Raw genomic sequence first — 40,661 nt, 5'->3', positions numbered from 1 at the left:
GATTAGGGATTGGGGATTGGGGATTGGAGAACGAGATCCAATACCTCGATGCACTTCGCACCGCACGCGAGCGCGGCCCCCCCAATCCCCGATCCCCGATCCCCGATCCCCGATCCCCGATCCCCAATCCCCAATCCCCTTTCCCCAATCCCCAATCACTAACCAATAGGTAACGTGAAATAAAAAGTGCTACCCTTTCCTAAAGTGCTCTCTGCCCAGATTTTGCCTCCATGCTGTTGTATTATGCTGCGACAAATTGCTAATCCCAAGCCAGTACCCCCTTGATGACGGGAGTTAGAAGCATCGACTTGCTGAAAGCGATCAAAAATTGTTTCTAGTTTATCTTCAGGAATACCTCGCCCTTGATCTTTGATTTGGAACAAGAGATACGAGGTAGGGGGAGTAATAAATTTATTTTCCAATTTATTTTCCTCCACATCCTCCACTTTCTTCACTTCCCCTTCTTGTTCAAGTTCAATACTCAGACATACAGTGCTACCTGGAGGCGAAAATTTAATGGAGTTGCTGAGTAAGTTGGTAATTGTCTGGATGATGCGGTCTGGATCTGCCCATAACTGCACTGATGCTGGTGTCAGTTCTAGGTGAATTTCTGCTTTCTCAGCCATTGCTCGCATCTCATCTACAGCCTGAATCATCAAGTCTGCGGCGTTACATATCTGTTTGTGCATCGTCACTTTGCCTGAATTGATGCGCTCAATATCAAGGATGTCATTAATCAAGCGTACTAAACGGTTGGTGTTATCAAAGGCAATTTCTAACATCCGTTGACTTTTTTCAGGTTGATTGTTTAAGGAACCCCGTGCCAACAAACCCAAGGCACTACGAATTGAGGTCAAAGGTGTTCGCAATTCATGGCTGACGACAGAGACAAATTCATCCTTCATCCGTTCTATTATTTGTCGTTCGGTAATATCCTTAAAGATAACTACAGCACCAATAATTGTTTTTTGTTCTCGAATTGGTGTAGAGACGTATTCGACTGGAAATTTTGACCCATCGCGGCGGTAGAATATGTCGTCAGTGATATGTTGTACTGTTCCATCTTGCAAGGTGGCATAGATGGGATTGTCTTCTAAAAAATAGCGAACACCGTCGGCTCTAGAATGCTTAACAATTTCGTGCATAAACTGATTGATTAGTTCTTTCACCCCATATCCGAGCATTCTTGCTGCTGCTGGATTTACGAAAGTAATTTTGCCCTGACAATTTAAACCGTAAATTCCCTCGCCGGCTGAGTTTAAAATTAACTCGCTTTGCCGACTCAGACGTTCTAGTGAGGCTTGTGTTTGCTTGCGATCGCGAAGTGCGCGTTCTCGTTCGTTGATTTCTTCCAACAATCGTCTATTGGCTCGTCGTAACTCTGCGGTTCGCTCTTGAACTCGTTGCTCTAATTCGGCATTCAATGCACAGATTTTTTTCTCAGCTTGCTTGCGCTCTTCGATATCGCACTGCAAGTTGGCGTTGAGAGCATGGACTTGCTGATACAGTTGATATTGATGAATTGCGATCGCAAAGTGACTAGCCAAAGCTTGGGCAAGTTCAATTTCCGTAGTCTTCCATTCTTGGACTTGACCTCGCTTCAACTCTCGCCACACCTCAAAGGATTGAATCGGAGACAAATGTCTCTCATCATCGCGGTCTGGTCGTCGCGCCCAGATAGTTTCTACGTCTATTTCGTTACGAAAAATACTTAAATAACCCAAAATCTGCTGCCGATATTGCAAACGAACGATCAGCAAACTACGAATTCTAGCCCTCAAAAACGCTTGTGCTAAATCTGACTGTAGTGCCGCTTGATACAAATCATTAACAGCCCAAATTTGGCTTCCCTCAACAACAGTTGCTTCCATATTTAGCCATTCTCGCCAGCTGGGATGTTCTTCGAGGGGGGAAAATGAAGAATTTATTACTCCCCCTTGTCCTCTTTGTTTCCTTTGTCTCCTGCTCCCCTGATTAACAGGAAAAATCGGCTGTTCTCCGATGGTGAACAACTGTGCTTCTTCAGCAGGGTTCTGGGGGGTGATGCAAATTCTGCCACCTGCGCCTTGTAGCGCTGATACAGTTAACTCTAGTGCTTGTTGCAGTTGCATCTCAGTCATGGAGTGCAGCAGCTTGGCAACGCGATTAATTGTGGCTTCTTGTTGGGCTTGGAGGCGGCTTTGTTCGAGGAGAGTAGATTGAGCGATCGCAATTGATAATTGATCTGCGACTAACTGCACCGCCTGTAATTCTTGCTCTGTTATTTGACGCGGTAAACTATGATGGGAAACTAATAAACCCCATAATTGCTCGCGATGCAAAATTGGCACTACTAAAGAAGATTGCACTCCCATTGAGGTGAGGTATTCTACATGACAGGGGTCTACCGAGCGAAACCGAATATCATTTTTGAGTTCGATGGATTCGTCAGCTTCTGGAAGAGGACTCAGTCCAATTTGTTGTGCTGCTACATCTACAATTGAACGCTGACGAGCCAACAAAAATAATTCTCGAGCTTCAGATGGAATATCCTGAGCAGGGAAGTGTTGCCCTAGTAAGGATGGCAGATGTTCTTTATCAACCGACTCTGCCACAACTTCACCACTGCCATCTGTATCAAATCGATAGATTTTAACGCGGTCAGTCTCCAAGAATCCACGTATTTCAGCAACAGTTATTGAGAATATCGCTGGTAATTCCACAGATTGACGGATGCGATTCATCATCCGATGTAGCAGAACTTCCAAGGAAGTGATTTGCTTTTCACCAGCAGTGCTAGTGTCATTTAACGCCTTTGAATGGGGATTATTCGATGGCATCATCTAAAACATCGTGGCAAAGTATTTTCTCTAGTTCTGCAAACGCAGGCTGCTGTATTTCTTGCTTCAAGGCTATAACCAAGTTGTACAAATGCAACACTTGACTTTGATTAATGCTCATTTGCGATCGCAACATCTGCTCAACTTCAAAAGCCAAACGCGAACCTTTGGTAAAACCAAAGATGCCCAAAGCCCCTGTCAGTTTATGTGCAGCTTGTTGTGCTTGTTGTCTTAATTCATCTCCCAGGTTGTTTTCTAGTAATGCTTCTGTGGCTTGCTCTAGGATGATGATGCGATCGCAATTCTTAACTTTCAACTTCTCCCATAATTTAGTTAGCGCTGCTTTAGTTTGTTGTATACCATTCTGTAAATCTTTAGTCTCGTAACATAAATCTCTTGTCTGTTGTTTTGTACTTGGTTTTACACCATTCAATCTGTGATTTTCTTTTGTCTGTTGTGGCAATTTTTGAGAAGATGTAGGTACTTTCAGGCGATAACCCAGACCATACACCGTTTCAATAAAATTATTCTCCGCTCCTGCTTGTTTGAGTTTTTGTCGCAAACCTTTGATGTGAGCCGTAACTGTATCCTCTTGGGGAGCTTCTTCCGTTGACCACAGGTGTTCTAAAATGTCGCCGCGGCTAAAAACTTGATGTCCGTTGCGAAGAAAAAGCTCTAGCAAACGATATTCCTTGGGAGTCAAATTTAGAAGATGACTGTTATAGGTAACTTCACATTTACCAGGATCAAGACGCAGGTTTTCCCATTCCAAAACCGTTTGTAGAGTTGAATTTCGCCGCCGCAATAAAACCCGAATTCGAGCTAATAATTCTGACATGTCAAAAGGTTTAACAAGATAATCATCTGCTCCAGCATCCAATCCCATCACTTTATGAGTGCTAGAATTTTGCGCTGTTAATAACAGCACGGGAGCTTGATAGTTATGAGAACGTAACCTTTGACAAAGCTGAATACCGTCCAACTTCGGTAGCATGACATCCAACAAAATTAAGTCATAGTTGAAAGCTTCTACAAGCTCCCAGCCCAATTCGCCATCATTTGCAACATCGACAGCATAATGTTGATTTCCAAGGATATTTTCTAGAGTATTGGCAATACACTCGTCATCTTCAACTAATAAAAGTCTCATGAAATATCGCCCTGTTATTAATCGGAATATATGGAATCACACGCTTGTTTGTGGAGCTTTAACAATGCGGAGATATGTTTAATAAAAATTTTCCGCTGTTCCATGCCGATTTATCAAGCGTGACATTCGCAACTAATTCAGTTGACTTTTCCGATCATCTTTCGATGATGTCAAAGAAAGAATTCCAGAGAAAGATAAACAGGGAATATTCGCCTTTTCACCTTTCACTTTTTTAACAAGCAGCGTTGTAGAATTGCCATGCGATCGCCCCACTCCCTTTGAAAAGGCTCGGTCTACAAAAGGAAAGTATTTTGTTAAAATGCGTAAGTTATGAATTAATTCAGAGATAATAGCCAGAAAATCAAAATCAGGAGAATCAAAAAATTTGGTTAATAAAAAAATAACTGATTGTTCACAACAACTGTTACTAACATTTTCCGAGTTTAGGAGAATTGAGCTACTAAATGTATTATCCCTCCTCTAATAAACAGAAATGTTTCTTTACATCAATTGGTCAGGCGATCGCTTTCCTCGGACGCTTTTGTTACTAAGAGGAGAGAAAAATACTGGTTGTATCTTGAGCCTTAAACATTATCATGAATTGCGCCAGCCTCCCAAAGGGAGGAGCTACGAAGATCGCATCCCAGCTTTGTCATTTAAATCCTCTTATTGAAAAAAATACGTAAAAAAGGGGTTTCAGATTATTCTCGGTCTAAAGTAACAAAAGAGAGGGATTATGGTGTTTACGATTACAATCATTATTAACAGATTTCTCACAAAACTAGTTAATTAGCTTCAAGAAAGTTTTAGTTTCTTTACTTATTTTTATAACTGCTAGAGTACTTTAAGGCGAAAAATCTTTAAAGATCCCCGACTTCTTAAAGGATGCCGCTGACGAGTCAGGGGTGACACCCCTCATCAACGAGAAATAAACAACTAGGGGCTATTCCAGGACGCGATCGCACCATGAATGTTGTCTCGAAAAGCCTATAAAACCGTTGGGGTGAGGGGTCAACCCACCCACCATTTGCCAACAGTATCCGCAAGAGTTGTCGGGGATATTGTGTGGCAAAAAGCACTAATAAGCACTAAAGTTCTAATTACAAACCAGTATTTAAAATCTGCTCAGATTTACTTTTCAACTATTATTTTGTGAAGTTTTGTAAATAAAATTAATTCCTTCATTAGTTCTTCATGTTTTTTCACTATTCTGCTTTTCATCAATCTTGAATAATATTTTCGTCGTAGCTGATGAAGGTTTGACTGCAAATATATAGCCCATCGCCTTTGGTGTGAGAATGTGCTGCGATGGAAACTCCTGCCCATTCAGTGAGGATGTATTGAGTATGAAGCTAGAGTCAGACCATGTAATTGCAACCTCAGATAGTAGCGATTACACTTCTGAGCCAACAGCAAACAAACTCTCAGAAAGACGCAAAAAAGTTAATCATTGGGAAAAATTTTGTTCATGGGTTACTAGCACAGAAAACAGGCTATATATTGGCTGGTTTGGTGTGTTGATGATTCCATGCATCTTAACAGCAACGACTGTTTTTATCATCGCCATCATCGCTGCTCCTCCTGTAGACATGGATGGAATAGGTGCGCCCATTTCCGGTTCAATACTTTCTGGGAATAACATTATCACTGCTGCTGTTGTGCCAACATCGGCTGCAATTGGTCTGCATTTTTATCCGATTTGGGAAGCTGCTTCTCTTGATGAGTGGCTTTACAATGGCGGGCCATATCAAATGATTGTGCTGCATTTTTTGATTGGCATCATCGCCTATCAAGACCGGGAATGGGAACTGAGCTACCGCTTGGGAATGCGTCCGTGGGTTTCTTTAGCATTTACCGCTCCCGTCGCCGCAGCTGTCTCAGTGTTGTTAATCTACCCAGTTGGACAGGGTAGCTTATCTGCGGGAATGCCTTTAGGAATATCTGGCACATTTCACTTCATGTTGCAGTTTCAAGCAGACCACAACATCTTGATGAGTCCTTTGCATCAGTTAGGAGTGATTGGGGTTTTGGGTGGTGCTTTTGCGGCTGCAATGCACGGTTCCTTAGTCACATCTACCCTAATTCGCAGCCATAATCACAGCGAGCCTGAATCAATTAACAAAGGGTACAAACTTGGTCAACAACACCCAACCTATAATTTTAGGTTTGCCCAAGTTTATCTATGGCACTTGATATGGCATCGTGTCAGTTTTCCTAACTCTCGCACATTGCACTTCTTCTTGGCAGCTTTACCAGTAGCAGGAATTTGGTCTGCGGCTTTAGGTGTAGACATCGCTGCGTTTGACTTTGACTACTTGCAATTCCATCAGCCTGAGATCAAAAGCCAAGGGCAGATTATTCACACTTGGGCAGACACAATTGATTGGGCTTCTTTAGGGATAAAAATTTTAGATGAACGCCATATTTATGACTTCCCTGAAAACTTAACAGCAGGTGAAGTAGTGCCTTGGAAGTAGGCATCTTGAATTTTCAATTTGGAATTTTTTATGACTACTATTTCCACACGATCAACGAGCCGTTTCCCAACCTGGGATAGGTTCTGCAATTGGGTAACAAGTACCGAAAATCGTCTGTATATTGGCTGGTTCGGCGTCTTGATGATTCCTTTGTTAGGAGTTTCTATCTGCGTCTTTACGATCGCCTTTATTGCCGCTCCCCCAGTGGATATTGACGGCATCCGCGAACCAGTATCTGGTTCACTACTCTACGGCAACAATATCATTACCGCCGCCGTAGTTCCTATGTCCAACGCGATTGGACTGCACTTTTACCCCATTTGGGAAGCAGCTTCTATGGACGAATGGCTCTACAACGGCGGGCCATATCAAATGATTGGTTTCCACTACATTCCAGCCCTTGCTTGCTACATGGGGCGTGAGTGGGAATTATCATACCGTCTGGGAATGCGTCCTTGGATTGCAGTTGCCTACAGCGCCCCTCTTGCCGCTACAACTTCAGTATTCTTGATTTACCCAATTGGACAAGGCAGCTTCTCTGACGGTCTGCCTATGGGTATCAGCGGCACTTTCAATTTTATGTTTGTGTTCCAAGCCGAACATAACATTCTCATGCATCCCTTACACATGATTGGAGTCGCTGGAGTCTTGGGAGGTTCGCTGTTCTGTGCAATGCACGGTTCACTAGTGACATCAAGTCTCATCCGTGAAACCACAGAATTAGAATCGCAGAACTACGGTTATAAATTTGGTCAAGAACAAGAGACTTATAACATCGTTGCAGCCCATGGTTACTTTGGTCGCCTAATTTTCCAGTACGCCAGCTTTAACAATAGCCGCTCATTGCACTTTTTCCTCGCAGCTTGGCCGGTGATTTGTATTTGGGGTACTGCTATAGGCATCAGCACAATGGCGTTTAACCTGAATGGCTTCAACTTTAATAATTCCATTCTTGATTCTCAAGGACGTGTACTCCCCAGTTGGGCTGATGTGTTGAACCGAGCAAACTTAGGTTTTGAAGTGATGCACGAACGGAATGCTCATAATTTCCCACTGGATCTTGCCGGTGGTGAAGCTGTTCCTGTCGCAATCACAGCGCCTTCCATCACTGCCTAGTCGGTTTTCAGTTGTCAGTTTGATTCCTCCCTGACAACTGAACCATTTCCTAATCGATTTGTTGTTAGTTGTTGGTTGTTGGTTGGTTGGTTGTTGTTTGTAAGCTACTAACCACTAACTACTAACTACTAACCACTAACTAAAAAAATCAGGAGTAATTAATGAGCGTCATCACCGAATTAATTCTGAATGCTGATAGTGAATCTCGCTATCCTGCTCCTAAAGAGCTAAGAATTTTTCAAGACTTTGTGAAAACAGGAGACCAACGAATTCGGATTGCAAAAATCTTGGCAGAAAATGAACAACTCATTGTGCAACGTGGCAGCCAGAGATTTTGGGAACGCTGTCCTAATACTCCTAGTAATAGTGGCAACGAGCGGAAAACAGCTTCCTGTCAGCGTGACCAGGGTTGGTATGTTCGCTTAGTTGCTTACTCAGTCTTGGCGGGCAGTGAGAAACCCTTGGAAGAAATAGGCACTGTTGGCATTAAAGAAATGTACAACAATTTAGAGATCCCACTCAGAAATATAGTGGAAGCAATGCGCTGCATTAAAGAAGAAGCTGTATCCATGATGAGTGAGGAAGATGCTGTTGAGGTAGGTCCATATTTCGACTACATCATTAGAGCGTTGTCATAGAAAGAACGAACGGATGAAGAATGAAGTATGAAAAATAAAAAATAAATTTATACTTCATTTTTCGTCTTTTCTTAAATATCTATTACTCAATCAAACACTCAACTTAAGGACACAAGATTATGCAAGACGCAATTACTTCTTTGATTAATTCTTCTGACGTTCAAGGCAGATACCTGGATAACAATTCTTTAGACAAGCTACAACATTACTATCATACTGGTGATATGCGAGCGCGTGCTGCTACTACGATTAGTGCTAATGCCAAAACTATCGTTACTCAGACAGTAGCCAAATCTCTGCTTTATACAGATATCACGGCTCCTGGTGGCAATATGTATACTTGTCGTCGTTATGCTGCTTGTGTTCGAGACTTAGATTACTTTTTGCGCTATGCTACCTACGCCATGTTGGCTGGCGATCCCTCAATTTTAGACGAGCGCATTCTGAATGGTTTGAGGGAAACTTATAACTCTTTGGGCGTTCCTATTGGTGCAACTATACGAGCAGTGCAAGCAATGAAGGAAGTAACTAATAGCATGATAGGTGCTGATGCGGGTAAAGAAATGGGTGTTTATTTCGACTACATTGCTTCTGGCTTGAGCTGAAGACCAATAAATAGGGAATAGGGAAAAACGATTAATCATCAACTCCCATTCCCAATTTCCAATTCATACTTTTTTACTAGCAATTAACAATTTCCTATTTCCAATGAGCATTATTATAAAATCAATTGTAAATGCCGATCGCGAAGCTCGGTATCTCAACGCGGGTGAGTTACGCGCAATTCAAGAGTTTTATGAAAGTGGAGTTTCCCGGCTGAATCTTGCCGTGACTCTGACGGAAAATGAACAAAAAATTGTAGAAAAGGCAAGTCTAAAATTTTGGGAACGCTGTCCAAATACGCCTAGTAATAGCGGCAATAGAATGTATCGGAATTCGTGCTTGCGCGATCAAAGTTGGTACATTCGTTTGATTACTTATGCTGTGGTAGTGGGAGATGTAGAGCCTCTAGCAGAAATTGGCACTATTGGAGTTAAAGAAATGTACGAATCTCTAGAAATTCCCCTACCCAATCTAGTGGAAGCAATTCGTTGCCTTAAAGAAGTATCTTTAGACTTATTTACCTTAGAAGATGTCACCGAAGTAGCACCTTATTTTGACTATTTGATTCAGAGTTTGATGCCTTAATTGGTTAGTAGTTAGTGGTTAGTAGCTAATACTAAAAACCAACAAACAACAAATAACAAACAACAACCAACAAATAAGAAATGAGTGCTAAAGCAAGTAGTAGTAGTTCAGTTGCTCATCCACAACTATATCAAACTGTACCTATTGCAGTTATTTCACAAGCAGAACAACAGGAGCGTTGTTTAAAGCGTACTGAACTTCAGGAGCTAAAGTCATTTTTTAGTTCTGGTAATAAGCGTTTAGAAATTGTAGAAACGCTAACTAAAAATGCAGACGAAATTGTATCTGTGGGGGCAAATCGGATTTTTGTTGGTGGTTTTCCAATGGATTACTTGGAAAAACCCCAAGACCCTTTAGGATTGCCAGGTTCTGGTTACTATGTGGGTGAGGATTTCCTGAGTGCAGCACGAAGAAATGGTTATGTTCTGGATAAGGAACGGGTGAATTTAATACCAACGCCAAGATTTTTCAATCCTTTAAGGAGTTGGTGGGAACAAGCGCGTACCCTCTTCACTGACAGAGATCCACTTCCGGAGGGTTTCCGTTTTATCAATATTTCTCGCTATGGGCCAACGAGAATGAAACGGTCTATGCGAGACTTAGCGTGGTTTTTACGGTATATAACTTTTGCAATTGTTGCTGGTGATACTAGTATTTTGTCAGCCAATGCCAGAGGCTTGCGCGGCATCATTCCAGAAGATGTAACAGATGCTACCGTTGTTGCTCTTAAGGAAATGCAACGTCAATCCCTCAGTTACTTTGCAAATGATGCTGAGGCACAGGAAATTATCAAGCATAATTTTGAGGTATTGATATCGGAATACCTTGTTGAAAAACCTCCAGTCCAACTTAGAATTGGGGTTTCCGACGAGCAACAGGGTTTGGTATTGCCTCAAAGTTATGCGATCGCCTCACTCGTGCGACTCAAATATGTGATGAAATCGGTCTTACCAGAGACAGAAAAGCAAGCAGTAATTAAAGCTGCCTATCGGCAAGTCTTTGAGCGCGATGTGACTGCTACCTATGGTTTCCCTGTAGATGAATTGGAGTCCCAAGTCAAGGGTGGACAAATTTCCATGAAGGAATTTGTTCGTCGTTTGGGTAAATCTCGCCTCTACCGCAGACTTTTCTGGGAGCCGTACACCATCAGTCGCGTGATTGAATTGGCAATGCGTCACTTTTTGGGACGGGGATTGAGTTCTCTAGAAGAGTTCCAAGAATACTTTGCTGTAGTTACCAAAGGTGGTTTACCTAAGCTAGTTGACACTTTGGTAGATTCCCAAGAATACGCTGACTACTTTGGCGAGGAAACAGTACCATATCTGCGTGGCTTGGGACAAGAAGCTCAGGAGTGCCGTAATTGGGGGCCACAAATAGATTTGTTTAAATACAGCACTGTTGTTCACAAAGTACCCCAGTTTGTCACCCTGTTTGGCAAATACACCAAACCATTACCCAATCAGCATCCTTACGGTTCTGGTAACGACCCCCTCGAAATTCAATTTGGTGCAATTTTCCCTGTCGATACTTTACCCGCAACGACTCTCCACAGTCCTGCACCCTTTGGTAAAGATAACCGCCGCATTCTGATTAGCTCGAATGGCTTGGGACAAGTTCCAGGAACTTTGGGAAAGGTAATCAAGTTAGATCATCCAGAGAAGTTACACACAACATCTCTAGTCAATGGAAAACAAGCACCACCCAACATCAGTCTTGCGAATAATTCCCCATCCATAGTAATTCAGGCGGCTTATCGGCAGGTATTTGGACGTGATGTCTTTGAAGGTCAGCGTATAACAGTCGCAGAATCAGCATTCCTAAGTGGTGCAATTACCATGCGGGAGTTTATCCGCCAGTTAGCCAAATCTAAATTATTCCGCAGAATGTTTTGGGAACCACTGTACGTAACTAAGGCGATTGAATATATCCATCGGCGCTTGTTGGGTCGTCCTACCTATGGGCGACAAGAAATGAATCATTACTACGACATCTCTGCAAATCAAGGCTTTTACGCACTGATTGATGAAATGATCGATAGCCCAGAATATATGCAAACTTTTGGAGAAGATACGGTTCCTTATGAACGCTATGTTACACCCAGAGGTTTTGCAATGCGATCGCCTAAAGCGTCTTACGCTGTAAATCTGTCGGAAAAATCTTTGCTGTCATCCCCATCAGAATTAGACAGGTTTGTTCCCAACCACCGCAACGGAGAAACACAAACTTTGCCAGAGTTGGTAAATGGGTGTGATACTAACCTCCAAGAACAAAAGCTGGAAGCAGAATTAACTCCAGTGATTGAGTCTGAAAGCGAAGAAAGCTATATCAATCCAGTCTGATTGAGAAAAATTTGTTTTTCTTGGTGTCTTTGTGTCTTGGTGGTGAAAAATCTTTTTTTGAAACACAAAGGCACAAAGACACAAAGAGCTAATCCTAATTGCCAAATCCAAAATCCAAAATTGAAATGAGTCTCGTAAAGCAGGTAATTGAGAACGCTGATGAACAGATGCGTTATCCTACCCCCGGAGAAATCCGCATGATTCAAAATTTTTGCCATTCGGGGGACAAACGGATTCGCATTGCTACAACTTTGGCGAGTAACCAAAATCGGCTTGTAGAAAGAGCTAGCCAGAAGTTCTGGAAGCGGTGTCCAGTGACACCCAGTAATAGCGGCAATATGAGGAAAACAGCTTCCTGTCAACGCGATCAAGGTTGGTATATCCGTTTAGTTGCCTATTGTGTTTTGGCAGGAAATGAGCAGCCGTTGACGGAAATTGGCACAGTGGGAATGCAACAAATGTATCAATCTTTAGGAATTCCGCTCTCTAATTGGGTTGAGGCGGTGCGTTGTATTAAAGAAGAAGCTCAAGCACTGCTTGGTGATGAAGATGCTGCGGAAGTCACTCCTTATTTCGACCACATTATTCAAACTCTCTCCTTTCCAGGTGCTCCTTATTTTATGAATGATGGTCGGTCGGATTGGTGAACAAAGTTTTTTAGCAAAAGGATAAGTGATTATGACCATTGCAATTAGACCCTCACGGACAAGGGGGTTTGAATGGTTTTATGTCCTCGATGACTGGCTGAAACGCGATCGCTTTGTGTTTATTGGTTGGTCGGGTTTGTTACTCTTTCCCTGTGCTTACCTGGCGATTGGGGGTTGGTTTACTGGTACGACTTTTGTTACTTCTTGGTATACTCACGGGATTGTGAGTTCTTATTTGGAAGGCTGTAATTTCCTGACTGCGGCTGTTTCCACTCCTGCTGATAGCATGGGACATTCCTTGCTGTTTTTGTGGGGGCCAGAGGCGCAGGGAGATTTTACCCGCTGGTGTCAAATTGGTGGTTTGTGGACTTTTGTCGCCCTGCATGGTGTCTTTGGTTTAATCGGCTTCATGCTGCGCCAATTTGAGATTGCTCGTGCAGTTGGCGTTCGACCCTACAATGCGATCGCTTTTTCTGCTCCCATCTCCGTATTTGTTTCTGTCTTCCTCATTTATCCATTAGGACAATCTTCCTGGTTTTTTGCGCCTTCGTTTGGGGTCGCTGCAATTTTCCGTTTCTTACTATTCTTCCAAGCTTTCCACAACTATACGCTGAACCCGTTTCACATGATGGGAGTCGCTGGTGTATTGGGAGGTGCGCTGTTGTGTGCTATTCACGGTGCGACAGTGGAAAACACCTTGTTTAGAGACACCAGAGGTTTTAACACTTTCGGAGGATTTTCTCCTACTCAAGCAGAAGAAACCTATTCGTTTGTGACTGCAAACCGCTACTGGTCGCAGATTTTCGGGATTGCCTTTTCTAACAAGCGATGGTTGCATTTCTTTATGTTGTTTGTGCCAGTTACGGGCTTGTGGATGAGTTCTATTGGCATGGTGGGTTTAGCTTTTAACCTGCGGGCTTATGACTTTGTATCTCAGGAAATCCGCGCAGCCGAAGATCCAGAATTTGAAACATTCTATACCAAAAATATCCTGCTGAATGAGGGAGCCAGAGCCTGGATGGCGACTCAAGACCAGCCCCATGAAAAGTTTGAATTCCCTGAAGAGGTAATGCCTCGTTGAAATGCTGAATGAGGGAGCCAGAGCCTGGATGGCGACTCAAGACTAGCCCCATGAAAAGTTTGAATTCCCTGAAGAGGTAATACCCCGTGGAAACGCCCTTTGATTCTACAGTTTCAAAACCAAAAGACGAAGTTCAGAAACCTGCTTATATCGTCAATTCACCAAGCGAAGGCCGTGATGAAGCCTCCACTGGATATGCTTGGTGGGCTGGTAACGCTCGTTTTATTAACCAATCTGGTCGGTTTTTAGGTGCTCATGTTGCCCATGCAGGGCTGATTGCCTTCTGGGCAGGAGCGATGCTGCTGTTTGAAGTCGCTCACTATGTCCCGGAAAAACCGATGTATGACCAAGGTCTGATCTTAATGCCTCACATTGCCGCCCTTGGTTTTGGTGTCGGGCCAGGAGGTCAGGTAGTAGATATCTTTCCATTTTTTGCGATCGCTGTAGCTCACCTCATTGGCTCTGCTGTTTTGGGTTTTGGTGGCATCTATCACTCCCTCAAAGGCCCGCAAAAACTTCCTGGTTTCTTTAACTTTGATTGGAGCGATAAAGATAAAGTCACTAGCATTTTGGGATATCACCTTATTGCTCTGGGTGTCGCCGCCTTCTTACTTGTCGGTAAGGCGATGTTGTGGGGTGGGTTGTATGACACCTGGGCACCCGGAGGTGGTGGCGTACGCCTTGTTACCAATCCTACTCTTGACCCCAGAATCATCTTTGGTTATCTGTTCAAAGGTTTTACAGGTGGAGCAGGTAATATTGCTAGTGTTGACAACCTAGAAGATTTAGTCGGCGGTCATATTTGGATCGGTTCGCTGCTGATACTTGGTGGTATTTGGCACATTGTTACCAAGCCTTTTAAGTGGACTCACAAAGCCTTTATTTGGTCGGGTGAAGCTTACCTTTCACAAAGCTTGGGCAATGTAGCCGGACAAGCATTTATTGCCACGATGTTCATCTGGTTTAACAATACTGCCTATCCCAGCGAATTTTACGGGCCGACAGTTGCTGAATCTTCCAATGCTCAGGCGCTAGTCTTTCTCGTGCGTGACCAAAATTTAGGAGCAAATGTTGCTTCAGCACAAGGCCCCACAGGTCTAGGGAAATATTTAATGCGATCGCCAACCGGAGAAATTATCTTTGGTGGGGAAACCATGCGCTTTTGGGATGTCAAAGCCCCCTGGCTAGAACCTCTGCGTGGCCCAAATGGTCTAGATATTGACAAACTTCAGCATGATGTCCAGCCTTGGCAAATTCGCCGTGCTTCTGAATACATGACCCATGCGCCCATTGGTTCCCTGAATTCTGTCGGCGGCTTAGCAACTGAACTCAACTCCTTTAACTTTGTTGGGCCCCGTGCCTGGCTAGCTTCTGCACATTTTGTCTTTGCTCTCCTTTTCTTAGTTGGTCATCTCTGGCATGCCGGTCGCGCCAGAGCAGCCGCAGCAGGCTTTGAAAGGGGTATAGACCGAGAAGATGAGCCAGTTCTATCCATGCCTCCATTAGATTAGTTGGCGATCGGGGATCGGGAATAGGGAATTACTTAATCCTTAAACTCTCCCTTCTCTTCCCATTTCCCAATCCCCTATCACTAATCCCCAATCTCCCCACTCCCCATTAGGACTATGCAGTATTTGCTCAAAAATCAAATCATTGACTCCGTGGTTCACATAACTTTGTTGATGTTTTTTTGTGTAATTTTGTCTTTTTTGAAAAATTTTTTCCCTGATTCAGCATCAGGTACATACCTACGACTTTTGTTCTAAATAAGAGATTGAATTCTCTTAACTCTTGACTTTTGACTAAGGAAGCACAATCAATGGGATTACCTTGGTATAGAGTTCACACAGTGGTCTTAAATGACCCAGGACGACTTATTGCTGTACACCTGATGCACAATGCCCTTTGTGCAGGTTTTGCTGGTTCGATGCTTTTGTTTGAACTAGCTTTGTACGATCCTAGCGATCCAGTACTCAATCCCATGTGGCGACAGGGATGTTTTTTAATGCCGTTTGTGGCGCGCTTGGGAGTGACGAATTCCTGGCAAGGCTGGAGCGTTACAGGTGAAACCTTCGCAGATCCTGGTTTTTGGACGTTTGAAACTGTAGCCATAGCTCACATTGTCTTTTCGGGTCTTGAGTTCTTGGCTGCTTGCTGGCACTGGTTTTACTGGGATCTCGCCACATTCTTCGACTCCAAAACGGGCGAACCAACTTTAGATTTGCCCAAAATTTTTGGCATTCACCTATTCTTAGCTGGTTTACTCTGCTTTGGTTTTGGTGCTTTTCATCTCACCGGTATTTTTGGCCCGGGTATGTGGGTTTCTGACCCATATGGGCTAACTGGTCATGTTCAAGGAGTTGCACCAGTATGGGGCCCAGAGGGTTTTAATCCCCAAAATCCTGGTGGAGTTGTTGCTCACCATATTGCAGCGGGTATTGTGGGAATTATTGGCGGACTTTTCCATATAGTTGTTCGACCCCCCGAGGTACTGTACAGGGGGCTAAGGATGGGAAATATTGAAACCGTCCTTGCCAGTGCGCTGGCCACTTTCTTTTTTGCAGGTTTTGTGGCTGCTGGCAGTATGTGGTATGGAACTGCTACCACACCAATTGAACTGTGGGGGCCGACTCGTTATCAGTGGGATCAAAACTACTTCAAACAAGAGATTGATAGGCGAGTGCAAGCTGGTTTAGACGAGGGTAAAACTCTCTCACAATCTTGGTCAGCTATCCCAGAGAAACTGGCTTTCTATGACTATATTGGCAATAATCCTGCCAAGGGTGGTTTATTCCGAGTGGGTCGAATGGTCGATGGAGATGGAGTTGCTCAAAGCTGGCTTGGTCATCCAGTATTCAAAGACCGTGAAGGACGGGAATTGACAGTTCGTCGAATGCCTACTTTCTTTGAAACCTTCCCAGTAGTTCTGACTGACAAAGATGGTATAGTGCGTGCAGATATTCCCTTCCAGCGAGCAGAGGCAAAATACAGCTTTGAGCAAACTGGCGTTAATGTCAGCTTCTTTGGCGGGATACTTGATGGTCAAATGTTTACAGACCCTATGACGGTGAAGAAGTACGCACGTCAGGCTCAACTGGGTGAACCTTTTAAATTTGACCGCACAATCCACAATTCCGATGGAGTTTTCCGAACTAGTAACCGGGGCTTTTTTGCCTTTTTCCACACTTGCTTTGCTTTGGTGTGGTTTTTCGGACACATCTGGCATGGTTCTCGTGCCATCTACCGGGATGTATTTGCTGGCATTGACCCAGAACTTGATGAACAGGTAGAGTTTGGTGTTTTCCAGAAAGTGGGAGATACAACCACACGTAAAAAGCAACCAGTTATCTAAAACACCAGTAAAGACGCGCCATGGCGCGTCTCTACAAATTACCAAATACCATCAAAAATAGTCGGAGGAATCCATGCAATCACAAAAGTTTCAACCCAAAAAAGTTGCACCTGTACAATATTTATTCAAACAATTAAATACTGAGGCAGGTAAAGTTACCCCTGGTTGGGGTACTACACCACTAATGGCTGCCTTGATGCTGTTGTTGTTTATTTTCTTATTAATGATTTTAGAGATTGTCAATTCCTCAATTTTGCTTGAAGGAATCAATATGAGTTGAACAAGCTTGGGAAACTAATCTATAGGTGGGGAGGTTGGGGAATAAGGAAATTAGGAATTAGGAGTTAGGAGTTAACAACCAACACCCAACAAACAACTACTAACCAATAAACTGAGGTATTTAAATGCAACACATTTATTTAGCGTATGGTGAGGGACAATTTGCCTCAACTGCAACCGGAGTTTTCTTTGGTTTGATAACAGCTGTATCTTTTTGCGCTCTCTTGATAATTTATGCAGCCAACACTTATCCAGCAAATCGAAGGTAATGTCTAAATGTCAAAAAAACAACTACTACTAACCACTAACTACTAACAACCAACAATCAACAAAATTATGAAAAGAATATTTGCTCTGATTCTCGCAATTTTTATTTGGTTTAGCGCTGTTTATACTGCATTGGCAGAAAATACCACATTGGTTCCTTGTTACAAATCAGCTGCATTTGTAGAAAGGATGAAAAATGCTCCTGACAGTTATTACACTACAAAGCCATTAAAAGCTTATTCGCAGTTGCTTTGTGGTGAGGATGGTCTACCTCGGATCGCTCTTGACCGCCTTAGTCTTGCTGTTGACGTAGCAATTCCGATCGCCATATTTCTGTATACTGCTGGTTTTATTGGCTGGAGTGGTCGGTCTTACCTACAGGCAATTAAAAAACAAGATAAAGCAGAAGAAAAAGAAGTGTTTATTGATGTACCGTTGTTCATTAGTTGTATGGTGATGGCTTTATTTTGGCCGATGGCAGCAATCAAAGAATTGCTGACTGGTGAATTAGTTGCCAATGATGAAGAAATTCCTATTTCAGTTCGCTGAAATAATGTTGAGAGGATATCTGAAAAGTTTGTAACATTACATCAAGTAATTGAGGCAAGATAATTTATACTTCAAGAGATATTCTCTCAACAGTCAGAATAAAAATACAAATTCAATTTAATTGATGTTGGAGAAACCACGATGGAAGCACGTTATTTATTCAGATATCTTTCCAGTGCTCCTGTAGTTGCTACATTGGCATTGATTATTATTTCTGTGATTTTGATCGTATTGAATTATCTATTTCCTGGTTTGCAATACGGCACTTTTTTCCATTCTCTGCCATCGCGCTAACGTCTAGGCTTTTTCAATGATTTCACTTTTTTACGTACTCCCGTTCTAGGCGATCGCCCTTTGGAAAAACTTTTCGATGACCCAGTGAGTTCGATTTTTGATTACGTTACTTACATCGTCTTACAAGTTGCCAAGCAAACTGCTAATGAATTAGAAGTTAGAGAACTAGTGCGATCGCTCAGTGAGATCGAACCCAAGAAACGGGTATTAGCTTTTCGCTTGCTCGAAAAAAGTAAAGCGATCGCTGTTTTTGAAGAATTGGCTCCCAATCAGCAAGCAGACTTGATTTGGGAGATGGAAAATCCAGAAGTAATGAGCATTATCGAAGCCCTTGATCCAGATGATCGAGTCAAGCTGTTTGAAGAATTACCCGCTAAAATCACCAAGCGTCTGATTACCAACTTGAGTCCGCAAGCCCGTGAAGCCGTTAATTTGCTCTTGGGTTATCCAGAACGCAGTGCTGGTAGGTTAATGAGTCTGCGTTATCTAGCAGTGTGTAATCACATCGCTGTTGGTGCAGCTTTAGCTTCCGTGCGGGAATCTCAACTACGAGATGATGAGCTAGAGATGGTATTTCTGATTGATTCAGAGCGGTTTTATCGAGGATCGATGGATCTAATATTGCTGTCCGCGCCACAGATCCAGAAATGCAAGCAGCACAAATGCTGAAAGATACCGACTTACCAGCTTTACCTGTAGTGGATAGTGAAGGACGACTGTTAGGGGACATTACCTTTGATGATGTGATTGACTCTCTTCAAGAAGAAGCTACCGCAGATGCTTTATCCCAAGCTGGTGTTGGTAATTTATTATGCCGTGACAGAGTATGGAGCGATCGCCTTTGGTATTGGCTCTTATTACATACTAAACCTCAATGGGTCATGGCTTGGATGGAATGGCAACAACACCAAGACGCTAAACTTTATCTTTGGCTATGGCGACTGCATTTAGTCACAAGTCCTATTCACTGTAAGGGTTTTAAGTAGATTTCTGTTTCTTGGTACTCAGTCCACAATTATCTTTGCACGGAGATTAGCAGGGAATTATCTAAGGTAATTGACAATAGTTTTCAAAAAAGCTTAAATAATTTTAGGTTTAGTATTTAGCAATAAAATACTTTCCCAATCCTGATTTAACCCCAAGAGGTTGTTTGGAAAGTCAAAGAAGGTATAATTTGCCATTCTGAGTGCAATGAAATGGAGCGAAGAATCTAGGTTTTCAGCGATACCCTAGATGTTTCATTCCGCTACGCTGTATTCAACATGACATAGAAAGACCCTTTTCAAACATCCTCTAAGACCAGTGCAATGGGAGATGGGGGTTATTCGCGTGCAATTATCACTACCAACCAATGAAAACTCGAACCAACGCCCTGAAATTCGTCATCTTACTCGGTATTGTTAGTCTTTGTGCTGATGCTACCTATGAAGGAGGACGCAGTATTGCTGGAGTTTATTTAGGAGTCTTAGGTGCAAGTGGCGCAGTTGTAGGGTTTGTGGCAGGCGCAGGTGAGTCTATTGGTTTGGCTTTGCGCTTATTTATTGGTTATATCAGCGACAAAACCCAAAAGTTTTGGGGGATTACAACTCTAGGATATATTCTCAATACTGGTGCAATCCCATTATTGGCTTTAGCTGGACGTTGGGAAACAGCTGCGGCACTGCTAATTGTAGAGCGAACTGGTAGAGCTGTACGCAGTCCTCCACGAGATGTTTTACTATCTCACGCTGCAACTCAGGTGGGCGGAGGACTGGGTTTTGGGTTACATGAAGCACTTGATCAGGTGGGAGCTATTGGTGGGCCATTATTTGTATCAGCAATGCTTGCCTGGCAAACAGGGTATCCCGCTGCTTTTGGGATGCTGTTAATTCCAGCTGTAGTCGGGTTAGTGATTTTGGTGATTACCCAGAGAATCTATCCCAACCCACGTGAATTTGAAGCTCGTAGCATGGAATTGCGTGCAGAAGCCTTACCCCAGTTTTTCTGGATTTATCTGATAGCAGTGGCGTTAATTGCCTGTGGATATGCCGATTTTCCTTTGATTGCCTTCCACTTTCAGAAAATAGGATTAATGGAGGATAGTAAAGTTCCCCTATTTTATGCAGTGGCAATGGCGACTGATGCGATCGCAGCCATTGTATTTGGGCGATGGTTTGATCGCAGTAGAATAGTAGCGATCGCTGGTGCTGTGATTATTGCAGCTTTCTTTGCCCCGTTATCATTTCTGGGCAACTCCCAACTAGCACTATTGGGCATGGGACTATGGGGTATAGGTATGGGAGCGCAAGAATCCATCCTGAAAGCAGCCGTAGCAGCAATGGTGCCTATCGCTAAACGAGGCTCTGCCTTTGGCATCTTCTACCTTTGCTATGGTCTAGCTTGGTTTGTTGGTAGCACTCTAATGGGTATTTTATATGACCGTTCCGTAATGGGACTAGTTATATTCTCTTTTGTTACTCAACTTGCAGCAGTTCCGGTGCTATTGTGGGTAAACACTAGATTTAGTGTAACACAATAAATCAGTATTATAGCGTTTATTAAGCAACTGAGGTACACCTAAATCTTTTTTACCAAGGTTAGTAGTTTTGAAAACGTACCTCACCAGGTCGGAAACCACTATATTGTCATACTCAACACTTTACTTCGCCTCAATCCGACCAGATTTGACGGCTGCTACCAGTACTTGATAATCCTGTTCAACTTGGTGGGCGTAGGTGACGGCAAAATCCGTCACAGCAGAGTCAAAAGTATCACTTTTACCCAAGTAACTACTAATCATCACAGCATCGCCGGAACGAGCATGGGCGCGGGCTAAGGTACAACCGCAAATTTCCGCATAATCTTCCAAACTCCTAGCAGACATGCCCTTGAGTTTAATTGAGGTTTTCATGTCCTTTAGCCGAATATCAGGATGAATTGCGATTACTTGTCCTAGTGCTAGCGTTGTAAAAAAAACCATAACAAAACATCCGCTAACATTAACGATCAGCGTACTGTAGGGAAATCCTGTACCAAAAAGCTGAGTAAACCACAAACCGAGATAATAGCGCGAGAGTGCGCCAGCAATTGCACCTAGACTGATACCAACAGGAGTACGAACCACAGGGTTTTGCAGCATGATCTCTAGTTCAAGGGTATTAAGTTAGTTACCAATACGATCGTCCTCAACTAAAATGACAGGAATTGGGCTGGATTCTAGTACAGCTTGGGAGACAGAACCAACCAGAACTTCATCCCAAGACTGATGTCCTCGCTTACCCATGACAATCTCAGCAACTCGATAGTCCTGAGCAACACGGATAATTTCCTCTGGAATGGAGCCTGGAATTGCAATGAACTTATGGCGAATGTCTGCTAAAAGTCGTTGAGTTTTTTCTTGTAGATGCTCTACTCCATGAGGATCGTTGGTGCGGATGATATGTAATACAATCACTTCGGCATCACTACGACGGGCAAGATCGGCGGTTTTAGTCAATACCTGAGTAGCCAGAGGTGAGGTGTCAACCGCAGCTAGAATGATAATCCGCCGGGCGATCGCTACCTTTGTGGGATCAACTTCGCCCCGTTCTAGCAATTTTGGTGCAAAGGTAGGAATTGCCCAAGCTCCCAAAGGTGCAGTGACTAAAATAGATAAAGCTGCGATCGCCAGAATTGTCTCTCCACCCTGAATTCCCTGTGCTAAGGGGATCGCCCCGATTGCCGCTTGAACAGTGGCTTTAGCAGAGTTCCCTGGCAGCAAAAAGATTCGCTCTCGGCGATTCCAGTTACTTCCTAATGTAGACAAATACCATCCAATAGCGCGTCCAATCAGTGTCCCCATTCCCAGAATCACCAATCCAGGAACCAGAGTTTTTTCTAACACTTGTAGTTGAATGCTTGCCCCTAGCAACACAAACAAAACAATTTCTGCTACAATCCATAAGCTATCGAAACCAGAACGCAACCGTCGTGCTAAAGGAGCATCCAACTCAATCAAAAAAAATCCTGTTGCCATCACTGCCAGATACCCAGAGAAGAATGGGAACTTTTCTGCCAGCACTACCAGCAACAACGCTAAACTCGCTGCAACTAGGCTATCCTGCACCGCATTTTGAGTCCAGTTCTGCTTCGCTAGCAACAACACCAACAGCCGTGCTGTCACTAAACCCAGCAATACTCCCAGAACAATTTGGCAAATAATTTGAAGAGGAAGGAGTTGAACTGCGCTCAAGGTGATGCCAAAAGGCAATTTCACAGAGGCAGTTGCTCCTTGTGCCAAAAAGTTTAGCAACAAACTAAACACTAGTAGTAGTAACACATCTGACAGGGCGCTACCGGTGAGGATGGCATCGGGAATTCCTTTAGTAACTCCCCAACCCAAACTTTTCAGTCGCAGCATTCCCGGAACAATGACAGCAGGTGACTCTGCACCAATGATGCAACCTAGCAACAGCCCTGTTGCAAAGTCGAACTTTAAAATCCACATCGCTGCCAAAGCGATAGCTAAAGCTTCACACGTAGCAGGCAAAAATCCCATTCGTAACGCTACTGTTCCCTGCTGTACCAGTTTTTCTCGATCTAAGCCTAAGCCAGCCTTCATCAAAATCACCATCACAGCTATTGTTCGCAAAGCATCAGAAACTGCAAGCACATCAGGGCTAATTACGTTAGCAACTTGCGGGCCCAGTAGAATTCCAGCCAAAACCATGCCTACAAGTGCAGGAGCCTTCAGCCGTCGAGCGATTTGTCCGATGAAAAAGCCTACAAGTAAGATCCAAAGAATGCTTTCTAACATCACGCAGTTTGAAAACAGCTAATGAACATGCGTGACTTGCTAACAGAAGTGTAAAGTATATAGCCCTACCCTTCCGTAGCAAGTCGGAAAAGTAGGAGCCATCAGCCTTTTTATTATGACAAACAAGAGAAGGCGGTTACGGCGAGCTCCATCGCCTTTCATTAATTTACATTCAACCTGTCTAATTGGAAAGTAATCCAATGCAAGAAGTCCAAGTCTGCTCAGCACCCACCAACAAACAACTAATAACCAACAACTAACCACTAACGATTTCGCAATTGCGCTTCCAACTTGTCTAAGTCAGACTTAAGTAAAACTGTCATTTGACCAGTAAAAGCTTTACCATTCTTGGGTTGAGCGATTTCTAGCCAATAGGCATAGCGAGAACCTAAGCGCAACTCTCCTCGCAAAGCTTCCCGGATAGGAGTTTTGGCAAAACGAGCTGAGTTAATTGCACTCTGGTTGGGATACTCATATACTACCTGAGCGCGTTTAAAGTCTTGATAAATATCTAAGCCATAAATTACTCGTAGAGATTCCTGCAAGCGCTCAAAATTCATGCCATTAATCGCATCATACATGCTGAGGTTCTCGCTGCGAATGCGACTGCGGTCTTTGATGTATCCGACTTTGCCAGGAGGAAATACTGATGCTTGAAAAGTAAAGTGCTGGGCTGCTGTGTCGCTTTTTTGCACAAAAAATCGCTCATTACCCTTAGGACGTAATGTTGGATGTGCTTGAATCCAAGCACCTACCTCCTCTGTAGCTTGTCCCGGTAAAGCGTTGGCTTTGGGAGCAAAAAACGTTCCCCCGCACATCCAAGGAACGAAAGAAAACGGCAGAATTAAAAAGTTCAGTAGGGGTTGTTTTAACATTTTTTCTTCAAGACTGAGGTTATAATTCTCCCCAATGGAAGGGGTAATCATAGTTTTCCCTGTTTCATCAAGAAAATTTACCTCACGCTTAAGTACAGATTTCATTAGGTGGCAAGCGATCGCTCTTTGAGATCGCCTTTATTTGTCAGCAGTGCCCCTTTTTCCCTTTTCGGTGAAACCGCTGATTTCGATGCAGCCATTTTTATGTTGTAATAAAACTCTAGACTTAGAAACCTAATAGGTGCAGTTAAAATTATGTAATTTATATAACTACTACTTAAGTACTATTACATTTATACATCTTATACTAACCAACAATTATTGCTATTTCCTAATCATCCCTTAGTAAAAATTTCATGCATACAGAGGTTTTTAGTGAACTTTTCCCCTTGATGAGTACAGCCAATCCACAAACTTTGGAGTGGCTACTCTCTGTTGCTGTTGAACACGAATACCCAGCTGGGCGAGCTGTTTTAATGGAAGATGCCTGGGGTAATGCGGTTTACTTCGTAGTTTCTGGTTGGGTAAAAGTCCGGCGCACTGTAGGCGAAGATTCTGTTGCCTTGGCAATTTTGGGTCGGGGTGATTTTTTTGGAGAAATGGCAATTTTGGATGAATCTCCCCGTTCAACTGATGTGATTGCTCTTTCACCTGTAAAATTACTGAGCATCTCTAGAGAAAGATTTATCCATATACTGTTTAAAGACCCGCAGTTACATCACCGGATGTTGCAACTAATGGTACGGCGACTGCGACATGTGAACGTACGCTTGCAAATGCGCTCTTCACCTCCGGCGGTTAAACTTGCCCACACGCTTGTCAGTTTAGGTGAAAGCTACGGTCAGGAAACACAACAGGGAAGAGAAATTTTTAACATTCCCTTCAAAGATTTGGCAGATGTGACAGAAATTGGTGTTGAAGAAACCACCAAAATCATCGAAAAGTTGGATGAAAAAGGTTGGATTAAAATTGATACAGTCAATCAGGTACTTTATCTCGTTAACTTTCGACAATTGATGAATTTGGCTGGCAAAGTTTAATACTTTAAGGTCTTTTTACTTGTTTATCCGTACAAGAGTTATGAGTGAGGAGTTATGAGTTAAATTAATCTTTTAACTCATAACTCCAGAATGTTTACTTTTAAGTACAGATGAATGAAGCAATAGCACCTCGTACTGATACCCGCCTTCAGAAAAAATTACCGACAATTAATTACCAGGTGGCGATGCCCCAACCAGAAACCCACCTATTTGAGGTAACTTTACACCTAGTGGGCTATCCGTTTTCAATTCTCGATTTAAAATTACCAGTTTGGACTCCTGGTTCATACATGGTGCGGGAATACGCCAAGCATCTACAGGATTTTGCTGCTTTTGCCAATAATATACCTTTAAAATGGCGTAAAATCAGTAAAAATCACTGGCAGGTAGAGACGGGTGGTGTTTCAGAAATCACTGTAAGTTACCGTATTTTTGCCAATGAACTCACCGTGCGGACAAATCACTTAGATGCGACGCATGGGTATTTTAACGGTGCGGCACTGTTTTTGAGGCTACCTGGATTTGATCGGCAACCAATTTGCGTTACCATTGTGCCACCATACCCACAATGGCAGATAACCACAGCGCTACCAGCTGTTCCTGGAAAAACCAATACTTTCTGTGCCTGCGATTTTGACACCCTTGTAGACAGTCCGTTTGAGATTGGTCGTCACCAGCCATATCACTTTGAGGTATTGGGAAAACCCCATGAATTGGCTATCTGGGGACGTGGCAATTTCAAAGCGCGGGAGATGATTGCTGATATCAAAAAAATTATTGAGGCAGAAGCAAAGATATTTGGCGGTTTGCCTTATGAAAGATATGTGTTTCTGGTGCATTTATTTGCCCAAGCTTATGGCGGCTTAGAGCATAAAAACAGTTGCTCGTTGATTTATCAGCGTTTTGGATTTCGCGATCGCGATAAGTACGATCGCTTTATGCAATTAGTAGCCCACGAGTTTTTCCACTTGTGGAATGTCAAGCGCATTCGCCCCAAGGAACTGGAAGTTTTTGATTATGACAAAGAAAACTATACTTCCTGTCTATGGTTTTGTGAGGGGACAACAAGTTACTACGACATACTCATTCCTTTACGGGCAGGCATTTACGATGTAAATTCATTCTTGAATAATTGGGGTAAAGAAATTACTAGATTTTTAACTACACCGGGGCGTAAGGTGCAACCTCTTTCAGAATCCAGTTTTGATGCTTGGATAAAACTTTACCGTCCGGATGCTAATAGCGGCAATTCCCAAATTTCTTATTATTTGAAAGGGGAAATGGTATCGTTATTGCTAGATTTACTGATTCGTTCTCGTCATCACAACAAGCGATCGCTTGATGATGTCATGCTCAAATTGTGGCAAAAATTTGGTAAAGACGAAATTGGCTATACTGCACAACAATTGCAAGAGGTCATAGAGTCTGTGGCGGGAATCGATTTATCTGATTTCTTTGCACGATACATAGATGGTACTGAAGAATTACCTTTTAATCAGTATCTTGAACCTTTTGGCTTGCAATTGGTGGCAGAGACAGAACCAGGTGCTTACCTAGGTGTGAAGGTAAGTAGTGAAAATGGACGAGAGATCGTTAAGTTTGTCGAGGCGGGTTCTCCTGCACAATTCGCCGGCATCGATCCTGGTGATGAGTTGCTGGCAATTGATGGTATCAAGGTAACGGCGAATCAATTAAGCGATCGCCTCAAAGACTACAAACCAAAGGATACTATCGAGGTTGCGGTTTTCCACTATGATGAACTCCGTATCTATCCTGTAACTCTGACTTCTTCACCAGCAAGCAAGTATCGGGTGCAACCTGTAGTTAATCCTTCTAACACACAAAAACAGAACTTTGGCGGGTGGTTAGATGTATCACTCGCAAGTCTGCGGTAAACTTTATAGTGTTATGGGGTGGGTAATACCCACCCCTAATTTTTTTGGCTTTTTTCAAATGCGATCGCTATTTATACCATTTTGGATTTTAGATAATCGTTATTAAGCCGATAATTCAAGCACTTCTCTGGTGTGAAAACGCGATACTCGGCTTCACAATTGCTCTTGCAATCTTCTCACTGGCCGTTTTTGCAGCAGGTGAGTTACCAATGTCAAGGCATGAGGGCCTGCACCAATAATTGCTAGGTCAGTTTTAGTAGGTAAGGATGGTGGAGTGGAGAGCATGTTATTTGAGCGATTATGATAATTATTATCATAATCGCTTTGGCAACATTGCAAAGCCAATTCCTAATTCTTTATCTACGAAATTATATAAGTAGGTCGGCACAAATAAAGCTAACTAGTTAGGGTCGTCATTTGTCCTTTGTCATTAGTCATTAATAGGGGTTTCAGGCGTGTTTACTTTTCGTAACATAATTATGTTTATTTGCACTCACCTACTTAGTGGATTGTTTATATGATGTTAATAACAGTATTGCACTAAACACTTTCTCTCTGTTCCTCAAGGATTTCTGTTGCTTTTTGGGCAGAAAGCGGGCGGTAGAACAGAAAACCCTGTACATCCTCACAATTAATAGACTTCAAGAACTCTAGTTCCTCTTCTTTCTCTACTCCTTCAGCGGTGAGCCTCAATCCCAGACTTCGCCCCAAAGTAACTATCGCCTTGACAATATGAGCTACCTTCACGTCCGTCGTCAAGTCACGGATAAAAGACCGATCAATCTTCAAATTGTGGAGTGGCAATAACTGTAGGCGTGAAAGAGAAGAATGACCAGTGCCAAAATCATCAATAGAGAGGTGAACGCCCATATTTTCCAAATCTTGCAGTACAGTTCTAGTAAAGTCTAGATCCTCAATCGCAGTGGATTCTGTTATTTCCAGTTCTAGAAAGCGTGGTTCTAGCCCCGTTTCTTCTAAAATTTTAGCCACAGTCTCCACTAGTTGCGGTTGGCGGAACTGCTTGAGAGAAAGATTAACGGCTATAGTTACGAGAGGCATTCCTTCGTCCTGCCAAATTTTATTCTGCCTGCAAGCCGTTCGCAAAACCCATTCTCCAATCGGGACAATTAGTCCGCTTTCCTCAGCCAGAGGAATGAAGATATTAGGAGCTACCAGTCCCATTTCTGGATGTTCCCAACGCAGCAATGCTTCCAAACCAGTTATTTTTCCTGTTGCTATGCTCACCCGAGGCTGATAATAGACCACAAACTCTTCTCGTTCTAAAGCATGACGCAAGCTTTTCTCTAAAGTTAGTATCTCAGGAGTCTTGGAACTTATAGAAGTAGTGTAGAACTGGTAGTTATTCCTGCCCTCGTCTTTAGCATGATACAGAGCTGCATCTGCGTGCTGGATCAGAGTTTCAGTATCAGGACTATGCTCGTCGAATAAAGCAATGCCAAGGCTGGCACTCACATAAAGTTCGTGTCCTTCGATATGAAAAGCTGTTTCTAATGCTTGCAGGATTCTTCTAGCTACTTGAGCTACTTCTTCAACATAATTTATTCGGGGTAGCAAGATAGTAAATTCATCACCTCCCCAACGAGCAACAGTATCCCCGGCTCTCAGTGAATCCCGCAGTCTTTGGGCAACACTCTGTAACAGATGATCGCCAAGCGTATGCCCCAGAGTATCATTAATGGTTTTGAACCGATCCAAGTCCAGAAACATCACAGCTAAACTTTCCTTCATCCGAGTAGCATTGGGCAAAGCTCTGGTAAGTTGTTCGTTAAATAGTAAGCGATTGGGTAATCCAGTCAGCAGATCGTGGAGTGCTTGGTAGCGAATCATTTCCTCTACCTGTTGCCGTTGTCGAGCACCACTGATACTAGCAGCCATCGTTAAAAGTGTAGATTCTTCGTGCTTCGACCAATGACGCTCCCTACAACAGTCTGCTAAGCCAAGGCAACCCCAGAACTTATCGTCCAGCCGCATTGGCACCAACAGCAGGGATTGAATACTTTCTCGGGCGAGGAGTTCTTGTTCAGTAGCACTTAATTCTCTTGTTAATCTGTGAATGGACTGTCCTGCGGAAAGAGCAGTGTACCAGTGGCTGAATCCAGTAACTTGATAAGGCTGATTCTGCCAGTTGCACTGAGAAGGCTCTACGGAGGCACTCGCCCACTCAAAGCGCAAGGTCATTGCCATTTCTCCTGTGGCTGGGTGGGGATGGTTCTCAAACATATAAACGCGATCTGCTTGGGCTGCTTCGCCCAGTACCGCTAAGGCTTTATCAATGGCTGTTTCGTAGTTCATTTCTGCAAGCAAACAATTAGTAGCTTCTGCTACTGCTTGTAGTAAGCGATCGCGCTGGCGTAGTTCAGCTTCTGCTTGCTTTTGAACGGTAATATCCCTGACAACAAAAGTCCTGATTAAATCGCTTTCGGGTAGATAGTGAATAGATTGTTCAAAAACGTCTTCACCAACTTGCACTTCCCGCACAAAAGAATTCCCCTGGCCACTTTGAACAGCAGTAGCCAGTCCTGCCAAAATGGGGTGTTGTGTACCAGCATTTCTGAGATTGGGAAATTTGAGAGCCGCAGCCGGATTAAGATAAGTCACTGTTCCCTCTAAATCCATCTCGATAATGGGATTGGGAATTAGTTCAGGGAAAGAAGCCAAGCGAGCCAGGGCTACTTCACCAGCTCCTTCAAAACTATCAGTGGGGACAGCTAATGTTTCAAAGGGATTGACGGGATGAGCTTGCTCTGACAAAAAGCCCGATAAATCTTCAGCAGCAAAAGATTCAGAAAACGCCTGTTCTGAAATGTTGGAGATAGCATAGTATTTAGCCTTAACTTGATTGTTGCCAAACTCGATCACATCTCCATGCTTGAGATCGTGAGAGAAGCATTTCATGCCATTAACAAATAATCCGTTTGTACTTTTTTTTCCCTTAAAGCTACCATCAATAATCCGAAAGCCATACTGGTCAGTCTCTGGAAGAGTTACCCGTAATAAAATTGCGTGTTGCCTCGAAACAGACCGCGAACGGAGGACGATCGCGTTCCTAGAATCTCGTCCCAAGGAATAAGTTGTCTCTTTTAGGGGGATAGTTCGTTGTCCTTGCATATCTTGGAGAACTAACAGGTGGCGTATTTTTTCTCGCTCATTTGCTGGCATCACTCTTCCTCACACTCTCATCTATTTGGGTGTTGCTCTGAAAAATACTGCTCCCATAAGTCTTGACCCCCAACCGTCATTTCCACCAGGAACTGCTCAATCAACTTTATTCCCATCTGTGAGGGGCTAGCCCGACCATTCTCCCAGCGATTGACCGTCTGGAATGAAACGCCCAATTGGCGAGCTAGTTGCTCTTGCGAGAGTCCTAGCCCTTTTCTCAATTCACGAATGAAATTAGGAAACTTTGGCCTTTCGGTCACGGTTGTGTACTCTTCTCTCTCTTAAATACTTAGAATAAAATTAAACACATGGTATAACACATGGTATATTTGCGTAACTTTTGAGCAAAACTAGAAAAGCTATTAAAAAGAGTCAAACCAAACCACATTTTTTCAAAAATTACCATTCGTAAATTACTTAGTTAATATGAGATAATGTAAATTTTAAAACGTTTGCGTTACCTAAAACATTGATTGTCTAATCTTGTGATTGCACAGAAACTGCAAGCGTGAAGTAGTAGAAGTAACATTTTGTCAAGAAGCAAAGTAATATGTAGGCAAGGCAGACAATTTATTATTTATTAGAGGAAAAATGGAAAAGTATATATGCAGTGTCTGCGGTTATACGTATGACCCAGAAGTAGGCGATCCAGATGGCGGAATCGAACCGGGAACAGCTTTTGAAGATCTTCCAGAAGATTGGGTATGTCCTGTATGTGGGGCCGAAAAAGAAGATTTTGAGCCAGAGGAAGAATAAGTGGAGGGGGAGAGTGGGGGAGATGGGGAGAATAACTCATGACCAATGACCAATGACTAATAACCAATGACTAATGACCAATGACAAAACCATTGCAGATAGTAGTCGTGGGTGGTGGCGCAGCTGGTTTTTTTGGCGCGATCGCAGCTGCGAAAGCTAATCCTTATGCCCACGTGATTTTACTCGAAGCCAGCCATCAACCACTGGCTAAAGTTCGTATTTCTGGTGGTGGACGCTGTAACGTCACTCATGCTTGCTTCGATCCCAAAGAATTGATCAAAAATTATCCCAGAGGCGCAAAAGCCCTACTTGGTGCTTTTACTCGCTTTCAGCCCAAGGATACAATTGCCTGGTTTGCTAGCTACGGCGTACACTTGAAAACCGAAGCTGATGGCAGAATCTTTCCCACCACAGATAATTCAGAAACGATCGTCAACTGTCTGATGAATACAGCCAAAGCCGCTGGGGTAGAACTGCGTACAGGGGCGGTGGTAGTGGCGGCGGTAACAACAAGAGTGGGAGAGAGGGAGAGAGTGGGAAAGAAGAATTCTTTTCTCTCCCACTGCCCCACTCCAGAACTCCTCCACTGCCCCACTGCCCCACTCCCTCCCTTCGAGGTGATACTCAAGTCGGGAGAGAAATTGTTGTGCGATCGCCTTTTGCTAGCTACGGGTAGCAATCCTGTAGGCTACAAGATAGCCAAACAGTTAGGACATACAATCGAACAACCAGTCCCCTCTCTATTTACCTTCAACATTCGCGATGAAAAACTGAGGAAGTTAGCTGGTGTTAGCGTCAATTCTGTCAAGTTGCGCTTAATTGTGCCCGGACACTCCCAACTAGAACAAACTGGCCCATTACTAATTACTCATTGGGGTTTAAGTGGCCCGGCTGTGCTGAAACTTTCTGCTTGGGGTGCAAGAGTGCTGCACTCAAGCAATTATCAAGCCAGTTTACTCATTAATTGGTTATGCCACTTTAAACAAGAAGAAGTGCGGCAGCAATTATTGGCAGTCAAGATTGATTCGCCAAAACGTCTGATCGCATCTCATTCTGGTGTTAACTTACCTCACCGACTCTGGCAACACATTGTTGACCGTGCAGGTATTTCTTCTGACAACCGCTGGGCAGAATTATCTAACAAATCCCTAAATAAGTTAGTACAAGAACTTACTCAAGGAAATTACTTTATTAACGGCAAAGGAGTATTTAAAGAAGAATTTGTCACTTGTGGTGGTGTAAATCTTAAAGAAATCAACTTTAAGAGTATGGAAAGTAAGTTAGTGCCAGGTTTATACTTTGCAGGAGAGATTATGGATATAGATGGTATAACTGGTGGCTTTAATTTCCAAAGTGCTTGGACGACTGCCTATTTAGCAGGTTTAGCGATGGTTAGTCAAGAAGTCATAAATAATAATTAATAAGCTGATACAAAATTCTATAAAAGATACGAAAAATACTAAGTAGCTTGACAAAAAGTAAGTATTAATCGTAGAAGCCTGGAATCGGGAATAATTGATAGAAGATGGAAACTTCTTGTTTGAGTTTCTAAGCAATCACTTTTATAACAATAGAAAAACAGTATAATTCCGGGCTGACAACAAAGTATTTACACATTTAAAATACATTTTATAAGCTATCTCATCAGAACTATTATCGGTGGATATTTTTCACCGAGGAATCTTTGTTTGGGGAAAAAATCGCAAATTTCTCCAAAATTTTGGTATTAAATTTAAGCTTGCCAACGGTAAGCTACAGTGTTCCCTGGTGTTCCTTGACTGTGGTTATCACTCACTTACTTGCACTTAGGAGGTCAAATTGAGACTCGGCTTCATTCTATTTGGAATTTTTCTGATTTCATTTGCACAAGCAAATACCTTCACTTGTAACCGAACTGAACCAGGACAAGGTTCTTGTAAATTAGCACGTTCAGGTTTTTTATGGTCTGAGGAAAGAGAAATGCCAGTAAATAAATTACTGGGAGCGAGATTTTACGGGCCTAAGAACAGTGACTCTTCTAAAGTTGTAATCAATACTAGTACTGGTGAAGTTCCTTTTGCTTCGTTCACAAGTTATAGTGATGAAACTCAGCAGCAGGAGATCGCATCTCGTATCAGCAATTTTGTGAAAAACCGCGAAGAGTCATTTTTGCAAGTTGAGCAAAATGACCAATGGTGGATCTTAATTGGATGCATCAGTCTTGCTGTTGGTTTGTACCCCTTGCTCAAGCCTAAATCGTAACTAAAGGAAGAAGGTAAAAGGAAAACAATCTGTAGTGTACCCAATTCATGATGGCTACTTAGCTAAGTGTTTTCTGATCTTGGACTAAGATGAAATTTACCCCTTTCTAGACAAAAGTCTGGAAAGGGGCAAACAAAACAATAAAACAAAATTGTCTGGCTACTTACTTATTTTGCATTTGCATTGTAATTTATTAATAGTACCTTTTTAAAACGCCTGGTTCTTGCTGCATGGGCAAGACGTCTAAAGTATCGGTTTGGGAACAATATTTTAAGTCTTCATGGCATTCCAGACCTAACAGGCGTTTTCCATGACTAGCATTGTGGAAAAGTCCCAATAAGTTGTCTTGCCACTGAGAATAAAGGGCGATCGCGTTGATTACTTCATCATTACCAGCGACTTCGTCGGCTGATAAGTCAGCTAGTTGCAAAAGACTGTGAGCGATCGCACCAGCACAGGCAGTATCTTCTAGAGAGAAACTTCCTTCCCAGCCAGAACCAACGATCCACACTGTCTCTGGTTGCAGTGAAAGAAGATATTTGACCGCTGCACCTCGGTTGATAAATGCCGCTGCAAGCACAGCTTTTGCATCTTGTACTCGTTGTAAAGTCCGAGTGCCATTGGTAGTACTGATAAACAAGCGTCGTCCTTTTACCCGGTCTGGGGTACATTCTAGAGGAGAGTTACCCATATCGAAGCCAGGAACTTTGGCACCGCCGCGTTCCCCAGCTCGTAGCCGTTTTTCAGCAGGCCAAGATTCACTGACTTGCATAAGTTGATCTAAATTACTGAAAACTTGAACTGCTTCGCCTCCAGCTGCTAAAACTGTTGCCATTGTAGTAGTCGCTCGCAGCACATCGACTGCGATCGCGCATTCTGGCACTTTATCTACTGGAGTTAATTCCGGAGTATGGTATATGAATAGCTTCACGTGCTGGATACACCTGCATTTGATACTGCCGAGATCACATTCTAACCAGTTGCATGTCACCAACCATAGTGACAGTTCATCCCAAAGTGTATTGAAAAATAAAATGATAAGAATAATGCTGCTGTTAACATAGCAGCCGACAAGTGAGAAAATCAACGTTAATCTCAAAAAAGAACAAGCGTAAAAAGCTGTTTTTGCTCTTTTAATTTAATAAACTTATCGAACCGATAAGAAATTTAGTTTAGTAGGGGTGCAAAGCTTTGAACCGCCCAGTGGTCAATAACCACTAACCACTAACCACTAACCACTAACTAAAATCGATATGGCACCATTACCTGACTACCGCCCCAAACAATTGTCTCTAGGCCCGTTAGAAGCAGAAATATTGCATATCATCTGGGAACTTGGTTCAGTTACAGTCAAAGATGTACACGATCGCATCTTGGCTGACCCCAACCGAGAACTGGCATATACTTCTGTGACTACGGTGCTGCGTCGTCTCACCGAAAAAGGCTGGTTGGCTTGTGACAAAAAAGGACGAGCATTTTATTGGCGACCGTTGCTGACCAAGCAGCAAGCCGAAATGATTAAAGCGCACGAACAATTACACCGATTTCTAGCAGTAGGAAATCCTGATGTTGTCGCCGCTTTTGCAGATAGTTTAGATGAAGTGGCAAATGAGAAAATCCAAGCGATCGCCAAACGCATTCAAGCCGCACGGCAAGCAAGGGAGGAAAAGTGATGCATCTGTTGATAATTTTCGCTGCTTTGACAGTTGCTTGCTGGTTCAGATGCTCTTGGACGGATTTTCAAGGTTCTTGGGCTGAAAGGTGGCGACGAGCGCTATTTTTCTTTCTCTTCCCCCCCTTGCTACTTTTCATGACAGCGATCGCTTTACTGTGCATGGGCCCTCAGGGGAAAATGGGGGGTTTGCAGACAGGCTGCTTTGGCTATGTAGTGGCATTAAGCTGTCTGGGATTTTTTGCCATTTTATGCTTAAAACGGGCATGGCAAGGATGGCGATCGGTAAAATCTACCCGTAGCTGTCCTCTGGTCAATATCGCAAGCAAACAAGTGCGGCTGCTGAACACAGGAGTATTGTTTGCAGGTCAAATTGGTTTTTGGCAACCCGAACTTGTCCTTAGCCAAGGATTACTACAAATTCTCTCTCCTGCCCATTTAGAGACAGTCTTGGCTCATGAACAGGGGCACTACTATTACAGAGATACATTCTGGTTTTTCTGGTTGGGTTGGGTGCGTTCCTGTACGGTTTGCTTGCCTAATACAGAAGCATTGTGGCAAGAACTTTTGGTCTTGCGTGAACTACGTGCTGACGCTCACGCTGCACTGCAAGTAGATCCTTTACTACTAGCAGAATCATTAGTGTTAGTAGTAAGTACTCCACCTGTGAGCCCAGAAATCTGCTGTGCAGCCTTGGCGTCTAATAGCGCAGAACGTTTAGAGCAAAGGATAGAAGCTCTGTTAGGGCAACCAGAACCAATCTCAGAGTTTAACACGCAATTTTGGAATAGGTTTCTCTTGGCATTACTGCCGTTGCTAACAGTGATATTTCACTCGTGATGCGTAGGGTTGGGACTTCTAACTCTTAACTTCTTACAAAAGTAGTAAATTATATAAAGCTATCAAATTTTTGAATTTGGGAACTCTCCCTTGCCAAAAAAACGCGCATCTCACCACAACAGCTTGATGCGCGATCACTTAAACTCAAACTCATACAACAAAAAAGTAATCTAAAAGCTCCAAGTTCGTGCTTTGTCGCTAAAGTCACCCTCTATTGTGTCGTAACCTTGAATTGGTTCGTAAAGATTGTCAGGTGAAGTTTCTGACTTCGGCTCATTAGTTCGTTGCCCACTAAAAGCTTTACGCACCATGTAAGCATCCACTAGACTCGGCGAAATTCGTTGAGCTGCAAGAATCATTTTGCCAGCATCACCAACAACAACATCGCGTTTTGGACGTTCGGCACATTCAACAATAGCTTTAGCAACCAAGCTAGGCTGGTAAATCGGCGGTACTCCCACAGGCTTTACTCCCAATTTGGTACGTGCCTTATTAAACAAGGGTGTATTGATAGAAGCTGGCATGATATTCGTAACGCTAATAGGTAGCTTTTCATGCATCAATTCAACACGCAGAGATTCCAAAAAGCCATCTACCCCGTGTTTTGATGCAGCGTAGGCACTTTGTAATGGTAGACTACGCCTTGCCTCCACCGACGTAACATGAATTAATGCCCCACGTCCTTCGCGCTTGAGATGGGGTAGCGCCGCCATCGCGCCATATACTTGTCCCATCAAGTTGACATCAATGACGCGCTTAAATTCCTCTGGTGTTGTCACCTCAAAAGCAGCATATAGTTCCACAGCGGCATTATGTACCCAAGTATCGAGACACCCGTATTGCTCAACCGCTTTATCTGCGATCGCCTTTACTTGCTCGAACACCGTTACATCTGCGACTACGGCGGTTGCTTCACCACCCATTTTCTGAATCTCTGCCACTAAAGACTCTAATCCAGGCTGGCTGCGAGCCGCAACTACTACCTTTGCACCTCGACTGCCAAACTGCAAAGCCGCATTTCGCCCAATACCACTAGAAGCCCCTACTATCGCGACAACTTGCTGATTGATTGGCTTAAGTTGTATCTGCATTACTTCTGCTCCTGCAAAATTACTCTGTACTCCTACCAATCAAATAAGTCAGAGTCAGCGAGGCAGTTCATCAGTCGCAGGTTAAATCAATACAATTGTTCTTCTACTACCTGTTCTATAAATTTTTGCACTAAAGGCAGTTGCAAAGCATTGCCTTGTTGAGTCAAGATTTCTTTTCGCACCAGTTTTCGGATAACGCCTTGATCTTCTCCTGTGGGAGTTTGCTTTTGAATGAGTCGGCGGAGGAAATTGCGATCGCTTTATGTCAAACTTGTCCATAATTCTCGGAAATATAGCATTAGCCACATCATGCCTTTGCGAACTGATACATAAATTATGTGACTTGGTATCGTAAGATAATTAATTGCCATTCTCAGCCAACAACTCTAGCAACGCTCTGCCTAAATATTCATACTCCTCGATTGTGTTGTAAATCTGCGCTGAAATTCTCACCAGTAATTTTGGTGTCTCATGCCAAGGAACTACCTGTACCTGAATACCAAACCGATCAAATAACTCATCGCGTATAGACATAAAACTGCGGTTTTCCAAAGCAGCAGGCATAGGTATAACCGCCATTGAGCCGATCATCTCATCGGGACATGGTGGCAATACTTGCAGTGCTTCACAAAGTAGCTGTCTTGCTTGCAAAACAAGTTGATGATTGCACTGTCTCAATTCATCCCAGCCACCAGGTAACAGCGAACCCATAAAGGCGATCGCTTCTGGTACGCACATATAAGCTGTGGGATCGTCTGTCCCCGTCCAGTCAAATTCCAATTGAAAGCGACTTTTATCAGTGCGTGATGAGTTAGCACCGTGGCTGATTGTTAGTGGACGAATTTCTGGCTGTTTATCTCGTCGTACGTACAAAAATGCTGCTCCCTTGGGCGCACACAGCCATTTATGACAATTTCCGGTGTAATAAGTCGCACCAATTTCTTGCAAGTTTAGAGGTATCATCCCTGGCGCGTGAGCACCATCTACAAGTGTATCCACACCCATTGCTTGCAATTTTTGCACCAACTCCCGTAGAGGAAAGATTAACCCTGTTTGACTGGTGATATGATCCAGCAGTGCTAATCTTGTTTTGGATGAAACTTGCTCTATTACTGCTTCTACAACTTGCTGAGGCGAATCGAGCGGAAAAGGAATCTTTACCACTACCACCCGTGCACCTGTACGACTGGCAATAAAATCAAGCGCATTACGACAAGCGTTGTATTCGTGGTTAGTTGTGAGTATTTCGTCTCCGGGATGAAAAATCAGGGAACGCAACACCGAATTTACACCAGTGGTTGCATTCGGGACAAATACCAAATCCTCAGCACCAACACCCACAAACGCCGCTAATTTGCTCCTAGCCTCATCCAAAAGTGGTTCCCACTCCCTCGTGAAAAATCGTAGTGGTTCCTGTTCGAGTTGCGATCGCAAATTTTGCTGAACAGCTAGCACTGCAATCGGACAGGCACCAAAAGAACCATGATTAACAAAAGTCACTCCTGGATCAAGCGACCACAAATCAGCCCATTTAACTTTGTGATACTGAGATTTGGTATCATTGAACATGAATTCATCTAATAAACAATGTAGAGATGCGGTATACCGCGTCTCTACAACTTAACTCCCCAGGCAGGATTCGAACCTGCGACCAATCGGTTAACAGCCGACCGCTCTACCACTGAGCTACTGAGGAACGTCACGATTAATAATATTAGTACCAAACTATAGAAAATGGCAAGTACCTTTGGAAAAATTTTTCTAAAAAATTTTGAGTAGCAGTTTGACTTTAATAATTTTCACACCACTATGTCGCTCTCAACTCACAGAGCTAGTAGAGGCTAAGTTTATATAACATACCTACTTTAATTCCATTCGCAGTTCAGCTAAACGCTGCCGCGCCTTGGCATCAATGGAATTGGCTAAAAATCTACTATTGGATTTTTTACGTGGTTGATACTTTTGCCGAACCCGGCAAACTGTGGCTTGCACTTCTTGACACAGTTGTTGTGCCGATAGCCATTCAGCTCCATACCCCTGGATCATTAGCTGCTGTGCCCGATCTGATGTGGCAACAATCACACGAGAAATCAGAGATTGGGCTATAGAGGAACGCAAAGACGCACAGGCTTTTTCTATATAGGTGTCTGCCGTCTGACCAAAATCAGTATAATAAACGGATAAAAGCTCTGTAATGACTTCTTTATTGCTACTTGTATTTTGATATTGGGCATCAAAAACAACAAGTGTCTCGTATCCTTGAAATGCGCTATAACTAGTCATAGCTTCTACCAATTCCCAGCGTGCTGCCTCTAGCCCAGCGCGATCGCGAGTTTTTTTCAGGCAAGACCAAGCGCCAATGATGTTATAGCCGTCCACAAGCAGAACGGCTTGGGTTAAGGAACGGGACATGGTTTTGAATCACAATTTTCTAGAGTTAACAAAATTCATTCATAACTTTTATAGTAATTCAACCATCCCTTGTAACACTGTGTTACAAAGCCAAAAAAATCAATAGCTTCACAAAACTTGCCTGAAAAGGTCATTTGTCATTAGTTATTGTCCTTGGCTAACAACTAATGACCAATGACTCATGACAATTACGAGGCTTCATCATGCAACTGCATCAGACGCTGTTTGAGGCGGTGAGCTTCTCCTTGATCTACCAAAGAGCCTCTTTCTAACAAAAAAGCGCCATCACAGTAATTTAATTCGTCTAGGCGATGCGTCACCCAAAGGGCCGTAATACCTCGACTTTTGACTAATTTACGGACACTAGCCACCAATTCAAGTTGGCTATCTGGATCGAGTAAAGCAGTGGGTTCATCTAATAGTAAGACTGCACAATGACGAGCTAAAGCACCGGCGATCGCCACTCGCTGTTTCTGTCCTCCACTCAAAGCATAGATGGGACGTCGTTGCAGTCCCAGCAAATTCACCGCTGCTAATGCCTCCTCAACCCTTGCTTTCACAGTAGCTAGTGGCAGTTTTTCTTCTACCAGTCCAAAAGCCACATCCGCACCAACAGTAGGCATCACTAATTGATGATCGGGATTTTGGAAAACAAAGCCAACCGGATGCAATATCCCAATTTCACCGGACTGGGGAGCTAATAATCCCGCCAGCAATCTCAGTAATGTTGATTTGCCACTGCCATTTGTACCCAACAGCATCCAGAATTCTCCTTGGGGTACTTCTAGAGAGCAAGATTTGATTACTTTCTCTCCAGAAGGCCAGCTGAAGTCTAGATCTTTTACCTTGATGCCTAGTTCCGTCATTTCTAAACCGCTACCTCTTTATTCAGAGGTGAGGGCGAAGAAACCAGGTGGTCTGCCACTAGCAGTGGCTGCACCATCTTTTTGTACTACCTGCACTCCGGAAATTTCACTAGCACGTACGGCGATTTTTTTCTCTGTTTTGCCCTCGCACTTGAGTTCCACAATCTCAGGCTTACCAGAAGTCATCGCTGCTAACACTAATTGATAAACAGCTTCTGCATCCTCAGCAGTCTTGCGTTGTACCGATATCGGGAAGGGAGTGTTTCTTACGGTTAAATCGATTGTGAACATTTAACTTCAAATTTATTTAACTTTAGGTCTCATTTTAGCTTGAAGAAGGCAGAAGGCAGGAAGCAGAGGGCAGAAGGGATAAATTTCGTTGAGGATTGGCGACTCCTTTTTAGAGTTTATAAATATCTGTACCATTTAATAAACAATCAAATTTTAAAAATAAATTACCTTTTTAATTTAAATTTTTCTTTTCCAAAAATTAAGTTCAGTTAAAAAAATACTGGAAAAATTAGTGAACAACACATAATATGATTAAAGTGAGTAAAAAATTGTAAACTAGATTGACAACCTGGTTTACATTATGTGTATAGACAGCCAAAAACTGGCAGTCTATATACAGAAGCAAAAACCTGTACTTATAAATTTGGAGATTTGCTCTAATGACCATCGCACTAGGACGCACCCCTAGTAGTAGAGGGTGGTTTGACGTTCTCGACGACTGGTTGAAGCGCGATCGCTTCGTATTCGTAGGCTGGTCTGGTTTATTGCTATTCCCCTGTGCATTTTTAGCACTAGGCGGATGGCTAACCGG

39 protein-coding genes, 1 tRNA gene, 1 pseudogene and 1 riboswitch are annotated in these 40,661 nt (G+C 43.2%); of the genes and pseudogenes, 25 read left to right on the top strand and 16 right to left on the bottom strand.

Features of this window, described 5'->3' with window-relative positions; all coding sequences use genetic code 11:
- Positions 1 to 158: 158 nt before the first annotated feature.
- A complete protein-coding gene (locus HXY43_RS12890) occupies positions 159 to 2,822 on the bottom strand; it encodes an ATP-binding protein (RefSeq protein ID WP_290883583.1) in 2,664 nt (887 codons plus the stop codon).
- Positions 2,806 to 3,969, bottom strand: coding sequence for a response regulator (locus tag HXY43_RS12885; RefSeq protein ID WP_290883582.1), 1,164 nt, complete (start codon positions 3,967 to 3,969; stop codon positions 2,806 to 2,808). Before HXY43_RS12885 ends, HXY43_RS12890 begins: the two co-directional genes overlap by 17 nt.
- A gap of 493 nt (positions 3,970 to 4,462) precedes the next feature.
- On the opposite strand from HXY43_RS12885, the gene HXY43_RS12880 reads away from it, so the two are divergent.
- Positions 4,463 to 4,642 carry a hypothetical protein gene (locus HXY43_RS12880; RefSeq protein WP_197036114.1) on the top strand — a complete coding sequence of 60 codons (180 nt, stop codon included), beginning with the start codon at positions 4,463 to 4,465 and terminating at the stop codon, positions 4,640 to 4,642.
- A 226-nt stretch (positions 4,643 to 4,868) separates the two neighbouring features.
- Here the strand turns inward: HXY43_RS12880 and HXY43_RS12875 are convergent, their stop codons facing one another.
- Positions 4,869 to 5,048 carry a hypothetical protein gene (locus HXY43_RS12875; protein ID WP_290883581.1) on the bottom strand — a complete coding sequence of 60 codons (180 nt, stop codon included), beginning with the start codon at positions 5,046 to 5,048 and terminating at the stop codon, positions 4,869 to 4,871.
- A 267-nt stretch (positions 5,049 to 5,315) separates the two neighbouring features.
- Here HXY43_RS12875 and HXY43_RS12870 point away from each other — a divergent pair, with 267 nt between their 5' ends.
- The 16 genes from HXY43_RS12870 (at position 5,316) to HXY43_RS12795 (ending at position 20,714) form a co-directional block, all read left to right on the top strand.
- Complete coding sequence (locus tag HXY43_RS12870; RefSeq protein ID WP_290883580.1) at positions 5,316 to 6,446, top strand: photosystem II q(b) protein; 1,131 nt, start codon at positions 5,316 to 5,318, stop codon at positions 6,444 to 6,446.
- A 30-nt stretch (positions 6,447 to 6,476) separates the two neighbouring features.
- On the top strand, positions 6,477 to 7,562 hold the full coding sequence (psbA, locus tag HXY43_RS12865; protein ID WP_290883579.1) for a photosystem II q(b) protein: 1,086 nt from the start codon (positions 6,477 to 6,479) through the stop codon (positions 7,560 to 7,562).
- A gap of 161 nt (positions 7,563 to 7,723) precedes the next feature.
- Positions 7,724 to 8,200: an allophycocyanin subunit alpha-B gene (apcD, locus tag HXY43_RS12860; RefSeq protein WP_290883578.1), complete on the top strand. Its 477-nt coding sequence runs from the start codon at positions 7,724 to 7,726 to the stop codon at positions 8,198 to 8,200.
- A 119-nt stretch (positions 8,201 to 8,319) separates the two neighbouring features.
- Positions 8,320 to 8,805 (top strand): allophycocyanin subunit beta, encoded by a 486-nt coding sequence (apcB, locus tag HXY43_RS12855; protein ID WP_290883577.1) that lies wholly within the window; start codon positions 8,320 to 8,322, stop codon positions 8,803 to 8,805.
- Between the two features lie 103 nt (positions 8,806 to 8,908).
- Positions 8,909 to 9,388 carry an allophycocyanin subunit alpha-B gene (gene apcD, locus HXY43_RS12850; protein WP_026734726.1) on the top strand — a complete coding sequence of 160 codons (480 nt, stop codon included), beginning with the start codon at positions 8,909 to 8,911 and terminating at the stop codon, positions 9,386 to 9,388.
- 80 nt (positions 9,389 to 9,468) lie between these two features.
- Positions 9,469 to 11,727: a phycobilisome rod-core linker polypeptide gene (locus HXY43_RS12845; RefSeq protein WP_290883576.1), complete on the top strand. Its 2,259-nt coding sequence runs from the start codon at positions 9,469 to 9,471 to the stop codon at positions 11,725 to 11,727.
- 125 nt (positions 11,728 to 11,852) lie between these two features.
- Complete coding sequence (apcD, locus tag HXY43_RS12840; protein ID WP_290883575.1) at positions 11,853 to 12,374, top strand: allophycocyanin subunit alpha-B; 522 nt, start codon at positions 11,853 to 11,855, stop codon at positions 12,372 to 12,374.
- A gap of 31 nt (positions 12,375 to 12,405) precedes the next feature.
- Positions 12,406 to 13,455: a photosystem II D2 protein (photosystem q(a) protein) gene (gene psbD / locus HXY43_RS12835; protein WP_290883574.1), complete on the top strand. Its 1,050-nt coding sequence runs from the start codon at positions 12,406 to 12,408 to the stop codon at positions 13,453 to 13,455.
- Positions 13,456 to 13,541: 86 nt separating this feature from the next.
- The gene (gene psbC, locus HXY43_RS12830; protein ID WP_290883573.1) at positions 13,542 to 14,966 is read left to right on the top strand and encodes a photosystem II reaction center protein CP43; all 1,425 of its coding nucleotides are present in this window, start codon (positions 13,542 to 13,544) and stop codon (positions 14,964 to 14,966) included.
- Between the two features lie 308 nt (positions 14,967 to 15,274).
- Positions 15,275 to 16,807: a photosystem II chlorophyll-binding protein CP47 gene (psbB, locus tag HXY43_RS12825; RefSeq protein ID WP_290883585.1), complete on the top strand. Its 1,533-nt coding sequence runs from the start codon at positions 15,275 to 15,277 to the stop codon at positions 16,805 to 16,807.
- A gap of 73 nt (positions 16,808 to 16,880) precedes the next feature.
- Complete coding sequence (locus tag HXY43_RS12820) at positions 16,881 to 17,087, top strand: photosystem II protein (RefSeq protein ID WP_290883572.1); 207 nt, start codon at positions 16,881 to 16,883, stop codon at positions 17,085 to 17,087.
- A gap of 335 nt (positions 17,088 to 17,422) precedes the next feature.
- A complete protein-coding gene (locus HXY43_RS12815) occupies positions 17,423 to 17,902 on the top strand; it encodes a Photosystem I reaction center subunit III (RefSeq protein WP_290883571.1) in 480 nt (159 codons plus the stop codon).
- A gap of 141 nt (positions 17,903 to 18,043) precedes the next feature.
- The gene (locus tag HXY43_RS12810) at positions 18,044 to 18,196 is read left to right on the top strand and encodes a photosystem I reaction center subunit IX (RefSeq protein ID WP_026734734.1); all 153 of its coding nucleotides are present in this window, start codon (positions 18,044 to 18,046) and stop codon (positions 18,194 to 18,196) included.
- Between the two features lie 60 nt (positions 18,197 to 18,256).
- Complete coding sequence (locus HXY43_RS12805) at positions 18,257 to 18,865, top strand: hypothetical protein (protein WP_290883570.1); 609 nt, start codon at positions 18,257 to 18,259, stop codon at positions 18,863 to 18,865.
- On the top strand, positions 18,844 to 19,182 hold the full coding sequence (locus HXY43_RS12800) for a CBS domain-containing protein (protein WP_290883569.1): 339 nt from the start codon (positions 18,844 to 18,846) through the stop codon (positions 19,180 to 19,182). Before HXY43_RS12805 ends, HXY43_RS12800 begins: the two co-directional genes overlap by 22 nt.
- Positions 19,183 to 19,547: 365 nt before the next feature.
- Complete coding sequence (locus tag HXY43_RS12795; RefSeq protein ID WP_290883568.1) at positions 19,548 to 20,714, top strand: MFS transporter; 1,167 nt, start codon at positions 19,548 to 19,550, stop codon at positions 20,712 to 20,714.
- A gap of 120 nt (positions 20,715 to 20,834) precedes the next feature.
- On the opposite strand, the gene HXY43_RS12790 is transcribed toward HXY43_RS12795, so the two are convergent.
- The 3 genes from HXY43_RS12790 to HXY43_RS12780 form a co-directional block, all read right to left on the bottom strand.
- Positions 20,835 to 21,314: a DUF2252 family protein gene (locus tag HXY43_RS12790; RefSeq protein WP_290883567.1), complete on the bottom strand. Its 480-nt coding sequence runs from the start codon at positions 21,312 to 21,314 to the stop codon at positions 20,835 to 20,837.
- A 24-nt stretch (positions 21,315 to 21,338) separates the two neighbouring features.
- On the bottom strand, positions 21,339 to 22,970 hold the full coding sequence (locus HXY43_RS12785; protein ID WP_290883566.1) for a cation:proton antiporter: 1,632 nt from the start codon (positions 22,968 to 22,970) through the stop codon (positions 21,339 to 21,341).
- A gap of 85 nt (positions 22,971 to 23,055) precedes the next feature.
- A riboswitch (Fluoride riboswitch) is annotated at positions 23,056 to 23,135 on the bottom strand.
- Positions 23,136 to 23,233: 98 nt separating this feature from the next.
- On the bottom strand, positions 23,234 to 23,845 hold the full coding sequence (locus HXY43_RS12780; protein WP_290883584.1) for a hypothetical protein: 612 nt from the start codon (positions 23,843 to 23,845) through the stop codon (positions 23,234 to 23,236).
- Positions 23,846 to 24,201: 356 nt separating this feature from the next.
- On the opposite strand from HXY43_RS12780, the gene HXY43_RS12775 reads away from it, so the two are divergent.
- Both HXY43_RS12775 and HXY43_RS12770 read left to right on the top strand, forming a co-directional pair.
- Positions 24,202 to 24,885, top strand: coding sequence for a Crp/Fnr family transcriptional regulator (locus tag HXY43_RS12775; RefSeq protein WP_290883565.1), 684 nt, complete (start codon positions 24,202 to 24,204; stop codon positions 24,883 to 24,885).
- A 110-nt stretch (positions 24,886 to 24,995) separates the two neighbouring features.
- Positions 24,996 to 26,780 (top strand): M61 family metallopeptidase, encoded by a 1,785-nt coding sequence (locus HXY43_RS12770; protein WP_290883564.1) that lies wholly within the window; start codon positions 24,996 to 24,998, stop codon positions 26,778 to 26,780.
- A 153-nt stretch (positions 26,781 to 26,933) separates the two neighbouring features.
- Here the strand turns inward: HXY43_RS12770 and HXY43_RS12765 are convergent, their stop codons facing one another.
- From HXY43_RS12765 to HXY43_RS12755, 3 genes are all read right to left on the bottom strand, one after another.
- The gene (locus HXY43_RS12765) at positions 26,934 to 27,065 is read right to left on the bottom strand and encodes a hypothetical protein (protein WP_290883586.1); all 132 of its coding nucleotides are present in this window, start codon (positions 27,063 to 27,065) and stop codon (positions 26,934 to 26,936) included.
- 255 nt (positions 27,066 to 27,320) lie between these two features.
- Complete coding sequence (locus HXY43_RS12760; RefSeq protein ID WP_290883563.1) at positions 27,321 to 29,960, bottom strand: EAL domain-containing protein; 2,640 nt, start codon at positions 29,958 to 29,960, stop codon at positions 27,321 to 27,323.
- A gap of 17 nt (positions 29,961 to 29,977) precedes the next feature.
- Entirely contained in the window at positions 29,978 to 30,220 is a 243-nt protein-coding gene (locus tag HXY43_RS12755) for a helix-turn-helix transcriptional regulator (RefSeq protein WP_290883562.1), read from the bottom strand.
- Between the two features lie 331 nt (positions 30,221 to 30,551).
- On the opposite strand from HXY43_RS12755, the gene rd reads away from it, so the two are divergent.
- The 3 genes from rd to HXY43_RS12740 all read left to right on the top strand — a co-directional run bounded on the left by rd (position 30,552) and on the right by HXY43_RS12740 (position 32,957).
- The gene (gene rd, locus HXY43_RS12750) at positions 30,552 to 30,716 is read left to right on the top strand and encodes a rubredoxin (RefSeq protein WP_063748452.1); all 165 of its coding nucleotides are present in this window, start codon (positions 30,552 to 30,554) and stop codon (positions 30,714 to 30,716) included.
- Between the two features lie 80 nt (positions 30,717 to 30,796).
- Positions 30,797 to 32,137 carry an NAD(P)/FAD-dependent oxidoreductase gene (locus HXY43_RS12745; RefSeq protein ID WP_290883561.1) on the top strand — a complete coding sequence of 447 codons (1,341 nt, stop codon included), beginning with the start codon at positions 30,797 to 30,799 and terminating at the stop codon, positions 32,135 to 32,137.
- A gap of 538 nt (positions 32,138 to 32,675) precedes the next feature.
- On the top strand, positions 32,676 to 32,957 hold the full coding sequence (locus HXY43_RS12740) for a hypothetical protein (RefSeq protein WP_231510288.1): 282 nt from the start codon (positions 32,676 to 32,678) through the stop codon (positions 32,955 to 32,957).
- A gap of 193 nt (positions 32,958 to 33,150) precedes the next feature.
- On the opposite strand, the gene HXY43_RS12735 is transcribed toward HXY43_RS12740, so the two are convergent.
- Positions 33,151 to 33,888: a 2-phosphosulfolactate phosphatase family protein gene (locus HXY43_RS12735; RefSeq protein WP_290883560.1), complete on the bottom strand. Its 738-nt coding sequence runs from the start codon at positions 33,886 to 33,888 to the stop codon at positions 33,151 to 33,153.
- A gap of 322 nt (positions 33,889 to 34,210) precedes the next feature.
- Here HXY43_RS12735 and HXY43_RS12730 point away from each other — a divergent pair, with 322 nt between their 5' ends.
- Both HXY43_RS12730 and HXY43_RS12725 read left to right on the top strand, forming a co-directional pair.
- The gene (locus tag HXY43_RS12730) at positions 34,211 to 34,630 is read left to right on the top strand and encodes a BlaI/MecI/CopY family transcriptional regulator (RefSeq protein ID WP_026732568.1); all 420 of its coding nucleotides are present in this window, start codon (positions 34,211 to 34,213) and stop codon (positions 34,628 to 34,630) included.
- Positions 34,630 to 35,469 carry a M56 family metallopeptidase gene (locus tag HXY43_RS12725; protein WP_290883559.1) on the top strand — a complete coding sequence of 280 codons (840 nt, stop codon included), beginning with the start codon at positions 34,630 to 34,632 and terminating at the stop codon, positions 35,467 to 35,469. The genes HXY43_RS12730 and HXY43_RS12725 overlap by 1 nt, the downstream gene beginning before the upstream one ends.
- A 170-nt stretch (positions 35,470 to 35,639) precedes the next feature.
- On the opposite strand, the gene HXY43_RS12720 is transcribed toward HXY43_RS12725, so the two are convergent.
- From HXY43_RS12720 to HXY43_RS12695, 6 genes are all read right to left on the bottom strand, one after another.
- Positions 35,640 to 36,560 carry an SDR family oxidoreductase gene (locus tag HXY43_RS12720; protein ID WP_290883558.1) on the bottom strand — a complete coding sequence of 307 codons (921 nt, stop codon included), beginning with the start codon at positions 36,558 to 36,560 and terminating at the stop codon, positions 35,640 to 35,642.
- 360 nt (positions 36,561 to 36,920) lie between these two features.
- Positions 36,921 to 38,129 (bottom strand): aminotransferase class V-fold PLP-dependent enzyme, encoded by a 1,209-nt coding sequence (locus HXY43_RS12715; RefSeq protein WP_290883557.1) that lies wholly within the window; start codon positions 38,127 to 38,129, stop codon positions 36,921 to 36,923.
- Positions 38,130 to 38,184: 55 nt separating this feature from the next.
- Positions 38,185 to 38,256, bottom strand: a tRNA-Asn gene (locus HXY43_RS12710).
- A 164-nt stretch (positions 38,257 to 38,420) separates the two neighbouring features.
- Positions 38,421 to 38,972: an NYN domain-containing protein gene (locus HXY43_RS12705; protein ID WP_290883556.1), complete on the bottom strand. Its 552-nt coding sequence runs from the start codon at positions 38,970 to 38,972 to the stop codon at positions 38,421 to 38,423.
- Between the two features lie 188 nt (positions 38,973 to 39,160).
- Complete coding sequence (locus HXY43_RS12700) at positions 39,161 to 39,838, bottom strand: ABC transporter ATP-binding protein (protein WP_290883555.1); 678 nt, start codon at positions 39,836 to 39,838, stop codon at positions 39,161 to 39,163.
- An 18-nt stretch (positions 39,839 to 39,856) separates the two neighbouring features.
- Positions 39,857 to 40,129, bottom strand: coding sequence for a hypothetical protein (locus HXY43_RS12695; protein ID WP_026732561.1), 273 nt, complete (start codon positions 40,127 to 40,129; stop codon positions 39,857 to 39,859).
- Between the two features lie 380 nt (positions 40,130 to 40,509).
- Here HXY43_RS12695 and HXY43_RS12690 point away from each other — a divergent pair.
- A pseudogene (locus HXY43_RS12690) lies at positions 40,510 to 40,661 on the top strand (photosystem II D2 protein (photosystem q(a) protein)); the annotation flags it as partial.

Origin of the sequence: Fischerella sp. (assembly GCF_013388695.1) — a bacterium.
Taxonomy (GTDB): Bacteria; Cyanobacteriota; Cyanobacteriia; order Cyanobacteriales; family Nostocaceae; genus PCC9605.
This window is presented reverse-complemented; position numbering and strand designations above follow the sequence as displayed.

Bases quoted from the DNA above. Each gene is read 5' to 3' on its own strand.
- apcD (WP_290883575.1), top strand. From the start codon at position 11,853: ATGAGTCTCGTAAAGCAGGTAATTGAGAACGCTGATGAACAGATGCGT.
- HXY43_RS12890 (WP_290883583.1), bottom strand. From the start codon at position 2,822: ATGATGCCATCGAATAATCCCCATTCAAAGGCGTTAAATGACACTAGC.
- HXY43_RS12725 (WP_290883559.1), top strand. From the start codon at position 34,630: ATGCATCTGTTGATAATTTTCGCTGCTTTGACAGTTGCTTGCTGGTTC.
- HXY43_RS12720 (WP_290883558.1), bottom strand. From the start codon at position 36,560: ATGCAGATACAACTTAAGCCAATCAATCAGCAAGTTGTCGCGATAGTA.
- HXY43_RS12810 (WP_026734734.1), top strand. From the start codon at position 18,044: ATGGAAGCACGTTATTTATTCAGATATCTTTCCAGTGCTCCTGTAGTT.
- HXY43_RS12770 (WP_290883564.1), top strand. From the start codon at position 24,996: ATGAATGAAGCAATAGCACCTCGTACTGATACCCGCCTTCAGAAAAAA.
- psbA (WP_290883579.1), top strand. From the start codon at position 6,477: ATGACTACTATTTCCACACGATCAACGAGCCGTTTCCCAACCTGGGAT.
- HXY43_RS12760 (WP_290883563.1), bottom strand. From the start codon at position 29,960: ATGCCAGCAAATGAGCGAGAAAAAATACGCCACCTGTTAGTTCTCCAA.
- HXY43_RS12700 (WP_290883555.1), bottom strand. From the start codon at position 39,838: ATGACGGAACTAGGCATCAAGGTAAAAGATCTAGACTTCAGCTGGCCT.
- HXY43_RS12815 (WP_290883571.1), top strand. From the start codon at position 17,423: ATGAAAAGAATATTTGCTCTGATTCTCGCAATTTTTATTTGGTTTAGC.
- HXY43_RS12715 (WP_290883557.1), bottom strand. From the start codon at position 38,129: ATGTTCAATGATACCAAATCTCAGTATCACAAAGTTAAATGGGCTGAT.
- HXY43_RS12795 (WP_290883568.1), top strand. From the start codon at position 19,548: ATGAAAACTCGAACCAACGCCCTGAAATTCGTCATCTTACTCGGTATT.
- HXY43_RS12845 (WP_290883576.1), top strand. From the start codon at position 9,469: ATGAGTGCTAAAGCAAGTAGTAGTAGTTCAGTTGCTCATCCACAACTA.
- HXY43_RS12885 (WP_290883582.1), bottom strand. From the start codon at position 3,969: ATGAGACTTTTATTAGTTGAAGATGACGAGTGTATTGCCAATACTCTA.
- HXY43_RS12790 (WP_290883567.1), bottom strand. From the start codon at position 21,314: ATGCTGCAAAACCCTGTGGTTCGTACTCCTGTTGGTATCAGTCTAGGT.
- HXY43_RS12880 (WP_197036114.1), top strand. From the start codon at position 4,463: ATGTTTCTTTACATCAATTGGTCAGGCGATCGCTTTCCTCGGACGCTT.
- psbD (WP_290883574.1), top strand. From the start codon at position 12,406: ATGACCATTGCAATTAGACCCTCACGGACAAGGGGGTTTGAATGGTTT.
- HXY43_RS12820 (WP_290883572.1), top strand. From the start codon at position 16,881: ATGCAATCACAAAAGTTTCAACCCAAAAAAGTTGCACCTGTACAATAT.
- HXY43_RS12785 (WP_290883566.1), bottom strand. From the start codon at position 22,970: ATGTTAGAAAGCATTCTTTGGATCTTACTTGTAGGCTTTTTCATCGGA.
- psbB (WP_290883585.1), top strand. From the start codon at position 15,275: ATGGGATTACCTTGGTATAGAGTTCACACAGTGGTCTTAAATGACCCA.
- apcD (WP_290883578.1), top strand. From the start codon at position 7,724: ATGAGCGTCATCACCGAATTAATTCTGAATGCTGATAGTGAATCTCGC.
- HXY43_RS12775 (WP_290883565.1), top strand. From the start codon at position 24,202: ATGCATACAGAGGTTTTTAGTGAACTTTTCCCCTTGATGAGTACAGCC.
- HXY43_RS12730 (WP_026732568.1), top strand. From the start codon at position 34,211: ATGGCACCATTACCTGACTACCGCCCCAAACAATTGTCTCTAGGCCCG.
- HXY43_RS12870 (WP_290883580.1), top strand. From the start codon at position 5,316: ATGAAGCTAGAGTCAGACCATGTAATTGCAACCTCAGATAGTAGCGAT.
- rd (WP_063748452.1), top strand. From the start codon at position 30,552: ATGGAAAAGTATATATGCAGTGTCTGCGGTTATACGTATGACCCAGAA.
- HXY43_RS12705 (WP_290883556.1), bottom strand. From the start codon at position 38,972: ATGTCCCGTTCCTTAACCCAAGCCGTTCTGCTTGTGGACGGCTATAAC.
- HXY43_RS12765 (WP_290883586.1), bottom strand. From the start codon at position 27,065: ATGCTCTCCACTCCACCATCCTTACCTACTAAAACTGACCTAGCAATT.
- apcD (WP_026734726.1), top strand. From the start codon at position 8,909: ATGAGCATTATTATAAAATCAATTGTAAATGCCGATCGCGAAGCTCGG.
- HXY43_RS12740 (WP_231510288.1), top strand. From the start codon at position 32,676: ATGCCAGTAAATAAATTACTGGGAGCGAGATTTTACGGGCCTAAGAAC.
- HXY43_RS12745 (WP_290883561.1), top strand. From the start codon at position 30,797: ATGACAAAACCATTGCAGATAGTAGTCGTGGGTGGTGGCGCAGCTGGT.
- HXY43_RS12695 (WP_026732561.1), bottom strand. From the start codon at position 40,129: ATGTTCACAATCGATTTAACCGTAAGAAACACTCCCTTCCCGATATCG.
- HXY43_RS12780 (WP_290883584.1), bottom strand. From the start codon at position 23,845: ATGTTAAAACAACCCCTACTGAACTTTTTAATTCTGCCGTTTTCTTTC.
- apcB (WP_290883577.1), top strand. From the start codon at position 8,320: ATGCAAGACGCAATTACTTCTTTGATTAATTCTTCTGACGTTCAAGGC.
- HXY43_RS12800 (WP_290883569.1), top strand. From the start codon at position 18,844: ATGCAAGCAGCACAAATGCTGAAAGATACCGACTTACCAGCTTTACCT.